Annotated in this window: 49 protein-coding genes, 1 tRNA gene and 1 pseudogene (1 of these 51 running past the window's edge); 18 read left to right on the top strand and 33 right to left on the bottom strand. The window is 66.6% G+C overall.

The genetic code is table 11. The features are described from left to right. The 5 genes from B0T44_RS13030 to B0T44_RS13010 all read right to left on the bottom strand — a co-directional run. A protein-coding gene (locus B0T44_RS13030; protein WP_077116101.1) for a peptidoglycan D,D-transpeptidase FtsI family protein crosses the window boundary here: on the bottom strand, positions 1-1,079 show its 5' portion. Its footprint begins 388 nt before the window's first position; the window shows 1,079 of its 1,467 coding nt (coding positions 1-1,079); it begins with the start codon at positions 1,077-1,079; its stop codon lies off the left edge, out of view. Beyond that, the gene (locus B0T44_RS13025; protein ID WP_077116102.1) at positions 1,079-2,551 is read right to left on the bottom strand and encodes an FtsW/RodA/SpoVE family cell cycle protein; all 1,473 of its coding nucleotides are present in this window, start codon (positions 2,549-2,551) and stop codon (positions 1,079-1,081) included. Before B0T44_RS13025 ends, B0T44_RS13030 begins: the two co-directional genes overlap by 1 nt. After that, positions 2,551-4,047 (bottom strand): PP2C family protein-serine/threonine phosphatase, encoded by a 1,497-nt coding sequence (locus tag B0T44_RS13020; protein ID WP_077116103.1) that lies wholly within the window; start codon positions 4,045-4,047, stop codon positions 2,551-2,553. The genes B0T44_RS13025 and B0T44_RS13020 overlap by 1 nt, the downstream gene beginning before the upstream one ends. Next, positions 4,044-4,511, bottom strand: coding sequence for an FHA domain-containing protein FhaB/FipA (locus tag B0T44_RS13015; RefSeq protein WP_077116105.1), 468 nt, complete (start codon positions 4,509-4,511; stop codon positions 4,044-4,046). The genes B0T44_RS13020 and B0T44_RS13015 overlap by 4 nt, the downstream gene beginning before the upstream one ends. Positions 4,512-4,711: 200 nt before the next feature. Beyond that, on the bottom strand, positions 4,712-6,079 hold the full coding sequence (locus B0T44_RS13010; RefSeq protein WP_077116106.1) for an FHA domain-containing protein: 1,368 nt from the start codon (positions 6,077-6,079) through the stop codon (positions 4,712-4,714). Between the two features lie 247 nt (positions 6,080-6,326). Between B0T44_RS13010 and B0T44_RS13005 the strand changes: the two genes are divergently transcribed. Both B0T44_RS13005 and B0T44_RS13000 read left to right on the top strand, forming a co-directional pair. Continuing rightward, positions 6,327-6,409, top strand: a tRNA-Leu gene (locus tag B0T44_RS13005). Positions 6,410-6,538: 129 nt separating this feature from the next. Beyond that, entirely contained in the window at positions 6,539-7,306 is a 768-nt protein-coding gene (locus B0T44_RS13000) for an SDR family NAD(P)-dependent oxidoreductase (protein ID WP_077116108.1), read from the top strand. Here B0T44_RS13000 and B0T44_RS12995 read toward each other — a convergent pair. After that, positions 7,299-7,943: a class I SAM-dependent methyltransferase gene (locus B0T44_RS12995; protein ID WP_077116109.1), complete on the bottom strand. Its 645-nt coding sequence runs from the start codon at positions 7,941-7,943 to the stop codon at positions 7,299-7,301. The genes B0T44_RS13000 and B0T44_RS12995 overlap by 8 nt on opposite strands. A 1,072-nt stretch (positions 7,944-9,015) precedes the next feature. Beyond that, on the bottom strand, positions 9,016-9,999 hold the full coding sequence (locus tag B0T44_RS12990) for a stage II sporulation protein M (protein ID WP_077116110.1): 984 nt from the start codon (positions 9,997-9,999) through the stop codon (positions 9,016-9,018). Positions 10,000-10,041: 42 nt separating this feature from the next. On the opposite strand from B0T44_RS12990, the gene B0T44_RS12985 reads away from it, so the two are divergent. Continuing rightward, positions 10,042-10,842 carry an RDD family protein gene (locus tag B0T44_RS12985; protein WP_077116112.1) on the top strand — a complete coding sequence of 267 codons (801 nt, stop codon included), beginning with the start codon at positions 10,042-10,044 and terminating at the stop codon, positions 10,840-10,842. 216 nt (positions 10,843-11,058) lie between these two features. Here the strand turns inward: B0T44_RS12985 and B0T44_RS12980 are convergent, their stop codons facing one another. The 5 genes from B0T44_RS12980 to B0T44_RS12955 form a co-directional block, all read right to left on the bottom strand. Beyond that, entirely contained in the window at positions 11,059-12,354 is a 1,296-nt protein-coding gene (locus B0T44_RS12980) for a DUF58 domain-containing protein (RefSeq protein ID WP_077116114.1), read from the bottom strand. A 3-nt stretch (positions 12,355-12,357) separates the two neighbouring features. Then, the gene (locus tag B0T44_RS12975) at positions 12,358-13,347 is read right to left on the bottom strand and encodes an AAA family ATPase (protein ID WP_077116115.1); all 990 of its coding nucleotides are present in this window, start codon (positions 13,345-13,347) and stop codon (positions 12,358-12,360) included. Then, positions 13,344-14,390: a DUF4129 domain-containing protein gene (locus tag B0T44_RS12970; RefSeq protein ID WP_077116117.1), complete on the bottom strand. Its 1,047-nt coding sequence runs from the start codon at positions 14,388-14,390 to the stop codon at positions 13,344-13,346. The genes B0T44_RS12975 and B0T44_RS12970 overlap by 4 nt, the downstream gene beginning before the upstream one ends. Further along, a complete protein-coding gene (locus B0T44_RS12965; RefSeq protein ID WP_245839418.1) occupies positions 14,387-15,271 on the bottom strand; it encodes a hypothetical protein in 885 nt (294 codons plus the stop codon). The genes B0T44_RS12970 and B0T44_RS12965 overlap by 4 nt, the downstream gene beginning before the upstream one ends. Positions 15,272-15,873: 602 nt before the next feature. Next, the gene (locus tag B0T44_RS12955) at positions 15,874-17,496 is read right to left on the bottom strand and encodes a DUF4407 domain-containing protein (RefSeq protein WP_077116119.1); all 1,623 of its coding nucleotides are present in this window, start codon (positions 17,494-17,496) and stop codon (positions 15,874-15,876) included. A gap of 999 nt (positions 17,497-18,495) precedes the next feature. Between B0T44_RS12955 and gltB the strand changes: the two genes are divergently transcribed. From gltB to B0T44_RS12940, 3 genes are all read left to right on the top strand, one after another. Next, complete coding sequence (gltB, locus tag B0T44_RS12950; RefSeq protein WP_077116224.1) at positions 18,496-23,160, top strand: glutamate synthase large subunit; 4,665 nt, start codon at positions 18,496-18,498, stop codon at positions 23,158-23,160. A 59-nt stretch (positions 23,161-23,219) separates the two neighbouring features. Beyond that, positions 23,220-24,689: a glutamate synthase subunit beta gene (locus B0T44_RS12945; RefSeq protein ID WP_077116120.1), complete on the top strand. Its 1,470-nt coding sequence runs from the start codon at positions 23,220-23,222 to the stop codon at positions 24,687-24,689. A gap of 484 nt (positions 24,690-25,173) precedes the next feature. Beyond that, entirely contained in the window at positions 25,174-26,073 is a 900-nt protein-coding gene (locus B0T44_RS12940; protein ID WP_077116121.1) for a cutinase family protein, read from the top strand. Positions 26,074-26,183: 110 nt separating this feature from the next. Here the strand turns inward: B0T44_RS12940 and B0T44_RS12935 are convergent, their stop codons facing one another. The 3 genes from B0T44_RS12935 to lysX all read right to left on the bottom strand — a co-directional run bounded on the left by B0T44_RS12935 (position 26,184) and on the right by lysX (position 30,744). Further along, complete coding sequence (locus B0T44_RS12935; protein ID WP_077116123.1) at positions 26,184-26,801, bottom strand: histidine phosphatase family protein; 618 nt, start codon at positions 26,799-26,801, stop codon at positions 26,184-26,186. A 130-nt stretch (positions 26,802-26,931) separates the two neighbouring features. Beyond that, positions 26,932-27,342 carry a hypothetical protein gene (locus B0T44_RS12930; RefSeq protein WP_077116125.1) on the bottom strand — a complete coding sequence of 137 codons (411 nt, stop codon included), beginning with the start codon at positions 27,340-27,342 and terminating at the stop codon, positions 26,932-26,934. A gap of 123 nt (positions 27,343-27,465) precedes the next feature. Further along, on the bottom strand, positions 27,466-30,744 hold the full coding sequence (gene lysX, locus B0T44_RS12925; RefSeq protein WP_077116225.1) for a bifunctional lysylphosphatidylglycerol synthetase/lysine--tRNA ligase LysX: 3,279 nt from the start codon (positions 30,742-30,744) through the stop codon (positions 27,466-27,468). A 262-nt stretch (positions 30,745-31,006) separates the two neighbouring features. Between lysX and B0T44_RS12920 the strand changes: the two genes are divergently transcribed. Continuing rightward, complete coding sequence (locus B0T44_RS12920) at positions 31,007-31,228, top strand: RNA-binding S4 domain-containing protein (protein ID WP_077116127.1); 222 nt, start codon at positions 31,007-31,009, stop codon at positions 31,226-31,228. 24 nt (positions 31,229-31,252) lie between these two features. Here B0T44_RS12920 and rraA read toward each other — a convergent pair whose 3' ends face one another. From rraA to B0T44_RS12895, 5 genes are all read right to left on the bottom strand, one after another. Next, positions 31,253-31,741, bottom strand: coding sequence for a ribonuclease E activity regulator RraA (gene rraA, locus B0T44_RS12915; RefSeq protein ID WP_077116128.1), 489 nt, complete (start codon positions 31,739-31,741; stop codon positions 31,253-31,255). A gap of 75 nt (positions 31,742-31,816) precedes the next feature. Next, positions 31,817-32,182, bottom strand: coding sequence for a DUF5313 family protein (locus B0T44_RS12910; RefSeq protein WP_077116129.1), 366 nt, complete (start codon positions 32,180-32,182; stop codon positions 31,817-31,819). A gap of 74 nt (positions 32,183-32,256) precedes the next feature. After that, positions 32,257-33,183 carry a CopD family protein gene (locus B0T44_RS12905; RefSeq protein ID WP_077116131.1) on the bottom strand — a complete coding sequence of 309 codons (927 nt, stop codon included), beginning with the start codon at positions 33,181-33,183 and terminating at the stop codon, positions 32,257-32,259. Continuing rightward, positions 33,180-33,764: a copper resistance CopC family protein gene (locus B0T44_RS12900; RefSeq protein WP_081512055.1), complete on the bottom strand. Its 585-nt coding sequence runs from the start codon at positions 33,762-33,764 to the stop codon at positions 33,180-33,182. The genes B0T44_RS12905 and B0T44_RS12900 overlap by 4 nt, the downstream gene beginning before the upstream one ends. Positions 33,765-33,781: 17 nt before the next feature. After that, the gene (locus B0T44_RS12895) at positions 33,782-34,435 is read right to left on the bottom strand and encodes a DUF6474 family protein (RefSeq protein ID WP_077116132.1); all 654 of its coding nucleotides are present in this window, start codon (positions 34,433-34,435) and stop codon (positions 33,782-33,784) included. 720 nt (positions 34,436-35,155) lie between these two features. Here B0T44_RS12895 and B0T44_RS12890 point away from each other — a divergent pair. From B0T44_RS12890 to B0T44_RS12880, 3 genes are all read left to right on the top strand, one after another. After that, complete coding sequence (locus tag B0T44_RS12890) at positions 35,156-36,850, top strand: TM0106 family RecB-like putative nuclease (protein ID WP_175647981.1); 1,695 nt, start codon at positions 35,156-35,158, stop codon at positions 36,848-36,850. Beyond that, positions 36,847-38,856 carry a molecular chaperone HtpG gene (gene htpG / locus B0T44_RS12885; protein ID WP_077116134.1) on the top strand — a complete coding sequence of 670 codons (2,010 nt, stop codon included), beginning with the start codon at positions 36,847-36,849 and terminating at the stop codon, positions 38,854-38,856. The genes B0T44_RS12890 and htpG overlap by 4 nt, the downstream gene beginning before the upstream one ends. Positions 38,857-39,042: 186 nt before the next feature. Continuing rightward, positions 39,043-39,696: a hypothetical protein gene (locus B0T44_RS12880; protein WP_139347757.1), complete on the top strand. Its 654-nt coding sequence runs from the start codon at positions 39,043-39,045 to the stop codon at positions 39,694-39,696. Between the two features lie 93 nt (positions 39,697-39,789). Here the strand turns inward: B0T44_RS12880 and B0T44_RS12875 are convergent, their stop codons facing one another. Then, a complete protein-coding gene (locus B0T44_RS12875) occupies positions 39,790-40,557 on the bottom strand; it encodes an SDR family NAD(P)-dependent oxidoreductase (protein ID WP_077116138.1) in 768 nt (255 codons plus the stop codon). A gap of 205 nt (positions 40,558-40,762) precedes the next feature. Here B0T44_RS12875 and B0T44_RS12870 point away from each other — a divergent pair, with 205 nt between their 5' ends. Continuing rightward, positions 40,763-41,422: a TetR/AcrR family transcriptional regulator gene (locus tag B0T44_RS12870; RefSeq protein WP_077116139.1), complete on the top strand. Its 660-nt coding sequence runs from the start codon at positions 40,763-40,765 to the stop codon at positions 41,420-41,422. Here the strand turns inward: B0T44_RS12870 and B0T44_RS12865 are convergent. The 5 genes from B0T44_RS12865 to B0T44_RS12845 all read right to left on the bottom strand — a co-directional run bounded on the left by B0T44_RS12865 (position 41,403) and on the right by B0T44_RS12845 (position 45,620). Continuing rightward, positions 41,403-42,161, bottom strand: coding sequence for a TMEM165/GDT1 family protein (locus B0T44_RS12865; protein ID WP_077116228.1), 759 nt, complete (start codon positions 42,159-42,161; stop codon positions 41,403-41,405). The genes B0T44_RS12870 and B0T44_RS12865 overlap by 20 nt on opposite strands. Positions 42,162-42,585: 424 nt before the next feature. Beyond that, positions 42,586-42,876 carry a putative quinol monooxygenase gene (locus tag B0T44_RS12860; RefSeq protein ID WP_077116141.1) on the bottom strand — a complete coding sequence of 97 codons (291 nt, stop codon included), beginning with the start codon at positions 42,874-42,876 and terminating at the stop codon, positions 42,586-42,588. A 114-nt stretch (positions 42,877-42,990) separates the two neighbouring features. Further along, the gene (locus B0T44_RS12855; RefSeq protein WP_077116142.1) at positions 42,991-43,518 is read right to left on the bottom strand and encodes a peptidase; all 528 of its coding nucleotides are present in this window, start codon (positions 43,516-43,518) and stop codon (positions 42,991-42,993) included. Positions 43,519-43,817: 299 nt separating this feature from the next. Beyond that, positions 43,818-44,438, bottom strand: a complete 621-nt coding sequence (locus B0T44_RS12850) for a superoxide dismutase (protein WP_077116143.1) — start codon at positions 44,436-44,438, stop codon at positions 43,818-43,820. Positions 44,439-44,987: 549 nt separating this feature from the next. Next, the gene (locus B0T44_RS12845) at positions 44,988-45,620 is read right to left on the bottom strand and encodes a hypothetical protein (RefSeq protein ID WP_077116229.1); all 633 of its coding nucleotides are present in this window, start codon (positions 45,618-45,620) and stop codon (positions 44,988-44,990) included. 459 nt (positions 45,621-46,079) lie between these two features. Here B0T44_RS12845 and B0T44_RS12840 point away from each other — a divergent pair, with 459 nt between their 5' ends. From B0T44_RS12840 to B0T44_RS12825, 4 genes are all read left to right on the top strand, one after another. Then, a complete protein-coding gene (locus B0T44_RS12840; RefSeq protein WP_077116145.1) occupies positions 46,080-46,454 on the top strand; it encodes a rhodanese-like domain-containing protein in 375 nt (124 codons plus the stop codon). Between the two features lie 20 nt (positions 46,455-46,474). Further along, positions 46,475-47,512: a DUF4328 domain-containing protein gene (locus B0T44_RS12835; RefSeq protein WP_081512051.1), complete on the top strand. Its 1,038-nt coding sequence runs from the start codon at positions 46,475-46,477 to the stop codon at positions 47,510-47,512. Next, positions 47,509-48,306 (top strand): glycerophosphodiester phosphodiesterase, encoded by a 798-nt coding sequence (locus tag B0T44_RS12830; RefSeq protein ID WP_425436854.1) that lies wholly within the window; start codon positions 47,509-47,511, stop codon positions 48,304-48,306. The genes B0T44_RS12835 and B0T44_RS12830 overlap by 4 nt, the downstream gene beginning before the upstream one ends. Positions 48,307-48,375: 69 nt before the next feature. Continuing rightward, positions 48,376-49,296 (top strand): DUF5926 family protein, encoded by a 921-nt coding sequence (locus B0T44_RS12825; protein WP_077116147.1) that lies wholly within the window; start codon positions 48,376-48,378, stop codon positions 49,294-49,296. A gap of 181 nt (positions 49,297-49,477) precedes the next feature. Here B0T44_RS12825 and B0T44_RS12820 read toward each other — a convergent pair whose 3' ends face one another. From B0T44_RS12820 to B0T44_RS12800, 5 genes are all read right to left on the bottom strand, one after another. Continuing rightward, on the bottom strand, positions 49,478-50,026 hold the full coding sequence (locus B0T44_RS12820; RefSeq protein WP_077116149.1) for a ferritin: 549 nt from the start codon (positions 50,024-50,026) through the stop codon (positions 49,478-49,480). A 71-nt stretch (positions 50,027-50,097) separates the two neighbouring features. Further along, positions 50,098-50,649: a ferritin gene (locus tag B0T44_RS12815; RefSeq protein WP_077116151.1), complete on the bottom strand. Its 552-nt coding sequence runs from the start codon at positions 50,647-50,649 to the stop codon at positions 50,098-50,100. A gap of 10 nt (positions 50,650-50,659) precedes the next feature. Continuing rightward, on the bottom strand, positions 50,660-52,081 hold the full coding sequence (locus tag B0T44_RS12810) for an LCP family protein (protein ID WP_438269024.1): 1,422 nt from the start codon (positions 52,079-52,081) through the stop codon (positions 50,660-50,662). 68 nt (positions 52,082-52,149) lie between these two features. Further along, on the bottom strand, positions 52,150-52,929 hold the full coding sequence (locus tag B0T44_RS12805) for a CPBP family intramembrane glutamic endopeptidase (protein WP_077116154.1): 780 nt from the start codon (positions 52,927-52,929) through the stop codon (positions 52,150-52,152). Positions 52,930-53,103: 174 nt separating this feature from the next. Next, positions 53,104-53,853, bottom strand: a complete 750-nt coding sequence (locus B0T44_RS12800; RefSeq protein WP_077116155.1) for a DUF2470 domain-containing protein — start codon at positions 53,851-53,853, stop codon at positions 53,104-53,106. A gap of 272 nt (positions 53,854-54,125) precedes the next feature. Here B0T44_RS12800 and B0T44_RS12795 point away from each other — a divergent pair, with 272 nt between their 5' ends. The 3 genes from B0T44_RS12795 to B0T44_RS12785 all read left to right on the top strand — a co-directional run bounded on the left by B0T44_RS12795 (position 54,126) and on the right by B0T44_RS12785 (position 56,230). Beyond that, positions 54,126-54,542, top strand: coding sequence for a hypothetical protein (locus B0T44_RS12795; RefSeq protein ID WP_077116156.1), 417 nt, complete (start codon positions 54,126-54,128; stop codon positions 54,540-54,542). 111 nt (positions 54,543-54,653) lie between these two features. After that, positions 54,654-55,568, top strand: coding sequence for a prephenate dehydratase (gene pheA / locus B0T44_RS12790; RefSeq protein ID WP_077116231.1), 915 nt, complete (start codon positions 54,654-54,656; stop codon positions 55,566-55,568). Further along, a complete protein-coding gene (locus tag B0T44_RS12785) occupies positions 55,565-56,230 on the top strand; it encodes a histidine phosphatase family protein (protein WP_077116157.1) in 666 nt (221 codons plus the stop codon). Before pheA ends, B0T44_RS12785 begins: the two co-directional genes overlap by 4 nt. Positions 56,231-56,245: 15 nt before the next feature. Here the strand turns inward: B0T44_RS12785 and B0T44_RS12780 are convergent, their stop codons facing one another. Both B0T44_RS12780 and B0T44_RS27150 read right to left on the bottom strand, forming a co-directional pair. Beyond that, on the bottom strand, positions 56,246-57,076 hold the full coding sequence (locus B0T44_RS12780; RefSeq protein ID WP_077116158.1) for an ESX secretion-associated protein EspG: 831 nt from the start codon (positions 57,074-57,076) through the stop codon (positions 56,246-56,248). Continuing rightward, a pseudogene (locus tag B0T44_RS27150) lies at positions 57,073-57,671 on the bottom strand (PPE family protein); the annotation flags it as partial. The pseudogene B0T44_RS27150 and the gene B0T44_RS12780, both read right to left, overlap by 4 nt.

The following is a 57,671-nucleotide window of genomic DNA, read 5'->3' as shown; positions in this document are numbered from 1 at the left end:
CGGACGCCGCCGTTGGCGATGGTAGCCGCGATAACTGCGTTGTCGAGCGGGGTGACGGCGACATCGCGCTGGCCGATGCTGGATTGCCCGAGCGCTGCGTCGTCCTGGATGGGGCCGACGGTGCTCTCGGCGACCGGCATCGGGATCTCCCGGTGTGACCCGATACCGAAGGCCGCGGCCTCGTCTTTGAGGTTTGCTTCGCCCACCTTGATACCGAGTTCGACAAACGCGGTATTGCACGACATACGGAAGGCGTCGTACAGCGAGGCTGTCGGCCCAGGACCGCAGGTGGTGCCGTTGTAGTTCTCCAGCTTCCTCGTGGTGCCGGGCAGTTCGATGTTCGGTGCCGCGGTGAACTGGTCATGCGGGGTCGCGACGCCGTTCGACAGTGCTGCCGCGGTGACGACGACTTTGAAGGTCGAGCCGGGCGGGTAGGTCGCCGAGATGGCGCGGTTGAGCATCGGCTGGTCCGGGTCGGTGCTGAGCTTCTCCCACGCCTGGATGCCGCTGGCGCCGTCGTGGCCCGCCAACTGGTTCGGGTCGTAGCTCGGTGTGGAGACCATGGTGAGGATCTTGCCGGTGCTCGGCTCGATGGCCACCACCGAGCCGGTGTAACCCTTGCTGCTCAACTGCTCGTAGGCGACTTCCTGCATCACCGGATCGAGGGTGGTGACCACATTGCCGCCGCGCGGGTCACGCCCGGAGAACAGGTCGACCAGCCTGCTACCGAACAGCTGGCTGTCCGAGCCGTTGAGCATCGCGTCCTCGGCGCGTTCCAGGCCGGTGCTGCCGTACTGCATGGAGTAGAAACCGGTGACTGGCGCGTAGGCGGCGGGATCGGTCGGGTAGACGCGCTGGTACTTGTACCGGTCGTCGGTGGCGACGGAGCTGGCGAGCACGGTGCCTGCCGCCGAGATCTGTCCGCGCTGGCGGGAGTACTCGTCCAGCAGCACTCGGGAGTTACGGGGGTCGGCGCGGTAGTCGTCGGCCTTGATCACCTGGATGTAGGTGGCGTTGAGCAGCAGCGCGACGATCATCACCATGACCGCGATCGCCACCCGGCGCAGCGGAGTGTTCATTACTGCTGGCCCCCTTCCCGGCGGCGCAGCAGTTCGGTCTGCGCGTCCGCGATCGGAGCTGCGGGTTCGCGCTTCTTGGGCGGAGCAGGCGCGCGTGCCGCGTCGGAGATCTTGATCAGCAGCGCGAGCAGCGCGTAGTTGGCCAGCAGCGAGGAACCGCCGTAGGACACGAACGGCGTGGTCAGACCGGTCAGCGGGATCAGTTTGGTGACCCCGCCGACAACCACGAACAGCTGGATCGCGATGGTGAACGACAAACCGGCCGCGAGCAGCTTGCCGAAGCTGTCACGGATCGCGAGCGCGGTGCGTATCCCGCGCATGATGAACATCAGGAACAGGATCAGCACAGCCGTCAGGCCGATCAGCCCCAGTTCTTCACCGATCGTAGTGATGATGAAATCGGTCTCGGCGAACGGCACCTGCGATGGGCGACCGCTGCCCAGCCCGGTACCCGCGAGACCACCGGTGGCCAGCCCGAACAGCGACTGGACGATCTGGTAGCCGGTGTTGTTGTAGTCGTCGAACGGGTGCAGCCAGGTCTCCACACGCACCCGGACATGCCCGAAGAACTGGTAGGCGAAGACGAAGCCCAGCCCCAGCAGACCGCAGCCGATGACCAGCCAGCCCACCCGCTCGGTGGCGATGTAGAGCATCACGAGTACGGTGCCGAAGATCAGCAGCGAAGTTCCGAGATCCTTCTCGAAGACCAGGACGCCGATGCAGACGATCCACACCGCGAGGATCGGTCCGAGGTCACGGGCACGCGGGAATTCCATTCCCAGCATATGCTTGCCCGCCGCGGTGAACAGCTCCCGCTTGGCCACCAGCACCGAGGCGAAGAAGATGATCAGCAGGATTTTGGCGAACTCGCCGGGCTGTACGCTGAATCCGGGCAGCCTGATCCAGATCTTGGCGCCGTTGGTCTCGGAGAACTTGGCGGGCAACAGCCCTGGGATGGCCAGCGCGATCAGGCCGATCAGGCCGAGGGTGTAGCTGTAGCGGGCCAGCGTGCGATAGTCACGCAGCGCGATGAGCAGCGTAACGAACACGATGATGCCCAGCGTGGTCCACAAAATCTGCGGGGTGGCATTCGGGGACGGGATCACCGACGAGTTGTCGGCGGCCTTCTGTGCGTGGGCGAGATCCAGCCGATGGATCAGGACCAGCCCGATCCCGTTGAGCAGCGCGACGATCGGTAGCAGCAGCGGGTCGCTGAACGGCGCGAAGCGGCGCACCGCCAGATGCGCCACCGCGAACAGGCCGAGATAGGCCGCACCGTATCGGACGATATCCCAGGTCAATGACTGTTCCTGGCTCACCTCGACCAGGAAAAGGGCAGCGGTGGTGACAACCGCCGCGAAACCGAGCAACAGCAGCTCGGTGTTGCGTCTGGTGCTCGGCGGCGGGGCCGGAGCGAAGCCACCCGGCGGGCTCGGAAACGCCCCCGCCGACGGTGGTGCCGGAGCGGACATCAGTCCGTCACCCGGCAGTTCTCCCCCGCGGTCTGGGGCTCGGCGGGGGTCGTCGGCGCCGGTGTGGTGGGCGGAGGCGGCGGAGGAGGCGGCGGGGTACCGTCCGGCGGGGCGCCGTCCTGGCCAGGCGGAGGCGGCGGGACCGTGGTGGTGGCCGGTGGGTTGGGTCCTGCCGGCCGGTTCTGGTCCGGCCCCGGTGCGGGCGGCACGACACCGGGCTGCGGCACCGAGGCGTCCTTGCACGGCGGCAGCAGTTCGCGGTCGGCCAGCACCTGCATCTGGTCCTTGGCCTTGTCCAGCGAACCGGGCGGCAGCCCCTTCTCCACCTGGTCGCGTCCGGTTTGTTCGAGATCGCTGACCATCAGCTCACGACACCCCGACGGCATCGCGGCACCGCTGTCGACCAGGGTCAGCTCACCGTCCGGGCTGATACAGCCGACCAGATCGACCTCGTGGATCGAATAACCGAGCAGCGAACCGGGCAGACCGCGCAGCACGACTACCTGGTCGTCTTCGGCGCCGACGTAGTAGTTGGACCGGATCATCTTGTAGCCGACCACCAGTCCGACGCCGATGGCGACCACAAGCGCGACCGCGAGCAGGATCCAGCGCAGTTTGTGCGAGGTGGACGGGGGCGGCTCGGGCGCGGCGGCGGCCCGGCGTGGGGTTGCGCGCGGCGGGCGCATGGCGGCGGCCCGTCCTGCGGCAGTATTGGGTGGTGGCGTGTCCTCGTCCTCGCCGGAGGCAGCGCCCGCCACGATCGGATGGCTCTGCCCGTAGTCGAGGTCGATGACGTCGGCGACGACGACCGTCACATTGTCGGGTCCACCGCTGCGCAGGGCCAGCTCGATCAGCCTGTCGGCGCATTCGTCGGTGTCGCCCTCACGCATGGTGTTGGCGATCGTCTCGTCGCTGACCACATCGGACAGGCCGTCCGAGCACAGCAGGTAGCGATCGCCCGCGCGGGCTTCGCGCATGACGAGTGTGGGATCGATCTCATTCCCGGTGAGCGCGCGCATGATCAGTGACCGCTGCGGGTGGGTATGCGCCTGTTCGGCGGTGATCCTGCCCTCGTCGACCAGCGACTGGACGAAGGTGTCGTCGCGGGTGATCTGGGCCAGTTCGCCGTCACGCAACATGTACGCGCGGGAGTCGCCGATATGCACCAGGCCGAGTTTTTTGCCCGCGAACAGGATCGCGGTGAGCGTGGTGCCCATCCCGTCCAGTTCGGGTTCTTCCTCGACCTGTTCGGCGATCGCCGCGTTGCCCTCGCGGGTGGCGCGGTCGAGTTTGCCGAGCAGGTCGTCGCCGGGTTCGTCGTCGTCGAGGTGGGCCAGCGCCGCGATCATCAGCTGGGAGGCGACTTCACCAGCGGCATGACCGCCCATACCGTCGGCCAGCGCGAGTAGCCGCGCCCCCGCATAGACGGAATCTTCGTTGTTGGCACGGACCAGGCCGCGGTCGCTGCGCGCTGCGTAGCGGAGAACAAGTGTCACGATCGGAGCTCGATCACTGTTTTGCCGACCCGGACGGGAGTTCCGAGCGGGACACGGACGGCGGTGGTGACTTTCGCGCGGTCCAGATAGGTGCCGTTCGTCGAACCGAGGTCTTCGACGTACCAGTCGTCGCCGCGCTGGGATAGCCGGGCATGCCGGGTGGAGGCGTAATCATCGGTGAGTACCAGCGTCGAATCGTCCGCACGTCCGATCAGCACCGGTTGGGTGCCGAGCGTGATGCGGGTGCCGGCGAGTGAACCTTGAGTCACCACAAGATATTTGGCGCCCTTCTGGCCTCGGCGCAGGGATGGCAGCACCGCGGAACCGCGTGCGGCCCTGGGCTGGATCCGTATGCCGGATGCCGCGTAGATGTCGCTGCGCAAGGTCCGCAGCACCGCCCACACGAACAGCCACAACAGCAGCAGGAAGCCCGCACGGGTCAGTTGCAGGATCAGTCCCTGCACGGCGCTCCACCTCCTGTTCGACCGTGTGTCGGTGCCGTAGGTGTGGTGCGGCCCACCCCACCGTTGTGCTGGTCTTGCCGGCCCCGTATGCGGTGCCTCGCGTGTGTTGGCACATCATAGGGCCGTCGGCCGTATCCGATCACGGCAAGACCGTCCTTTTCTGGCGATCTTCCCGTGATCCGCACCGCGAGCTTACGGGATCAGACGATACGGATGAGGATCTCGGAATGCCCGGCGCGGATCACATCACCGTCGGCGAGCTGCCAATCCTGCACCGGCGAGCCGTTGACCAGGGTGCCGTTGGTGGACCCGAGATCCGACAGCATCGCGGTCTGGCCGTCCCAGCGCACCTCGATATGCCGACGCGAGACACCGGTGTCGGGCAGCCGGAAATGGGCGTCCTGGCCGCGGCCGATGATGTTGCTGCCTTCGCGTAGCTGGTAGGTGCGGCCGCTGCCGTCGTCCAGTTGCAGGGTGGCCGAGAAGCTGGAACCCGCCGCGGACCCGGGGGCGTAACCACCCGCGGAGTATCCGCCGGGTGCGCCGTAGCCGGGCTGTGGATCGTAACCCTGCTGCCCCTGGTAGCCCGGATCGTCGGCGTATCCGCCCTGATCGCCGTAGCCGGGCTGGCCGTAGCCGCCCTGGCCTGGCTGGCCGTAGCCTTGGTCGTAACCCTGCTGGCCATAGCCCTGGTCGTAGCCTGGCTGGCCGTAGCCTTGGTCGTAGCCTGGCTGGCCGTAGCCTTGGTCGTAACCCTGCTGGCCATAGCCCTGGTCGTAACCCTGCTGGCCGTAGCCGCCCTGGCCCGGCTGGCCGTAGCCCTGGTCCGGGTAGCCGCCCGGCTGGCCGTAGCCCTGATCGGGGTAGCCGCCCTGTTGGCCGCCGTACCCCTGGTCGTAGTTCTGATAGTCGCCGTAGCCCTGTGATTCGGGTGTCCGGTAGTCGGCGCCGCCTCCGTAGGGCGCGCCGGCCGCGCCGGCCGCGCCGGCTTGGCCGTAGTCCTCTGGGTACGCGCCGTTCTGCGGCCCACGTCCGGGTGGGGGAGCGTACCCGCGGTGACGTGGATCGGACTCCGCGTGCTCACGGCTCGGGTCGTACCCAGAGTTCTGCGTCATGGGGCCAGCTCCTGGTTGCGGGTTTGCGGGTCGTTGTGGCGGGGGTTCCGGGCGGCGAGCTGCGCTAGCTCTACGGCCGACGTCGGGATCGACCCGGCCGCTCGTCCTGAACTGTCCGGTGTGCAGCGTAGGGGATGCCTCGAAGACCACGTGTACTTCGCCGTAGGTCTGCCATCCTTGGTCACGGATGTAATCCTGCAGATGTTTGGCAAAAGCGCGTGTGGTGAGGTCGTGATCGGCGTCCAATTGCCGATGATCCGACGAGTTGATCGTGATCACATAGCTGTTGGGTGCGAGCAGATGCCCGCCGCCGAGATCCTGGATGTGATCGGCGGCCTCGCGCTGCAGCGCCGCCTCCACCTCCTGAGGTACGACGTTCCCGCCGAAGACCCGAGCGAACACATCACCGACGGCGCCTTGCAGGCGTCGTTCGAATCGCGAAACGATGCCCATCAGGGCCCTCCCTTCGGTGAGACGTCTCCTCTTTCGCAACGACGGCACGCAAACCTGGCGTGTCGTTCTACGAGCACGTTCCCTGCATGATATCCACGATCGGCTACACCTGTAACTACCGGAAACGCCCATGAGTTCCCTGTTGTGTTCCCTGGTGCGCGGCGCGACGACCAGGACCGACGCAGTTTGCCCCGCCCCGCGATTTCACCTTGCGCCCACCTCCGTGATACTGTCTCTCCCGTCGCTCGGGCGAGTGGCGGAATGGCAGACGCGCTGGCTTCAGGTGCCAGTGTCCTTCGGGACGTGGGGGTTCAAGTCCCCCTTCGCCCACAGATGAATGCGGAAAAGCCGCGGACCGGTCTCATGGTCTGCGGCTTTTCTCATATCCATGTCTTTCGCCACTGTGATTTGTCACCGAACCGGGTTGACGGCAAATAAGAACCTGTTCTAATTCAAGGCATGCGCAGATATGACGGCCGACGGGTAGTGGTGACAGGTGCGGGATCGGGTATCGGCCAGGGAATCGCCCTGCGGCTGCTCGACGAAGGGGCACAGCTGGTCGCCGCCGATATCGATGAAACCGCGCTGGCGACGACCGCCGAGAAGGCCGGTGCCGCTGCCGAACGCCTGCACCCCGTCGGTGTGAATATCGCCGACCCGGAATCGGTGCGCCATGCCGCCGCCACCGCGCTCGAAAAACTCGGCGGGCTCGATGTGCTGGTCAATGCCGCAGGCATTCTGCGTCCCGGGCGTACCCATGAGATGCCGCTCGAGGTGTGGAACCAGGTGATCACGGTGAACCTCACCGGCACCTTCCTGGTCACCCAAGCGCTGCTGCCCGCGCTGGTGGAATCCGGGCGCGGCGTGGTGGTGAACCTGTCGTCGACGTCGGCGTTCAGCGCGTCGCCGTATCTGGCCGCTTACGCCGCGTCCAAGGGCGGGGTCAACGCCTTCACCCACGCGATCGCGCTGGAGTACGCCAAACAGGGGCTGCGGGCGGTGAACATCGTGCCCGCGGGTATCACCAGCGGTATCACCACCAAATCCATCGCCGACCTGCCGGAGGGCGCCGACGGCAGCCTGTTCGCCAGGATGGTCGGCTGGCTCGACGGCGGCGCGCTCGGTTCGCCCGAAGACATCGCGGGCGCGGTAGCGATGGTCGCTTCCGACGAGGGGCGCTACATCACCGGCACCGAGATCAGGATCGACGGCGGCACGCTCATGTAGCCGAGGGCCGGGCCACCAGCAGGTGATGCGGTATCGGCTGCTGATCCAGCTTTCGCTGCTCGACGTGGAAACCAGCTCGCTCCAGCGCCGCGACGACCTCGCCGACCGGCCGCAGGATGAACCCGTAAGGCGTAAATGGGGCTTTCGCCATGACGTCCGGGTCGCCGATACCGACGACCAACCGTCCGTTCGGGCGCAGCACCCGGGCCAGCTCGGCACAGGCGGCGTCGAGGTCGGGCACGAAGTACACCGTGTTCACGGTGATCGCTGCGTCGAGGGTGGCATCCGGCAGCGGCAGGTCGGTGAGCGAGCCTTCCGTAAGTTGTAACCGCCCGCCGTTCACCTCACGCGCGAATACCTTCCTGGCGCGGGCGAGCATATCGGCGGACAGCTCGATCCCGTGCACGACACCTGCGGGGTCGGCTTGCTCGAGCAGCATCGACAAGCCCGCGCCGCCGCCGAACCCGATATCCGCGACTGCTTGGGCGCCGCCGTCGACGGCGGCGTCGACCGCACCGGCGATGGCGCGCGCATTGCCGCGGTTGAGTATCCGGACGACGCCCTTGCCGAGCAGGCCGTGCGGATGACCGAGTTGACCGGCCAGAGCCGACAGCACACGCGAGCGCAGACCATTCATGCGGTAAATCCTAAAGTCTGCACGCGAACACTTCCGGCGCGTGGAACCGGGTGTATCGCAAGGGATAGGTTCGCGCCCTGACGGTGGGAGAGACGGTCACCGTGTGTGTTTTCGCCGGCTGTGCTCATCGGCTGCGGATCCGGTGTCGGGGTTGTCGGAGTCCGGCGTTGGCGTCATCACTTATCGCCTGCCCGCGGACGAACAAGTACCGGACAGCTTTTCGGCCGCGCCGGGCGGCCGAGTAGCAGCTGAGCTGAGGCCGGTTCCTCGCTGACTTGTTCGCCCCTGCGAACCTCGACCGATGATCCACTGCCTGGTCCGCGAGTGGAAAGCTGCTACTGGGCACCGACATATGAGTGCTTCCTCGGGCTGGCCAAGCGCTGCCAATGCCCGTTTCGGGCCGCTCTATTACCCATATGAGGTGAAGATCACACATCGATTTTCGGTTGCGGTCGTGCTGCTGACGGATGCTGGCTTGTACCGATGGTCGGTGGGGCGCTGTAGCAGGTTGGAGACCCGGTTAACTGTGTATTGGTACATCAAGAACGGCCTATTCGGGTTCTAGCCTCGTTTGTGCCGTAATAAACAAACTTTGAGTATTTTTTGTCAGGGTGATCGGCCGGTTACCTTTCGGTATTGCAAGAAAAGACCTGGTGGAGGCCGTGATTATGCAAGTTGATCCATTCGCGGTGGCGGTGTAGCTAATCGATCTTGGAGTGTGGGTGACGGCGGGTAGGAGATGTGCCTGTGACCTCGGAGGACGCCATGCAATTGCAAATGAAAGGAACATTTGCACGGGCTGTGGGGCCGCTGAGAGTTAGCTGACAGGAGGCAAACATGAGGCTGAGTGTGGGTTTGCCGGTGGGATGCTCATTCGTTTACTTAGTGGTCGCGGGGGTTGCGTGAGGATAACGATTGTGTAGAGTCGACGGTAACGCTGGCCGCAGCTGAGCAGCGACTCGTTGCGGCCAGCGGAACTCAAATGGGGGTCCTCACCAGTCATCCGGTTCGTAGCGTTGCTACCGCTCACCGATAGCCCGTTCGCCGGGGTGCGCTCGAGATTGCTTATTAGTTACCTGAGCGAGACCGGCTCTGTGTCCGAACCGAGATCCTGTTCGAGCGCCGCCCGTCGACCCACGCCGAACACATAACTGAGAAAAACCACCTCGGCGAACACACCGATCCCGACCCGCAGCGGCGTCGGCAACGAACTCGGCGTCACGAAACCCTCCAGCAGACCGGCCACCAACAACACCGCCACCAAACCCAGCGCAATGGCCGCCGCCGCCCTGCCCTGCCTGGCCACTGCTGCCAACCGGCTCGACCGCCCCGGGTCGACCAGCGTCCAGCCCAGCTTCAACCCGGCCCCGCCGGCAACGAACACTGCGGTCAGCTCCAACATCCCGTGCGGCAGGATGAACCCGAAAAAAGCGTCGAGCCGCCCCGCGTCGGCCATCAAACCGGCCGAAACACCGACATTGAGCGCGTTCATGAACAGCACATACAGTGCGGGCAGAAGCAACACCCCGGTGAACAGCGCGATCGCCGACACCCACGCATTATTGGTCCACACTCTGGCCGCGAACGCGTCCGAGGGATGTTCGGAGTAGTAGGTCTCGAACGTGCCGCCCGGCGCGGTCAATGCACCGGTATCGCGCGGTATCCCGAGAACCTCACGTGCGGAATCCGATTCGTTCATCCAGCCGGCCAGCACCGCACCGATCAGGACGAACACCGCGCCCACCGCGACCCACCACGGCCACACCCGATACACCGCGGCCGGAAAACGATGGGAGAAAAACCGCCACACCTCGGTCCATGTGTCGGTCCGGGTGCCGAGCACCCGGCCCCGCGCCCGCGTCAACAATGCGCTGAGACCGAGCACCAGCTCCGGTTCGGGGCTGCGCGTCTGTAATCGGGCCAGCTGCTGCGACGTCCGCCGATACAGCGCGACCAGTTCGTCGGCCTCGCTGCCGGTGAGTTTCCGCTTACGAGACAGGAAATCGAGCCGATTCCACGCCTGCCGATGCGCATAGCTGTACGCGTCCACGTCCATACGGTTGCCTCCCGCTCCCGGCCTGGGAAGAATGCTAACGACATGGCTGAATTCACGACTGGCGAAGCGGTTGCGCTGCAACTGCCGGTCGCGCGGCTGCCGACCCGGGTGGCGGCCTTCCTGATCGACCTTCTCGTGCAACTCGGCCTCGGCTGGGCGCTCATGTCCAGTCTCGCCTACCTGCTGTTGCTCAGCGACGCCGAGTCGGTCTGGTTCGCCACCGCCGGGCTCGTCTGCCTCGTCACCGTGCTGGTCGGCTACCCGGTCGCCACCGAAACCCTGAGTCGCGGCCGCACCTTCGGCAAGCTGCTGATCGGCCTGCGGGTGGTGCGTGCCGACGGCGGACCTGTCGACTTCCGGCACTGCCTCACCCGCGGCCTGGCAGGCGCGATCGTGGACTTCTGGATGCTCGGCGGGTTCGGCGCGATCGCGATGATCACCTCGCTGTGTTCCCCGAACGCCAGGCGGGTCGGTGATGTGCTCGCAGGCACCGTGGTGGTCCACGCGCAACAGCAGCTGCCGACGCCTGCGCTGGCCGTCCCACCGCCGTGGCTGGCCGACTGGTCGGCCCGCCTGGATCTGGCTGCGCTTCCGGAAGACCTCGCGCTGGCCATCCGCCAGTACCTCACCCGGCACCGCATCATGACCCCCGCCGCACAACACGATATCGGCACGGCGCTCGTCAACGCGGTCTGCGCCAGCCTGGGTGCCATCGCCCCCGCTTATCCGCCGGTGCAGATCCTCGGCAGCATCACCGCGGAGCGCCAGCGGCGAGCGTTGGCAGTAGTACAGCCCGGCCTGCCTCAGCTCGCCGGACCGCCCGGAGTGTTGGTCGCATATTGACCCCTCCCTCCCTGAAGGGGCCCGCCCTCGCGAACCTGGTTTCGATCCAGCCGGAGTATCCACTTCACGGGGCCGGTGGCAAACCGAACGAAACCCGGCGCAGGCAAGCCCGGACGATGGATGAGGACCGACGGCTGATGGCGATGCGGCGGCAGGAGCGCAATCGGCTCGGGTTCACGGTTCGACTGTGCCGGGAATAGCGCCACTCTGTGGGCACTACATCGTGCCGGATCGTTTCAGTTCCAAGTATTCGTCGGCCAATGCCTCGGGCAGCTGGTCCGGGGCCGCGGCCACCACCGCGAGACCGTGGCGGCGCAATGATTCCTGCACCAGTGCATGCTCGGCGATACGCGATTCGGCGGCCGCTGCCCGGTAGATATCGGTGAGCGAGTCGCGGCGAAGCGCCGCGGCCGCCACCTCGGGATCGGTGACCGAAACCAGCAGCACGCGGTGGCGGCGCGCGAGCACGGGCAGTACCGGCAGCAGATTCTCCTCGACCGCAGCGCCGTCGAGACTGGTGAACCAGACGACGAGGCTGCGGCGGCGAGCGCGCTGGATCGTGGCGCGCACCAGACCCGCGGAATCGGTGTCGACCAGGGCGGGGACGACACCGGCCATCGCGTGCATCAGCCTCGGCTGCAATGCTTTCCCACCCGCGCCCCGCACCTCGGCGCGCACGCCGCGGTCATAGGCAAGCAGGTCCACCGAATCGCCTGCTGCGGCGGCCAGCCCGCCGAGCAGCAGAGCCGCTTCGATCGAGGCATCCAGGCGGGTACCGTCGCCGACCCGGCCCGCGCTGATCCGGCCCGTGTCGAGCAGCATGAGCAGGTGCCGGTTGCGTTCCGGACGCCAGGTGCGCACCAGTACATCGTTGGCTCGCGCGGTCGCGCGCCAGTCGATCGCCCGCACATCGTCGCCCGGTACGTATTCGCGGAACGAATCGAACTCGGTGCCTTGACCGCGCATATCCGCGATATTGCGGCCCTCCAGATGCTGTAGCTGCTTCGCCTTCGACACAAGCAGTCGTTCACTGCGGAAAGGCGGCAGCGCCCGCACCCGCGCGGGAACCGTCCGCCGCGTCTGTCTGCCTGCCAGACCGAGTGGGCCGAGCAGACGCAGCGTGACCGGGCCCGCGCTCCGGTCGCCGCGCAGGCTCGGGGTCAGGGTGGTCCGGAAACGAGCGCGGGTGCCGGGAGCCAGTTCGAGGCGGTGCCCATGCTGTTCGGCGCGTGTGCTGTCCGGCCAGTCGTCCCACAGCAGCCCGCGTACCCGGCGATCACCGCCGTTGGTCACCACCAGTTCGATAGTGACGGGGCGGTCGAGCCGGACGACGGTGAGCGGGTCCCTGGCCAACGTCAGGTCCCCGGCACGCCCCGCCGCGGCCAGATCCAGCGCGGCCGCGACGAGCAACACGCAGTTCGCCATGAGCACGCCGAGCCACGACGGCGCCAGCACAGCGACCAGCACCGCCGCCACCGCCGCCACGGCGGCCAACCGACCGGTGACGACCACGGCCTACACCGGTACCGGGACCGACAGCAGCAACGACGAGACGACGTTTTCACCGGTCACCCCGTCCAGTTCCGCTTCTGGCCGCAGTTGCACCCGGTGTCGCAACACCGCGATCGCGACCGTCTTCACATCGTCGGGTGTGACGAACCCGCGCCCGTTCAGCCAGGCCAGCGCCCGGGACGCCGCCATGAGCGCGGTCGCGCCCCGGGTGGACGCACCGTGCTGTACCGCGGCCGCGGCCCTGGTCGCTCGGCATAGATCGACGATGTAGGCGAGCACCTCGGGCCGGATGGTGACTTCGGCGATCGCGCTGCGCCCCGCGGCGATATGCGCCGGCCCCGCGACAGGACGCAGACCGGCCGCGTTCAGATCACGTGGATCGAACCCGGCGGCGTGCCGCTGCAGAACGCGGAATTCGTCGTCCCGGCCGGGCAGCTGGATATCGATCTTGAACAGGAAACGATCCAACTGCGCCTCCGGTAGCGGATAGGTGCCCTCCTGCTCGATCGGGTTCTGGGTGGCGATCACCAGGAAGGGGTCGGGTAGCGGCCGGGGCTGTCCGTCCACCGAAACCTGCCGCTCCTCCATCGACTCCAGCAGGGCCGATTGGGTTTTCGGCGGAGTGCGGTTTATTTCGTCGGCCAACAGCAGATTGGTGAAGACCGGGCCCTGCCGGAAAGTGAACTCGGCCGAATGCGGGTCGTAGATCTGGGAACCGGTGACATCGGCGGGCATCAGGTCCGGGGTGAACTGGACCCGAGCGTGTTCCAGATCGAGCGCGGTGGCCAGCGCGCGCACCAGCAGGGTCTTCGCGACACCGGGTACCCCTTCCAGCAGGACGTGTCCGCGGCACAACAGGGCGAGCACCAGGTACATCACCGCATTGTCGTTACCGACCACCGCCTTGCCGATCTCGTCGCGCAGCGCGGTGAACGCGGCAGTCGCCGCCGCATCGGGGGCGGGGCGGTTCTTGCTGGTGTCAATGCTGGTCATCCGATCTCCGCTTCGATCCATTCCAGTTGTAGGGCCACAGTTTCCAGGGTTATGGCGTCGGGCACGGGCCCGTAGAGCGCGGCACCGACCACGTTCGGGTCGGCCCGGATCCGGTTCGCGACCTCGGCCACCATCCGGTCTGGTGGGGTGGCGGCGGAGAGGCCGAGCACCGGACGCAGCCTGCGCAGTGTGGCGGCACGCAACTTGGCGGCGGTGTGTTCGTGATCGCCGGATTTACGGTAGAGCGCGGCTTGGCCTGCCAACAGTTCGTTCGCCGCGACCTCGACCGGGCGCGGTTCGGCGACCAAGGCACCGCGGCGGCGCGCCCGCCACCACACCAGCAGTATGGCGGCGATCAGGAACTGCAGGCCGCCGAAGGAGACCGGGGCGGGCAGCCTGTCGAAGATCGAATCGGAACCGGGGCCGGGGTCCAGGTCGGGCCGTTCGCCACTGCCCTTCGGATAGTCCGGCGGCACCTGCGGCGGTTTCGGTGGCGGCGGGGTGCTCGGCGCGCCACAGGACTGCAGTACCGCCCACAGCAGCAACGCGATCAACGCGACGGCGGCGACGGTGGCCCAGAACCGGGGATCGCGCAGCAGCCCAGGCCACGAGAAACCCACGCGCCCGGTGCGCCGGGCCGCTGTACCCGTCTCGACTTCCACCGGCTCGATACCCTGCGGCGGTGCGGCGACGGAGAACTGGTCGGCGTGCAGCAGCCGCAGGTATTCGTCCTCGGCTGCTCGGCGTCCGCCGTAAACCACCTCGTCGAAACTAGTGGCGGCAGGCCAGAAAGCACTGCCCTGCTGCGGCGGTAGCGCGTCGCCTGCCTCACCTGCGGTCTCGCGTGCCGTGCGCGAGCGCCGCACTTCGAGTACGCCGCGCTGTTCCAGGCCGCGCAGGACAGCCCGGAATTGCTCACGCAGCGCGGTATCGAAATCGCGCTGCTCGGCGGCTTGTTCGGCTGCCGCGCGATGGTCGGCGGCGGCGCCGAGCGTGGGGATTCCCGGGGGCGGCGAATGTGCTCCGGGGTCGCGGTCGGTCATCGTCGCACCCCGGTTTGCGCTGTGGCAGGGACGGCTATATCGAAGCCTTCCCGTCGGCAACGCAGGTTGATGTAGCAGACGACACGGCTTGCGGCCTCGACGATTTCGCAGAAAGCGACGATCAGCAGTACTGCCGAAGTCAGCAGGACGATGAACGGCCAGCGGTGCGTTCCGGTCACATCGCTGACGAAGATGACGACGCCGAGCAACGGTGCGAGCAGCAGCCCGAACAGCATCCGCTGGTACAGCCACAACCCGGTGGTCGGCCATTCCATACCCGCGGCGAGCAGTTTCGCGCGCGCGACCGCGAACCGATGGCTGCCGCCTTCGGCGAACAGCACCGGCACCGCGACGAACCGCTTCGCGCGCAACCATCCCAGCCACACCAGCGCCGCCGGGAAGCTGATGATCAGCAGACTGCCGAATCCGAGGACACCGACTCCCACCAGGGTGAACAGCAACTGGAATATCAGCAGCGGCGCGGCATGGGCGCCGAGCCGAGCCAGCGCCGTCTGCAGACCGATCGGTGTTGCCCCGGTACGCGCCAACCCGACCGCGACGGTCACCCCGCGTAACAGGAACCGGACCAACCAGGCACAACACAGTGTGGACACACCGACCGCCCACGCCGTACCCGAGTCCGAACCATCGGTCAGCCCGGACACTGCCGCGGTCACCCCGACCACGATCAGCTCAGCGGCGAGCAGCGTCACCGCACCGAACCCGGCGAGCCGGGCGATATCGGCCTGGATCAACGCGAACGGTGTATCGAGCAGTTCCCGGAAGGTCATCGGGCGGACCGGCACCGTCGTTCCGGGTTTTCCCGGCACCGGATCGTCTCCCGCCCCGACGGCGCCGGCCGCATCGGCGGCTGGCAGCACGCGGCCGAGTCTATCCGGTGCGCGGGTTGTTGCCAGTGCTGTCGACACATATCTCGGGGGCGATATGTGTGGTGATTTCTTCGGCGACCTGCGCGAAGGCGAGATGGTTTCGAGCGGCAGTTGCTCGACCGCCCTGGGGCCAGTTGTTGCCGCGCCCTTCCAGGCGCAGGTAAGAGTCGATCAGGAGCGTTGTATTGCTCCCCTGCGCAACGTATGGTCACCGCGACCATCGCGTTGACCGCCGGGCTAATCGGGCCCACACTGCCGGCGCCGAAAGCGCTGCACGGCTCATCGGGGGCCATTGTCGCGGCCAGGTCTGACGCCTTTCGGATAGCCCGCCCTCGTTCGTTACGCGTTGTGGCCGCGCCGATACCGACGAACGCAGTCTCCTGGTCGGCTGCTCGGTGGGCCAACCCACGGAACCGGGCCAGGACGATGCGGCGGAGATCGACGGTGAAGAACACCAGCATCGCCGCTTCGGGGACGGGCCCTCGGCGATCATGTGCAGGACTACCGTGCCCGCCTCGGTCCTGGCTGCAACCGCAGCCGGGCGACGATGTGCTCTTGTGCCCGGGCGCGGGACGGACGGGTAGTGCTCGTATCTACCTGTTGTGTGTGTCCACCTCGGTGTAGTCGGCTTCGATGACCGTCGGGACGGCATGCTCGGCGCTTCCGGTGGTGACCGGTTGCCGCTCGACGGTATCGCCTGCCAGCGCGCGGGTGCCGGATGCGGCGGCGAGCTTCCTGCTCTTGCGCAGGGTGAAGGTGATTTCTTCGGCCTCGTCGAGCGCTTGCTGCGCGAGGCGCAGTGGCAGGGTCGCGGTGTTGACGGCGGTCGTGACGAAGGAGGGAACCAGCGGCCCGATCCAGCGGACGGCGGTATCGGTGAACGGCACCGCCCCGATCAGCGGGAGTTCCAGACCACGCGGTGGAGCTGGTTTCGTCCTGCTGATATCGGGGCTGTTGCCTGCGGGGAGCGCTTTCGGAGTGGCGGGGGCGGGCAGTTCGGCGGCAGTGTTGCCGTCGTGCCGGTCCCGGACAGCGTCCGGGACCGAATCTGCGGTGGTGATGAGAGGTTCGACAACGCCGATTTCGAGGCCACCGATGGCTGCGATGACCCGGGTGCGCTGCCGTTCACGATCGATCGCGGTATCGGCCGCGGCGGCCAGCCGGGCGGAAGCGAGTTGTTGTTCTGCGCGCAGGGTTTCGGTTTCGGTTCGCATTTGCGCCTGGGTGACCGCGATCGCCGTGTCGGCGCCGAGATCTGCTCGGTCCTGTACCGCGCGGGCGGCCCGGCGCCGGTCGAGCGAGGTTTCGCCGCGCCACCAGCGCAGGATCAGCGGCAGCAGCGCAAGCAGCAGGAACAGCGCGGTACCGAGCAGGCGCAGGGCAAGGGCACCCCGGTCCGCCCCGGTGTGTTCGTTCATCGCCGTCCAGCGGGCGCCGAGCCCCCGGTCGCCGTGCGCGAACGCCGCGGTTTCGGCATCGCTCAACTGTCGGCGCCCGTCGGCGATCCGCTGGTCGAGCGGGGCGATGCGGGTCTCGGCGGCGGCCAGTCGCGCGCGAGCGTCGTCGAGCATCGCGTTCGCGGCCTGTGATTCAGGTCCGCGGCCGGGAACGCCGGTGATCTTGGTCTGTGGGCACAGCGGGGTCGGGTTGTATTCGCAGCGGGCGACGATCAGCGCACTATCGATATCGGACCTGGCCGCGGCAATGGTCCCGGTGAGCGCGGCGCGCTCGGCACGGGCCCGGTCCAATTCGCTGCGGGCGGCGCGCACATCGGCAGCTGTCGAGGCGGCGGTGGCAGCGCGTTCGTCCAACAGTCGGTCGATGGCGTCGTCGAATACCGCGGTCGCGGCCGTTTCGGCAAGCAGCACGCCGATCAGTACAGCGACCGAGATCCGGCCGACGGTGGCAGGAAGGTTGGGGGTGCCTGCGGGTCGATCGAGCCGTGCGGTGCTTTCGGCGCCGGCCATGGCGCGCCCGATGAGCCCGGTGACCAGCCCGGCGGTCAGCGCGATGGCCGCGGTGACCAGTGGCATTGTTGCTGGTGCTGCCGGGGCTTTCTCGGATAGGGCCAGCGCGGTCGCGGTGACGGCAGCCGCCACCAGGGCGGTCGACGCGACGCCCGCGCCGGTGACGGCATAGCCGGTTCGCTCGTGCCGGTCGTCGAGTTCGGCGGGCTGGCCTCCGCCGAGCCAGATGAACATGCCGGTGACGGTCATGGGGATCCCACATCCTCTACGTCCCAGAAGCCCAGGGCGGGTGACAGTCCTGGCGCATGGCAGCACCGGATCGGAGCCTATTCGCCGTTGGCGCAGGGAAAGTCACCTGATTCGCGTCACAGCGTGACAGGCAGCGACCCGACACACCGAACACGGCCGCAAGTATGTGACCAGCGTCACAATATGCGTTATCGGGGTGATGTTCGCAACCGTGAACCATGCGGCGACTCAAGGAAATCGAGGCTCGGAAAGGTGTGCCGAAAACCACAGTAGGCCGGTTTGCTGTAAGTGTGCCGGAATGCACAATGAGTAAAACAGGCCGAACGGTCGGCTCGCATTCCATGCTTGTCACAACCCTGTCACGAACATCTCACGCCCGCGCGCGGCAACGTAGCCGCGACTCGATGTGTTTGCCCGGCACCGGGCGGGGGAAATCATCTTCGATGCAGGTGAGCGTGGGTCTCGGAACGCAACGAAGCCTTCCGGAACAGCCCGGCCCGCGTACTGTCACCGCCGCGCGGCGGCTGATTCGGGATCGATCCACGGCCGCACGCTGCTTTACACTAGACAACGCGCATACGTGGAGGACCGAATGAAGAAGCCCAGCTCCGCCTGGTTATTAGCCGAACCTTAGTTGGTCGGCCTCGGAACCTGACTTATCGTTTGCTCTTACGCCGAACACGACAAAAGTCGGTGAGAATCGCGTGCCCTGGAAATAACCGGGAGCCGTGCCCGGCCTAGCGGGACAGACCCCGCGCGAAAGCCGGGAACGTGTAGAAGGCAGGGACGTGTAAACGTTCCGTCACCCCTAGCTCCAGCAGAACAGGAGTGGGTGGACAACTTCAGACGTGACTGCACGCCGAAGACCATCAGCGCGGCTGGTTTCCGGAACGTACGGACGCAATCTCGACGGAGCGTTCGACAACACAGGCATTCCGCGCCCGGCCGTTTCAGTCGATGGCCGCACCGTCGGAAGCCGACATTCTTGAAGGCAGAGGCATGACGCAACTTCCTGGCCACAGGTCACCTGGACCCATCGGTCTCTACGACCCCGCGAACGAACACGACGCCTGTGGTGTCGCGTTCGTCGTGGATATGCACGGCCGTCGCAGCCGTGACATCGTCGACAAAGCTATTACGGCCCTGTTGAACCTGGAACACCGTGGAGCCGCGGGCGCTGAACCCAACTCCGGGGACGGCGCGGGCATCCTGATCCAGATCCCGGACCGGTTCTTCCGCTCCGTGGTCGATTTCGAGTTGCCGCCGGAAGGCTCTTACGCCTCCGGGATCGCCTTCCTGCCCCAGGCACGCCGCGACGCAGCCGTCGCGGCATACGGCGTGGAAAAGATCGTCCACGAAGAAGGCCTCACCGTGCTCGGCTGGCGTGAGGTGCCGATCGATGAATCGTCGCTCGGCGCGCTCTCGCGCGACGCCATGCCCACCTTCCGCCAGATCTTCATCGGCACGCCCGCCGGCGCCGCCGAACAGCTGAGCGGCATGGACCTGGAACGCCGCGCCTACGTCATCCGCAAGCGGGTCGAGCACGAACTCGGCAAGGCGGGCGCAGGCGAAGGCACCGTCGGTAAGGAGTCGGTCTATTTCCCGAGCCTGTCCGGGCAGACCTTCGTCTACAAGGGCATGTTCACCACGCCGCAGCTGCGCGCGTTCTACCTGGACCTGCAGGACAACCGGGTGGAAAGCGCCCTCGGCATCGTGCACTCGCGCTTTTCGACCAACACCTTCCCGTCCTGGCCGCTGGCCCACCCGTTCCGCCGGGTCGCGCACAACGGTGAGATCAACACCGTCACCGGTAACGAGAACTGGATGCGGGCCCGCGAGGCACTGCTGCGCTCGGACGTCTTCGGCTACGACTCGGCGGGCAAGAACCGGCTGGAGAAGATCTTCCCGGTCTGCACCCCCGGTGCCAGCGATACCGCGCGCTTCGACGAAGTGCTGGAACTGCTGCATCTGGGTGGCCGCAGCCTGCCGCACGCGGTGCTGATGATGATCCCCGAGGCGTGGGAACGTAACGAGAACATGGACCCGGACCGCCGGGCGTTCTACGAGTACCACTCGATGCTGATGGAACCGTGGGACGGACCGGCATCGGTCTGCTTCACCGACGGCACCGTTATCGGTGCCGTGCTCGACCGCAACGGTCTGCGCCCCAGCCGGGTCTGGGTCACCGAAGACGGCCTGGTCGTGATGGCCTCCGAGGTCGGTGTGCTCGATATCGACCCAGCCAAGGTAGTCAAGAAGGTCCGGTTGCAACCCGGCCGGATGTTCCTGGTCGACACCGCGCAGGGCCGGATCGTCGGCGACGAGGAGATCAAGTCCCAGCTGGCCGCCGAGCATCCCTACCGGGAATGGCTGGATGCCGGTGTCGAACAGCTGTCCGATCTGCCCGACCGGCCGCATGTGCATATGCCGCACGACCGGGTGCTGATCCGCCAGCAGATCTTCGGATACACCACCGAGGAACTGAACCTGCTGATCTCGCCGATGGCCCGCACCGGTGGCGAAGCGCTCGGCTCGATGGGCACCGACACCCCCATCGCGGTGCTCTCGGCGCGGCCGCGGCTGCTGTTCGACTACTTCTCGCAGCTGTTCGCGCAGGTCACCAACCCGCCGCTGGACGCGATCCGCGAAGAGGTCGTCACCAGTCTGCGCCGTACCATCGGCCCCGAGGCCGATCTGCTGCACCCGACCCCCGAGTCGTGCAAGCAGATCGCGATCGAGCAGCCGATCCTGGACAACGACGAGCTGGCCAAGCTCATCCACATCAACGACGACGGCAGCCATCCCGGGCTGCGCTCGGTGGTGGTGCGCGGGCTGTATCCCGTCGCCCAGGGCGGCGCGGGCTTGCGTGCCGCGCTCACCGCGATCAACACCCAGGTGTCGGCGGCCATCTCCGGTGGCGCCCGGATCATCGTGCTGTCGGACCGCGAATCCAATGAGAAGCTGGCGCCGATCCCGTCGCTGCTGCTCACCGCGTCGGTGCATCACCATCTGGTGCGTGAGCGCACCCGCACCATGGTCGGCTTGGTCGTGGAGGCCGGTGACGCCCGCGAAGTGCACCATATGGCCATGCTGGTCGGCTTCGGCGCGGCCGCGATCAACCCGTATATGGCGTTCGAGTCCATCGAGGACATGCTCGAGCGCGGCGCGCTGTCGCTCGGCACCGTCGAAACCGACGGCAAAGCTGATATCTCCGCCGCCTACCGCAAGGCTGTGGCCAACTACAACAAGGCGGCAGGCAAGGGTGTGCTGAAGGTGATGTCCAAGATGGGCATCTCGACCATGGCCTCCTACAACGGCGCGCAGCTGTTCCAGGTGATCGGGCTGTCGCAGGACCTGGTCGACGAATACTTCACCGGGCTGCGCTCGCATCTGGGCGGGATCGGCTTGGACGAGATCGCCGACGAAGTGGCAGCCCGGCACCGGGTCGCGTTCCTGGAGAACCGGACCGAGCGCGCGCACCGCGAGCTCGAGATCGGCGGCGAATACCAGTGGCGGCGCGAGGGTGAATACCACCTGTTCAACCCGGATACCGTGTTCAAGCTGCAGCACGCGACCCGATCCGGGCAGTACTCGATCTTCAAGGAGTACACCAAGCTGGTCGACGATCAGTCCGAGCGGCTGGCTTCGCTGCGCGGACTGTTCAAGTTCAAGACCAAGGCGCGCAGCCCGATCCCGATCGAGGAAGTCGAGCCGGCCAGCAAGATCGTCAAGCGGTTCTCCACCGGCGCGATGAGTTACGGTTCGATCTCCGCGGAATCGCATGAGACCCTGGCCATCGCGATGAACCGGCTCGGTGGCCGGTCCAACTCCGGTGAGGGCGGCGAGTCCCCGGCCCGGTTCGAGCCGGAAGACAACGGTGACTGGCGCCGCAGCGCGATCAAACAGGTCGCGTCCGGCCGGTTCGGTGTCACCGCGCACTACCTGACCAACTGCACCGATATCCAGATCAAGATGGCCCAGGGCGCCAAGCCCGGTGAGGGCGGTCAGCTGCCCGCGCACAAGGTGTACCCGTGGGTCGCCGAGGTGCGGCACTCCACCCCGGGTGTCGGCCTCATCTCGCCGCCGCCGCACCACGACATCTACTCGATCGAGGACCTGGCGCAGCTGATCCACGATCTGAAGAACGCGAACCCGCAGGCACGGATTCACGTGAAACTTGTCGCCGAGCCCGGTGTGGGCACCGTCGCGGCGGGTGTCTCCAAGGCCCATGCCGATGTGGTGCTGATCTCCGGCCACGACGGCGGCACCGGCGCCTCGCCGCTGACCTCGCTCAAGCACGCGGGCGGTCCGTGGGAGCTCGGCCTGGCCGAAACCCAGCAGACGCTGCTGCTCAACGGTCTGCGTGACCGGATCGTGGTGCAGGTCGACGGCCAGATGAAAACCGGCCGTGATGTGATGATCGCGGCGCTGCTCGGTGCCGAGGAGTACGGGTTCGCGACAGCTCCGCTGGTCGTCTCCGGCTGCATCATGATGCGGGTATGCCATCTGGACACCTGCCCGGTGGGCGTGGCCACGCAGAACCCGATCCTGCGCCAGCGCTTCACCGGTAAGCCGGAATTCGTCGAGAACTTCTTCATGTTCATCGCCGAAGAGGTCCGCGAACTGCTGGCGCAGCTGGGCTTCCGCACCCTGGACGAGGCCATCGGCCGGGTCGATCTGCTCGATACCGCCAAGGCCAAGCAGCACTGGAAGGCCAGCAAGCTGGACCTGTCGCCGATCCTGGACAACGTCGAGACGGCGTTCATGTCCCAGGACCGCCGCTGCACCAAGGAACAGGATCATGGCTTGGACCGGGCGCTGGACCAGCAGCTCATCACGCAGAGCCGGGATGCGCTGGAACGCGGTAAGCCGGTCAAGATCGAAACCAAGATCACGAACGTGAACCGGACCGTCGGCACCATGCTCGGCCACGAGGTGACCAAGCTCTACGGCGGCGCGGGCCTGCCCGACGACACCATCGACATCACCTTCACCGGTTCGGCGGGCAACAGCTTCGGTGCGTTCGTTCCCGCCGGTATCACGCTGCGGGTGCACGGCGATGCGAACGACTATGTCGGCAAGGGCCTTTCCGGCGGCCACCTGGTGGTTCGCCCGTCGCTCAACGCCCCGGCCGATTTCGTCGCCGAAGAGAACATCATCGCGGGCAATGTGATCCTGTTCGGTGCGACCAGCGGTCAGGCATTCATCAGCGGTGTGGTTGGTGAACGGTTCGCGGTCCGCAATTCCGGCGCCACCGCGGTCGTCGAAGGCGTCGGCGATCACGGCTGTGAATACATGACCGGCGGCAACGTCGTCATCCTCGGTGAGACCGGACGCAACTTCGGCGCGGGCATGTCCGGCGGGCTGGCGTTCGTCTACGACCCCGAGGGGAAGTTCCCGACGCGGGTCAATCCGGAGCAGGCCGACGCCATCGAGTCGCTGTCCGGTGACGATTTCACCTGGCTGCACGACATCATCGCCCAGCATCGCGACCAGACCGGTTCGGCGATCGCCGACCGGATTCTGAGCGACTGGTCGCAGCAGGTGAATCACTTCGTGAAGGTTATGCCACGCGAATACAAGAAAGTGCTGCTCGCTATCTCCGAGGCTGAGAAGAGCGGCAAGGATGTCGATGAGGCGATTATGGAGGCCGCACGTGGCTGACGTGAGACGCGTTGTGAACGCAAGCCCCATTGTGAGAGGCGAAAATACGGAGGCCGCGCGTGGGTGACACCCAGGGATTTTTGAAGCACACATCACGGGAGCTGCCCAAACGGCGGCCGGTGCCGCTGCGTCTGATGGACTGGAAAGAGGTCTACGAGCAGGGTTTTTCGCATGAAACCCTGCAGCGTCAGGCCAGCCGGTGCATGGACTGCGGTATCCCCTTCTGCCATAACGGCTGCCCGCTGGGGAACCTGATTCCCGAGTGGAATGATCTGGTCTACCAGGACCGCTGGCGGGAATCGATCGACCGGCTGCACGCGACCAACAACTTCCCGGAATTCACCGGGCGGTTGTGCCCCGCGCCGTGCGAAGCGTCCTGTGTGCTCGGGATCAACCAGGACCCGGTGACCATCAAGCAGGTCGAGGTCGAGATCATCGAGAACGCCTTCGACGAAGGCTGGGTTGCGCCGGTGTACCCCACCCGGCTGACCGGTAAGAAGGTCGCTGTCGTCGGTTCCGGGCCTGCCGGTCTGGCCGCCGCCCAGCAGCTGACCCGTGCTGGACACACCGTGACCGTGTTCGAGAGGGCCGACCGCATCGGTGGCCTGCTGCGTTACGGCATCCCGGAATTCAAGATGGAAAAGCGTTTCATCGATCGCAGGCTGGCGCAGATGGAGGCCGAGGGCACCATCTTCAAAACCGGCGTCAATGTCGGGGTCGACATCACCGCCGAACAGCTGCGTGAACAGTACGACGCGGTCGTGCTGGCCGGCGGCGCCACCCAGGCACGCGATCTGCCGATCCCCGGCCGCGAGCTGGACGGCATCCACCAGGCCATGGAGTTCCTGCCCTGGGCCAACCGGGTGCAGCACGGAGACCCCGTCACAGACGACGATGGCCTACCGCCGATCCACGCGCACGGCAAGAAGGTGGTCATCATCGGCGGCGGCGACACCGGCGCCGACTGCCTCGGCACCTCGCATCGGCAGGGCGCGGCCAGCGTGCACCAGTTCGAGATCATGCCGCGGCCGCCGGAGGAGCGCGCCAGCTCCACCCCGTGGCCGACCTACCCGCTCATGTACCGGGTGTCCTCGGCGCATGAAGAGGGTGGCGAGCGGGTGTTCTCCGTGAACACCGAACGTTTCGTCGGTGCCGACGGCACGGTGACCGGTCTGCAGGCGCATGAGGTCACGATGGTCAACGGCCGATTCGAGAAGGTCGAAGGCACCGACTTCACCCTCGAAGCCGACCTGGTGCTGCTGGCCATGGGCTTCGTCGGCCCCGAGAAGCCGGGCCTGCTCACCGATCTCGGCGTAGGCTACGACCAGCGCGGCAATGTTCAGCGGGACAAGAACTGGGCCACCAACATCCCCGGCGTCTTCGTCGCAGGTGACATGGGCCGCGGTCAGTCCCTGATCGTCTGGGCCATTGCCGAAGGCCGCGCCGCCGCATCTTCGGTGGACCGCTATCTGGAAGGCGAAACCGCCCTCCCGGCCCCGATCCCCCCGACAGCGGTCGCTCAGCGCTGAGTCTGCCGCCAGTAAAAGCGCCCACCGGACTTTGTTCCGGTGGGCGCTTTTCGTGCTCTCGGGATACTTCCGATGATCCCGCCATGATTTCGTCGGAAAACGATTCGGCGGATGTGGTCGGAGATGCCGGGCATTCCTTGCGGATAGTTGCGTTGACGAGTTCTGCAGTTGATACCGGAGTTCATTGCGTTCGAGTTATTCGCGCTCGCCGGAACTGCACCCGGTATGCGGCGGTGTTGCGGGGGAATCGGGGGCGGTTGGTGGAAATCAGACACGCGCGGCGCTGCGGTTAGCGATGGCGGGGTGGTGGCCTTATGGTTATCTGCTGTGCGGTCCGGGTATACGGATGGGTCCTGGTTGGGCACCGGAGCGAGTTATCGGGGTTAACCCGGTGTGCACTCCTGCGACATCCAGAGGGGCCAGCATTGTAGCGACGTCCTGTAGCGGAACGCCTCGGTGCGAGGCAAGGATTGACTGGAGCAGTATGCAGTTCAAGAAGATCGCCGCGGCTCTGGGTGCGTGTGCAGCCGTCGCATCCGGGCTCGTATTCGGTGGTGGCACAGCGTCCGCGGCCCCCGGATGCCCCAGCCTGTATGTGGTGGCGATCCCGGGCACCTGGGAAACCGGCCACGACCGGAAACCGCAGCCCGGCATGCTGTCCGGTGTCACCCGCGGGCTGCCTTCCTCGGCGAAGGTCGACTACGTGACCTACGCGGCTACCGCCTTCCCGTGGGAAGGCGACATCTACGGCAGCTCCAAAAAAGAAGCGGTGGACAATGCGCGCGGGATGATCACGGCCATGGCGCAGCGATGCGGAGCCACCAAGATCGCGCTGATCGGCTACAGCCAGGGCGCCGACGCCGCAGGTGATCTCGCCGCCGAAATCGGTACCGGTCTCGGTCCCGTCGCACCCGACCGGATCTCGGGTGTCGGGCTGCTGTCCGATCCGCGCCGCTCGCCCACCGATATCCAGGTCGGCCCCCCGGCTCCCGGCGCTGGCGCGGGCGGGCCGCGGGTAGGCGGTTTCGGCTGGCTCACCGACCGCACCCGCACTATCTGTGCCCGCGACGACCTGTACTGCGCGACCGCGCCCGACGACTTCGTCACCCGATTCGCCGGTTTCCTCGCCCAGAGCTCCGACGCCAACCCGGCGAACTTCTGGCGCTACCAGCTCGAAATGGGGGTCATCATGGGCGATCTGATGGCGCATGGCGGTTTCGCGACCCTGCAGTCGCAGCTCACCGACTCGGCGAACCAACAGCGAGCCAAGGAACTCGAGGAGTTCTACAACTCCAACGCGCACACCAAATACGGTAGCTACCCGGTGGGTGGCGGTCAGACCGCCGTTTCGTGGATGCACAACTGGCTCGCCGGAATGGCCTGATCAGCACGGACGATTCGGCCCCCAGCTCGTCGACCGGGCTGGGGGCCGTTGCTTGTTCCGGTCCGATGATGCCGAGGCCGGTATACAGCCGATAGATCGAGGACCGGCGCTCAGGGACCAGCAGTGATATTGCGCGGCAGCAGATCCCAGACATGGCCGTTCTCGTTGACCGTCGCTGCGCTGCGGCGACCGGTGCGGGAGAGCAGTATCCGAGTCACCGAACAGTAATCGATGGGGAAGGTCAGCGGTCGGGCGAGGCCGAGCACGTCCTGCAGCATCACATTGATGACGCCGCCGTGTGCGAAGATCACCACGGTATCGGCGGCGTCGGTGTCCGCGGCGATCTCGGTGATCGCATCGATCACCCGGCGCCGGAACGCCTCGCCGTCGATCTGCACCGGCAGGTACCCGGCCTTGATGCGTTCGTAAGTGTCGCGGAATTCGGTCTTGGCATCTTCGATGGGAACATAGACCGGCAAGTCACGATCGTATTCGGCGAGATCGTCGATCACCTCCACGTCCAGACCGAGCTTCGCTGCCGTCGGGGTAGCGGTTTCCTTGGCCCGCCGCTGTGGGCTGCTGACCACCCGGCTGATCCGATGATGCCGCAGTGCATCGGGAACACGTCCGGCCTGCTCCACTCCGATTGCCGCCAACTCGGGGTCGGCAGGTCCACCGGCCTGTTCGACCCGGATCGGCTGGGCATGACGAACGAGAATCAACTGCACTCGTCCACTCTGCCGCATCGTCGTTTTGGCACCAACAGCTGGACAACAAACGACCCGGCTCGCAGGTGGTGCGAGCCGGGCCGCTGCATGTCCGCGTGTCCGGGTTTCCGCCCGGGGATCGCGCCCTGCCTCAGTGCTGAGGCGGATAGGGGTTGTTGGGGTCCTGCGGGTACTGGCCCGGGGGCGGGTAGCCCCCCTGCTGCGGGTACTGACCCTGCTGGGGATATCCGCCCTGCTGCGGGTACTGACCCTGGGGGTATCCTCCTTGCTGGGGGTATCCGCCTTGTGGCGGGTACGGCGGCTGCGGGTGCTGGCCCTGATAGGGCGGCGGGTTGTCTTGGCCCCCGGACTTCTTCTTAGCCAGCACGATTACGACGACGATCAGCACGACCACGATCAGGCAGCAGATACCGCCGATCAGTCCTAGGCCGCCGCCCTTGCCCTTGCTGCCCCGTTTCTTCGCCTGGTACTCCAGTGCCGCCGTCCACGTGTCCGGGCTCGCCCATACCGAATGGTCGAGCACATTCGTGGTGGTCAGCATGTCAAGATATTGCAACGACAGCCCCGATCTCGAAGGTGACGGCCGCCTCCTCCTGGCGGCCGGGTTCCTCACACTACTGCCCGCAGCCAGAGCACGCGAAACTTTCCGGTCTGTTTTTTCGGTTCACCGCGGTTTCACCAACGGGAACGGCAGAGTTTCGCGGATGCTGCGGCCGGTGATGAGCATGACGACCCGGTCGACGCCCATTCCGAGCCCACCCGTCGGCGGCATGGCGTGCTCGAGCGCGCACAGGAAATCCTCATCCAGTTCCATCGCCTCCGCATCACCGCCCGCGGCGAGCAGCGACTGCTCGGTGAGCCTGCGGCGCTGATCGATGGGATCGGTGAGTTCGCTGTAGGCCGTGCCCAATTCGACGCCCCAGGCGACCAAGTCCCACCGTTCGGCAAGTCCGGGGGTATGGCGGTGGGCACGGGTCAGCGGTGAGACCGAGGTGGGAAAATCAATGTAGAAGGTCGGCTCCTGCGTGCGGGCCTCGACCAAGTGCTCGTACATCTCCAACACCACCTGCCCTGCGTCCCAGTTGCGCTGGTACGGAATATCGGCCGCATCGCACAACTGCCGCAGGGTCGCCAGTTCGGTGTGCACGGTGATCTCGGTGCCCAGTGCCTGGGAGACCGCGCCGTGCACGGTTTTCACCGGCCATTCACCGGAGATGTCCACCGCTGCGAAGGTGCCGTCCGGTTTGGGGCGCATCACCACCATGGCACCGTTGGCGGCCAGCGCGGCGTTCTGGATGAGCTGACGGCACAGGTGCATCATCTGCTCGTAGTCGCTGTGCGCCTCGTACGCCTCGAGAATGGTGAACTCGGGGTTGTGGCTGAAATCGACGCCTTCGTTGCGGAAGGTGCGGCCGAGTTCGAACACCTTCTCCACCCCGCCGACGCACAGGCGTTTCAAATACAGCTCGGGCGCGATGCGCAGGTACAGATCCAGATTGTAGGCGTCGATATGGGTGCGGAACGGTGTCGCGTTCGCGCCGCCGTGCACCTGCTGCAGGATCGGGGTCTCCACCTCGAGATAACCCCAGTCGTTCAGCGAATCGCGCAGCGACCGAACCACCGCGCTGCGCCGGGCCAGCCCATCCCGGGCCTCCGGGTTGATCATCATATCGACGTAGCGCTGCCGTACCCGCGATTCCGGATCGGCCAAACCCTTCCATTTGTCCGGTAGCGGGTGCAGGCATTTGCCCAGCATCCGCCAATCTGCGACGAGCAGCGACAGTTCACCGCGCCTGCTGCGGCCGAGCTGACCGCTGACTTCGATCAGATCGCCCAAATCGAAGGTTTCGCCGAACTCCGCGCACCGGCCAGGCCCGACCCGGTCCCGGTCCACCAGCAGCTGGATATCGTCGGTCCAGTCCCGCACCACCGCGAAGACAACCCCGCCGTAGTCGCGGATCCGCAGCAGCCTGCCGCAGATCCGCACGGTAGTGCCGCGCGGGGAACGCCGGGCCGCGGCCACGGAATGCGTCGGCGGATAAGCCACCGGATACGCCTCGATTCCGGCCGCGGCCAACCGCTCCAGTTTGCCCATACGCACCCGCACCTGATCAGGGCGTTGCGGCCCGGCCGGTGCCTGCTCGTCTTCCGGCAGCTCCGGCGGGCTGCCATCGGCGTGCAGCCCGGTCATCGCCTCCGGTGCGGCACGGCGTACACCGGTACGCGCCCCTGCATCCGGTTCCCGGACGAGTCGGGGCAAGAAACCTTCGGCGAGCGCTGCCGCGACCGCCACCCGGGGCAGCTGCCTGCTTTCGCTGAACAAGAAAAACCGCGGCACCCACTCCGGCTGATATTTCACATTCGACCGATACAGTGCCTCCAGCTGCCACCACCTGGAAAAGAACAGCAACAGCGCGCGCCACGCCCGCAACACCGGACCCGCGCCCACCCGCGCACCCTCGGCGAACACCGAACGAAAAACCGCGAAATTCAACGACACCTCGGTGATGCCGAACTGATCGGAGCTCAGCGCCAGTTGCGAGATCATCAGTTCCATCACCCCGTTGGGGCCGTGCGGGTCGCGCCGCATCAACTCCAGCGACACCCCGCTGCGGCCCCACGGCACCAGCGACAGCATTGCCAGTACGTTGTCTCCGGCATCGATCGCCTCGACCAGCAGACAGTCGCCGTCGAGCGGATCGCCGAGCCTGCCGAGCGCCATCGAGAAGCCGCGCTCATCCTCGGTATCGCGCCACTGAGCCGCGCGCCCGGCGATCGCACCGAATTCAGCGGCCGGGATATCGCGATGGCGGCGGATACGCACCCACGCTCCCTGTTTGCGCAGGCGGTTGACCGCCTGACGGACCGGCTTCATCTCCACGCCCGCCAACGAGAAATCGCGGGTGTGCAGCACCGCCTCGTCGCCGAGCCGCAATGCGGAAAGACCGGCCCGGCGATAAGCCTCGGCACCGTACTCACCTGCGCCCATCACCGCGGGCGCCCAACCGAACCGCCGCGCGGTCCCCAGCCAGGCGTCGATCGCCTGCGGCCACGAGTCCCGCACCCCGACCGGGTCACCGCTGGCCAGGCACACACCGAGTTCGACCCGATAGGTGACAGCCGCTTTCCCGCTCGGTGCGAAAACCACCGATTTATCCCGGCGAGTGGCGAAATACCCCAACGAATCCGCCTCATCCGAACGGGCGAGCAGACCGCGTAACGCAGATTCGTCGAATCCGGTCATCGCGTTCTGCGCTCGCTGGGAACGCAGCAGCACGATGGTGGCGGCCAGCAGCGCCACCGCACCAAACACACCGAGCAGGAAATTGACGAACGGATGCGTCGTTCCGTCGAACTGGTCGTTTTCCGCCAGCACGGTTCCGGTCACCCGGTACGCGGCCCACAGCGGCCGCTGAATTCCCGCGGGCAGCGAACCAGGAAACAGTTCGACCAGCCCCCAGCCGACCAGGAAACCGGCCACAAGACCACCGATCAGCACGCCGAGCGCGCGCCGAGTGGACCCACGACGCACCCGGGTGGAGAATTCGCGCCACGCGGCGATCAGCACACCGATCACCAGCACGTGCACGATCAGACCCGCCAACGCATTGACATCACGGTGTTGGGCGAAATCGACCGCGTTCTCCGGCAGCCACGCCACCAGATACACGATCAGCAAACACCACGCGACCCGTTTACGTCCGGCGATCGCCGCCGCGAGCAGACCGACGAACAACGCCCACACCAAGCTGGTATCCGGGGCTTCGAAGAAGTAGTCGTCGAGGTAATGGCGCGGCACGCGCGTCACAAACCGCAGCGCGGGCGAAACACTCCACAGCAGGCACAGCACCGAAAACACGCCGAGCACCAGACCGGTGAAATGCGGAACTTCCCCTATCCAACCGTGCGAACGACGCCCGGTCGCGAGTGTTGCCGAAGACAACTCGGCGCTGAGTCCGGCGTCGGCAGCGTCGGTAGCGTCGTTTTCGGGGGCGGCGTCGTCGACAGCGACAGTATCGATACGTAGCCCGTCTTGCGAGGAAGTCACTGTTCCAGTGTGAATGGTGCGCTGCATTTGCCGCGAGTTCCGCGCGGTGTGTTCACAGGTCCCGGAGACACTTTCGAGACAGCGGGCAGTCGCCCGGCCGGTGTATACAGCCGGGGCGCTGTCTGCCTGGTCACGACGGTGGAGTAAGTATTACTTCATGTCCGATCCAATCGATGTACCGATAGACGACGCCGCCATTCGTCTGGGGCAGTTCCTCAAACTCGCCAATCTGATCGAATCGGGCTCGGAGGCCAAAACGGTGATCGCCGCGGGTTTGGTGCGGGTGAACGATGAGGTGGAGTTGCGGCGCGGCCGGCAGCTACAGGCGGGCGACGTGGTCGCGCTGGCCGGTCACAAGGCACGCGTCGCTGCCGAATAGCGCCGGCGGCAACCGGCTGGCGCTTCAGTCCTCGGCGCGGACCACGATGCCGTCGTGGTCGCTGTAGAGTTTTTCGCCGGGTACGAAGGTGACACCACCGAATTCGACGGGCAGATCCTTCTCGCCGGACCCGGTCTGGGTGCTTTTGCGTGGGTTGGTGCCCAGTGCTTTGATCCCGATGTCCAGGGTGCGCAGGATCGCGGAATCGCGGACCGCGCCGTTGACGATCACCCCCGCCCAGCCGTTGTCCACTCCGCGACCGGCAATGATGTCGCCGACCAGCGCGGTGTGCACGCTCGCACCGCCGTCGACGACCAGCACCTTGCCTTCACCCGGTTCGCTCAGCGTCTGTTTGACCAGCAGGTTGTCCTGGAAGCAGCGGATGGTGGTGATCCGGCCGGAAAATGCCTCACGGCCGCCGAACTGAATGAATTGGGTATCGCAACTACGGATTTCCGGGCCGATCTCATCGGCCAGATCCGCGGTCGCCACTGTATTCGCTGATTCGGTCACGCCGTCGATTTTGCCGCCTTGTTGTCCCGGTCCGGCAACGACCCCCGCGACGGACCGTGCATGTCGTTTACGTCACTAACCGTGCCGGTATCGCAAATTGTAGATCTCGCGGTCGTGTTCGGTGGTCTTGCCGCGGTCGACCAGTTCCGGATCGAGCCCGTGCTGCACCATCCGGAATCGCCGCCACACATAGCTCAACGCGACCGTGAAAATGATCAGCGGGATGATCAGCATCACGATGATCCCGAGCTTGAGCGCTACGGGTCCGGGGAAAAGCAGCACCAGCACGAGGAACGGAATGACCGGCCCGACGAAACGAATCAGGTAACGCTCCATGGCCCCGTGTCCGACGAGGTCCTGCAACACCCACTCATGCAGTTCCGCGGGTAGTTCGCGGCCCAGATCGTAGGCAATTCTCTGTTTGATCGTGGGCTTTTTCATACTTACAGGCTATTCCTGTGCTATGCAGCACACCAGTGGTCAAGCGCGTCTGTACCGGCGCGCGCACCTGCCCCTCATCCGGTAACAGCCAGCGACGCGGCCAGCCCGAACGCTACTGCCATCACCACCACTTCGACCAGCGCCCGATGCAGCGAAGCCTCCGCGTCGACCCGGTGCGCGGCGGCAGGCCCCACCCAGTTGCGCCGCGCCCACCAGCCCAACCCGAGCAGCACCAGCAACACTGCCGCCTTCGCCAGCAGTAGCCGCCCGTAGCCGGTCTGTACGAACGGGGCGATACCGCCCACCCGGACCACGCCGTTGACCAGGCCGGTCACCCCGATCACCACCACCAGCGGCAGCGCCACCCGCGAATACCTGGGCAGCGCCGTCGCCCATTCGCCCCGGCCACGGGCCACCAGCGCCAACGCGAGGAGCAGACCGAGCCAGGAAGCCGCCGCGAGAGCATGTACCGCACCGAGCACCGAGCCGAACGGCTGCTGCGACATGTGCCCGGTGATCGGCCGCAGTGCCAGCGTCACTGCCGCGAACACCAGCACCAGATCAGGGGAGGCGTCCCGCGGCCTCCGATACGAGAACGCCGAATAGGCGGTGATGGCGCCGGTGCCGAGCAGAATGGCGATACCGATCTGGCCGCCGCTGATCCGGGCGAGAAAGGTGCCGAAATCAGCGCCGCCGAGCGCCCCCACCGGAACACCGACCACCCCGGCCGCCGCAAACACCAGAACCGCGAACTCGGCCGCACACCAGACAGCAGCAAGCACCGTGAGCGTGCGCCACGGGATACGGAGTCGTTCATGGATACGCGGTAACGCGGCCAGGCCAAGCACGGCGGCGCCTGCACAGTCGGCGAGCACCCGGACCGCGGCCTCGGCGGTGACGGCGGTCAGCGCCCAAGCGGCCAACACGCCTAGCAAGCCCGCCGGGACAACGAAAAGCAATGCGAGCCTACGGTCGCGACCAGCGGTCGCGGGCGGGGTCACCGGTCGTTCTTGCCTTCACTTCTGCCGCGCATCCGCGAGGTACCGAACAACATGAACAGCAGACCACCCGCCAACAGCACCACAACAGCGATCACCACGATCACCAGGACCGGCACGCCACCGGCATCCTCGCCCTCGGCGGCCTGCGGGCTCGCAGGCGGACCAGGCACCCCGTTGCCCGGGTTGGCGAGGGTGAACGACCGCTGGCCGCCGACCGGGTGGCCGTCGGAAGAGGTGACCCGGAAAGCGACCTGGTAGACCCCGGCGGGGCCGAGCTCACCGACCTCGACGCTGACGGTTTTACCCTCCACCACCGGCTCGCCCTTGGACCACAGGTTGCCGTCCGGGCCGACCACGGTCATCTGGGGAAAGCTCGGCTGCAGGTTCTCGTTGAACGTGACGCTCACCCGCTGCGGGCTGGACTGCACGGTCGAGCCGTCCTCCGGGTCGCTGCCCACCACAGCGGAATGCGCCGACGCCTGACCCGCGGCCACCAGCCCGACAGTGAGGTAGAGCACCGCAGAGACAATGGCGAGCACAAGCCGGGAAACCCGGTTACCGCGGATATGACGCCGAACCATAGGCACCGTCTTTCGGTTCAGGCCACCCCGAGCCGGGCGAGGACGTCCGACTCGAGTGTGGACAACTCGGCAGAAATGGAAGTGTGCACAGCACGCCTACGCGACGCAGGCATCTGCTCGGCGGTGCGCACCGCGGTAGCGAGCGCGGCGAGCCGTTCGCGGGTCGCGGTAACGAAATCCTGCGGCGCCGAACCATTACCTGCATCCGCCGCCCGGCCGTCGGCGATTTTGTCCACAGCGGCTTCGGTATTGGCGATCCGCGCCTGCAACCGCGCACCATGCCCGGAGTATTCGCCGAGCTGCTCCACCCCGACCCCGAGCTGCTGGGCGCGGCGCATATCGATCTGCCCACGGACGAACACCGCCGCACGGTAAGCCAGCGGCGCGAGTACCGGGACCAGAACCCGCGCCACCCCCACATACTTCTTGATCTGGCTGGTGCTGAACGGGTCGCGTTCGGCGCGGGCAGCGGCCTTGAGGGCGGCCTTCTCTTCGGCCTGCAGAGCCGCGATCTGGGCTTTGGCGACCTTACGCTGGGTGCGGGACTCGGCGCGGTCGCGTTTGCGGTCGTTCTTGGCGCTCAATTTGGCCTCGAGCGCAGCCTTGTGCTTGAGGGCCTTCGCCTCGGCCCGGCGGCTCGGCCGCCGCTTGCGCTTCGTGAACAACCCCATCGAGAAGGCCCTCCATCATGCTGGTTCGCCACAGCGGCGCGGCGCGAAACACCTGTCCGCCCATGTCACACGTTTGCCAAACACCCTAGCTGAGTTTATGGCTGTGTTTATGGCGCGCTGGCGCGCGGGTTTGCGGCCCCCCTTGGGCTCGCGTTTCAGCCCTCGCGACTTGCGCCTTCGGCGCATGCGCGAGGGTCGGACGTCCGTCCGCCCCGGCGCTCCCAGCGAGGGTCGGACGTTCGTCCGTCCCGGCGCTCCTAGCTGCGAGGGCTGAAACGCGAGCCGGGCCGCAAACCGGACGGGGCTGGGTGAGTGTGGAAGAGAGCAGCTGGTTCAGGATCGGCGAGGAGCTGCGGCGCGTGTGCTGCGAGGGCGGAGACGCGAGCCGGGTCGCGGATCGGGTGGGGCCGGGGTCTTTTCGAGGGCGTGCGGCGCCGCCGAGCGATTGACACGCCGCCTCGACCGCCGGGCGTGGTGGCCCGGCGGTCCCTTCGGCGGGCTCGGGGCTCGGTGGTGCTCGCCTACGTGGTTGGTGGAGGTGTCGGGGGGTGGGACCATACTGCTTAGGTGCATCCGGGCAGTGACGACCGAGAAGGTCACGAGAACACCGACCGGTCGGGCCTCGTGGGTTCCGGCCTGCCGGGGAGTACGGAGGACGGCGCATCCGGGGAGCCGGCTGCCGTATCTCCCGCGGCACCCGCGTTCCTCGATGCCAGGGGGTTGATCGGTTGCCGGCATCGGCTGCACCTCGACGCCACCTATCCGGAGTTGCTCGCCGATGTCAGGGAGGACCCGGGGGTGCAGCAGCGGCGGGCCGCCGCGGCCGCCCATCGTGACCGGGTGCGCGATGCGCTCGTCGCCGCCGATCCCGACAGCTGGGTGTTGATCGACCCGTCCTTGCGCGCAACGGAACGGGCCGAGGCAACGATGCGGGCCTGCGCGGCCGGTGCGCTGCGCATCTGGGGCGGGCTGCTGCCGCAGGAACCGGATACCGGGCGGCGTGGCGGCGCGGAGGTCCTGCTGCGCGATCTGGACCGCGGCGGATATGTGCCGGTGATCGTGGTGAACCACAAGGTGACCGACCCGCGGCAACCGGAACCGGCCGATTTCCACCCGTTGACTTCGGACCTGTACCACTGGGACCCGCAGCCGGACCCGCACAGGAAGATGCGGCAGCAGCCGCGCGACGTGCAGCGGCTGGCGCATCTGTACCGGATGCTGCAACGGCACGGCCTGGCTGGTCCGGCGCTCACAGGCGGGGTGATCGGCTACCACTTCGACCGGATCCTGGTGCACGACCTCGGCCCGGTGCTCGACGACTACGACCAGAGGTTCGCCGACCGGATCGCCGTGGTGCGTGGCGAAACGTCGACGGTGCCGTCGAAGGTGCCCGAATGCAGGCAGTGCCCGTGGTGGTCGCGGGGAGAAGGCGGTGGCTGCCAGGGCTGGTTGACCGAGCATCGCGATGTCAGCGTGGTCGCGCCGGGCTCGCGCGCGGACCTGCTGCGCACCCACGGCGTGCGCAGCATCGATGAACTGGCCGCCTGGTCGGGACCGGAGCCCGAGGACTGGCAGCATGGCCCGTTTCTCGAGGCCGTGGTGACAGCGCGGGCCTGGCTCGCGGGCGCGCCGCTGGTTCGCCGCTTCGACAAGGTGCGGGTGCAGCGTGCCGACGTCGAGGTCGATGTGGATCTGGAAAGTTACCAGGAATACGGCGCCTACCTGTGGGGGACGCTGCTCGACGGGGTCTACCGGCCGTTCGTCACCTGGGATCCGCTGCCGACCGACGACGAGGGCAGATCGTTCGGGGAGTTCTGGACCTGGCTGATGGGCGTCCGGGCCGAGGCCGCCGCGGCAGGGAAGACATTCGCCGCCTACTGCTATTCACGCACCGCCGAGGACAAATGGCTGTACGAATCGGCGCGCCGGTTCGCCGGGCAGCCGGGTGTGCCGACCCAGGAGCAGGTGCGCGAGTTCGTGGACTCGCCGCAATGGGTGGATATGTTCCAGGCGGTGTCCGAACAGTTCATCTGTCCGGCAGGTAAGGGACTCAAGAAGATCGCCCCGGTGGCCGGTTTCGCCTGGCGTGATCCGGAAGCCAACGGCGAGGCGTCGATGAGCTGGTATCGCCTGGCCGTGGGATACGACGCCGACCCGGATCTGTCCCAGCGCACTCGGCTGCTCGAATACAACGAGGACGATGTGCGCGCTACCGCGGTCCTGCGGGAGTGGATGAACCCGACTGCGGAGCCGACGCAGATAGCGCAGGCAGGTCGATGCGCCGAACGCGAGGTGCCCACGCTCGCCGACTTCGCGCAGCCGCCGCGGCCGCCGCGGAACGGACGGACGAGCAGTGCCGCTGTGGCGCCTCCTGAGGCCGCGGCGCTCGGCCGCGGCGGTACCATTTCGACGTGACAGAGCACGTCGAACAACTCGAGTTCCAGGCAGAAACTCATCAGCTGCTCGAGCTGATGATCCATTCGGTCTACTCCAACAAAGACACGTTCCTGCGGGAGCTGATCTCGAACGCTTCCGACGCGCTGGACAAGCTGCGGCTGGAGTCCTACAGGGACAAGGATCTGCACGTCGACACCGCTGACCTACATATCGAGCTGGAGGTCGACGAGCCGAACCGGATCCTGACGGTCAAGGACAACGGTATCGGCATGTCCCGTGCCGAGGTGGTCGATCTGATCGGCACCCTGGCCAAATCCGGGACCGCCGAGCTGCGCAAGAAACTGAACGAGGCCAAATCCGAGGCTGCCGCCGAGGAGCTGATCGGCCAGTTCGGTATCGGCTTCTACTCCACGTTCATGGTCGCCGACAAGGTCACCCTGACCACGCGCCGCGCCGGGGAGACCACCGGCACCCGCTGGGAATCCAGCGCGGGCAGCTCCACCTACACCATCGAAACCCTGGACGAGGCGCCGCAGGGCACCGCGGTGTCGCTGCATCTCAAGCCCGCCGACGACGAGGACCACCTCTTCGACTACACCAAGGAGTGGAAGCTCCGCGAGATCGTCAAGAAGTACTCGGATTTCATCGCCTGGCCGATCCGTATGCAGGTGGAGCGGACCGTTACCGAGGGTGAGGGCGAGGACAAAGAAGAGAAGACGACCCTCGAGGAGCAGACCCTCAACTCCATGAAGGCGCTGTGGACTCGCCCCAAGAGCGAGGTCAGCGACGAAGAGTACAAGGAGTTCTACAAGCACGTCAGCCACGCCTGGGACGATCCGCTCGAGATCATCCCGCTCAAGGCCGAGGGCACCTTCGAATACCAGGCGCTGCTGTTCATCCCGTCGCACGCGCCGTTCGACCTGTTCACCCGGGAACACAAGCGCGGTGTGCAGCTGTATGTGAAGCGGGTGTTCATCATGGACAACTGCGAAGAGCTGATGCCGGAGTACCTGCGCTTCGTCAAGGGAGTGGTCGACGCGCAGGACCTGTCGCTCAACGTTTCCCGGGAGATCCTGCAGCAGGACCGGCAGATCCAGATGATCCGCAAGCGCCTGGTGAAGAAGGTGCTGTCGACGGTCAAGGATATGCAGAGCGCCGCCCTGGAAGCGGAGAACGCCGATGGCGATGACGCGGCGAAGGAAAAGGCAGGGGAGTCGAGCAAGTACCGGACCTTCTGGCAGGAATTCGGCCGGGTCCTCAAGGAAGGCTTGCTGTCGGACTTCGACAACCGGGAGACCATCCTGGGAGTGTCGTCGTTCGCTTCCACCCATTCCGACTCCGAGCCGACCACGCTCGCCCAGTACGTGGCGCGGATGCCCGAGGGCCAGGACGCCATCTACTACATGACCGGCGAATCCCGCCAGCAGGTGGAGAGCTCGCCGCATATGGAGGCCTTCAAAGCCAAGGGCCGCGAAGTGCTGATCCTGACCGATCCGGTCGACGAGATGTGGGTGGGTTCGGTCACCGATTTCGACGGCAAACCGTTCCAGTCCATCGCCAAGGGCGAGGTCGACCTGGAGACCGAAGAGGAGAAGAAGGAGTCCGAACAGCTGCGTGAGCAGCAGGACAAGGAGTTCGCCGAGCTGCTGTCGTGGCTGGGCAAGACTCTCGAGGAGAACGTCAAGGAGGTGCGCCTGACCAACCGGCTCACCACCTCGCCCGCCTGTCTGGTCGGTGACGTCTTCGACTTCACTCCGATGTTGGAACGTATGTATCGTGCCTCAGGGCAGCTCCTGCCGGAGACCAAGCGAATCCTGGAGCTCAATCCGACCCACCCGCTGGTGACCGGACTGCGCGACGCCTACGACAGCCGCAAACAGGACGCTGAGGCGGGTAAGGTGCCCGAGCTCACCGAAACCGCCGAACTCCTGTACGGCACCGCCGTTCTGGCCGAAGGTGGGGAGTTGAAGGATCCGGCCGAATTCGCTCGGATCCTCACCGACCGGCTCATCCGCACGCTGTAACCGCCGACCGGTTCGCCCGCGGGGCCGTGCGCTCGTTCGAACGGGCCGCGGCATCCGCGGGCCCCGGATTGCCATGCGCAACAAGGCATCTGCCACTGTCCTGAGCTGCGGTTTGTAAAAACTTCGCCGTGCGGATCGATCTCCTGTCCGGAGCGCGGATGTAACGCTCCGGACAGGAGATGGAACGTGTCGACTTCGACCACGTGTGATCACGGTGTGCGTCGGGCATTGATGCGGATCGTCGCTCCGGCGGTCATGCTGCTCACACCGGTGGTGCTACAACCTCTCGCATTCGCCGGACCGCTCGACTCCGTACCGAGTGAGCAACCCGGCGCTTCGAGCCCGCAGCCCAGCGTGCCGAGTTCCCAGCCCGATACTCCGCCGCCGCCGACGCCGACGCCCGAACCGGAGCCGGCTGACCCCTATGGTCCAGACGGTTACGACTCGTTCGGATACGACAGGTCCGGTTACGACCGCTGGGGGTATGACAAGTACGGTTACGACCGCTCCGGGTATAACCATTCCGGTTACGACCGCTCCGGGTATGACCGCTCCGGGTATGACCGGTCCGGTTACGACCGGTTCGGCTACGACCGCTCCGGGTATGACGAGTCCGGTTACGACCGGTTCGGCTACGACCGCTGGGGGTATGACAAATCCGGTTACGACAGCTGGGGGTTCGACCGGTTCGGATACAACAGCGAGGGCTATACCGCGCAGGGTTGCGGCCGCGATGGTGTAGACCGCCCTGATGCCGACCGCCAGGCATGTGAGAACCGGCGGCGGGCTCTTCCGCCGACCGGTAGCGCCGCCCTTCCACCGACCGGTAGCGCCGGCTGATCGTCGCGGTATCCGAACCGTGATACGAGACATCCGTCCTTCCGGTGCGGAAACCGGAAGGACGGACGTCGTCGCGAAATCTCGCGGAAGGAACTACCGCGGCGCCATGCGCAGGGCGCCGTCCATACGGATGGTCTCGCCGTTCAGGTAATCGTGTTCGACGATGTACTGCGACAGCTGTGCGTACTCGTCCGGGCGGCCCAGGCGTGACGGGAACGGCACACCGGCTTCCAAGCCCTTGCGGTATTCCTCGGTGACGCCGGCCAGCATCGGGGTGTCGATGATGCCGGGGGCGATGGTGTTGACGCGGATGCCGAACTGGGCGAGGTCGCGCGCCGCCGGGACGGTCATACCGTGCACACCGCCCTTGGACGCCGAGTAGGCGATCTGGCCGATCTGGCCCTCGAATGCCGCGACCGAGGCGGTGTTGATGATGACACCGCGCTGGCCGTATTCGTCGACCGCGTCGGTTTTGGCGATCGCGTCGGCGGCCAGCCGCATCACGTTGAAGGTGCCGAGCAGGTTCACGGTGATCACCGTGCGGAACAGTTCCAGGTCGTGCGGTCCGTTCTTGGACAGGATGCGACCTGCCCAGCCGACACCGGCGCAGTTGACCACGATGCGCAGCGGCACACCGGATTCGGTGATCTGGGCGACGGCCGCGCTGACCTCGTCGTTGCTGGTCACGTCGGCGGGAAGGAGGGTGACCCCGGCGGGTACATTGTCGCCGGCGCGTTCGATGGACTGCGGCACGTCGAGCCCGAAGACGGTGGCGCCCAGCTCGGCGAATCGCTTGGCTGTGGCGGCGCCCAGACCGGAAGCGCCTCCGGTGACGATGGCGGCGGAACCCGAAATCTCCACGATGGTCCTCTCGTTCGTGACAAAGCCAGTTGGCCTTACGTCAATTGCACCCTAACCGGTGCCCGGTCGTACTCCGAGCACCGCACCTCCTCGAGCCGTTACCCCGCCCCGCCGTTATCGAACCCACCACACCGCCACCGAGCTGGCCGGAACCAGCAGAATGGAGCGGATAACCGAGCCGATCGAACACCGGAGCAGACCCCGTATGAGCGAACCGCCGACCAGCATCCGCCGACTGCCCCGCGGCAGGCACGGATTACCGCGCGAACAGGTCATTGCCTCGCAGCGGGAGCGGATTCTGAGCTCGATGGCCGCGGCCATGGCAGAAAACGGTTATATGCGGACCTCGGTGGCGGCGATTCTCGAGCGGGCCGGGGTTTCGCGGGAGACATTCTACGAGCAGTTCCGTTCCAAGGAGGACTGTTTCGCGGCCGGTTACGAGCGGGCGGTCCAGCAGTTGCTCGCCTGTCTGGAAGAAGCGGGGGCAGGCGGCGACGAGGTGGACGCAGGCACTCGGATCAGCCGGATCTTCGACGCCTACCTGAGCTATCTGGCTGACGACCCGGCGAGCGCCCGGCTGTTCCTGGTGGAGGTGTTCGCGGTCGGCTCGGCCGCCATCGCCCGCCGGATCGAATTGCAGAAGCTGTTCGTCGACTTGATCGCGGGGACGCTCGGGGCCCGTACCGAAGCGCAGGTATTCGCGTGCCAGGCGCTTGCCGCGGCAATGAGTTCGATGGTGACCGGCCGGATCGCCGACGGTGATATCGAGGGTTTGCGCGCCCTGCACGCACCGCTGCTGGATTTGGTGCACCGGGGCGGTGACCTCTACGGCGACCGGATCGTGGTTACCGAGAACGGTCGGTAACGCCGGGGACATGTTCGGCCACAGTTTCGGGCTCCGCCCCCCGCGCCCGGCGGCGCAGCACCCACAGCGCCCCGCCTGCGATCAGCGGTACCGCCGCCGCGGCGGCGACGGACTGTGGTGTCGCGAGTTCGGGCCACCCGGCACCGATACCGGTGAGTGCACCGAAGAACAGGAAAAGCAGTGCCGACCCGATGCCGATGGCATGCTCGGGCAGGTGTTTGCCGATCAGGATGCCGATGGCGATGGCCAGCGCGTCGGCGGCGACCATGCCGATGGTGGAGCCGAGCCACACGCCTGCCCAGTGGTTGTCGGTGGCCAGTGCGGCGGTCGCGAACATGGTGCGGTCGCCGAGTTCGGCCAGCAGGAACGCCGACAGCACCACGAAGAACGGCGCGGCGGCGGTGCGGCGGAGCAGTGACCCGCCAGCGACCGGGGCCTCGAACGGCTCTTCGGGGTCGTCTTCCGGTTCCGAACTCGCGTGTTCGCGCAGCGTCCACAGCCCGACCGCGAGGAAGACGAGGGCAGCGACCACGGCGATGGCCCGGGTGGGTAAGGCCGTGCCGAGAAAGTAGCCGACCGCGACCGAGATGACGTGAACCGCCGCGGTGGCGGTGGCAATACCTCCCAGGACCACCCACCAGCGGTAGCGCAGCGCGAACGTCAACGCCATGAGTTGGGATTTGTCGCCTAGTTCGGCGAGGAAGACGATTCCGATGCTGAGCAGGATCGTGGCGGTCATCAGTAGTGCAACTCCCGATTCTTCGGCCTGCCGGCCGGTTCGGGAAACCCTCCGGCCGACAACGAGATGGTTGTCCAGGCCGAAGGTCTCGCCCACCGGATCGGGTCCGGTTCGCGCAACCGGACCCGTGACGTTCCGGGTCAGTATGTCGACTGCGCGATTGCGGGCTACTCCCCTTCGCTGCAGGCGACTCTACCGGGCGCCCGGTCTTATTGCCACCTCGTTGTTGCCGAAAATGCCCAGCGCACAATAAGTTTGGGTGCCCACGCAGTCGTTTTCGGGTACCCTTACCAATCCGGTCAGCAGTGGCTGAACGCTTTTCCAGCATCCCCCTGGCAAAGCGTTCGGCAGCCCGGCGCTGCCCGAACAGGGTTCCGGATACCCCCTGGTCCCGGCGATTGTTCCCGCAACCGCAGTCGCGGCTTCAGTCGAATGGTGGGCGTTCACCGGTCACGGTGTACTCCATGACCTGATCGCTTCTGATGGCGATTCCCGCGTCCGGCGCGTTGGCAATCTGCCGCCATTCGGTCAACTTTTCCCGCGATTCCCAGCGTTCGAAATTGTTCACCCGGGCCGGGTCGATGGGGTCTGCGGTGATGGCGAGATCCAGGCAGCCGGGCATCTGCCTGGCCCGCTGGACGAGATCGCGGTGCGCGTCGACGAAGGCGTCACGCCGGTCGGCGTCGACAGTCAGGTATCCGGCGATGATCAGCATGTGAGTGAACCTCTCCGTTCGGTCGGGTTGTTCCGTTCACCGATCGAGACGATGCGCTACCGGAGAATTCATCGGTTCACCCGGGCTTCCTGGCCGCCTTCTTGGTTGAGAGAGTCAGGCAGCCAGCAACATGGCGAGGACGGCGGTGTCCGGGTTGCTGATCGGATCCAGCCCGACCCGGCTGACCAGCGAAGTGATGGTTCCGTCGGATTCGGCTTCGACCCACGCCGCGCGATGTTCCAGCCCCAGGTGCGGCAGCCCCGGCAGCAGCACGCACCCTGATGCCGCGCCCGTGCATTCCGGCAGCGAAGGCGTGGTTTCTGAGGGTGGGTGCAGCATCAGCAGCGCGGGCGGCACATGGTCGGCGAATTGCCCCGGCTCGAGCGCCTCCTCGCCGAGCACCGTTCCTTCCGCGATGACCAGGCCGACAGTGCCCGGTTCCGGATCGTCGGGCAGTTCTTCACGCACCCCGAATACCGTCGAGGTGGTCAGCAGACCGGGCAACGTAGCCACCCGCACCGCAAGCACCAGCACCTGCGCCCACTCCTTGGTGGTTTCCGGCCAGCGCCCGGACATGATGAACCCCCGCAGCGAGCCCCCGGAGTGGAAGGGCGTAACGCCGATCGGACTACTGCTGCGCATGATGCCTCCCGTTGGCGAACAGGGGGCGGCCTTGCCCGTCCTCTAACTGTGCCTAATGAGCATCGCTCGAGAACGATCTGGCACACAAGTACCAGAGAGTGCCAGCGCAGCAGCTGCGGATCGCTGCCCGAGCCTCGAATATCCGAGAGCGAACTCGAAAACTCGCAGCCTGCCGAGGTCGAACCCTGCGAAGCGCGTTTCAGCCCTCGCGCATGCGCCGAAGGCGCGAGTCGCGAGGGCTGAAACGCGAGCCACCAGGGGGCCGCAAACCCCGCCGCGCCGGAGGCGCGGCCATGGACTCAGAAGATGAGGCCCTGGGCCTGGCTGGTGGCCTTGGCGAAGCGGTCCTGGACGTCAGCCCAGTTGACCACGTTCCAGAACGCCTTGACGTAGTCGGCCTTGACGTTCTTGTACTGCAGGTAGAAGGCGTGTTCCCACATGTCGACCTGCAGCAGCGGGATGATGCCGAGCGGCACGTTGGCCTGCTGGTCGTAGAGCTGGAAGGTCAGCAGTTTCTGGCCGAGGGTGTCGTAGCCGAGCACCGCCCATCCGGAGCCCTGCAGACCGTTTGCGGCTGCGGTGAACTGGGCGCGGAACTTGTCGAACGAGCCGAACTGGTCGTCGATTGCGGCAGCCAGTTCGCCGGTCGGCTTGTCGCCACCGTTGGGAGAGAGGTTCTTCCACCAGATGGAGTGGTTGACGTGACCGCCGAGGTGGAAGGCGAGGTTCTTTTCGTGCAGGAAGATCGCGCTGTGGTCCCCGGCTTCGCGGGCAGCTTCGAGCTTCTCCAGCGCCGTGTTCGCTCCGGCAACGTAGGCGGCGTGGTGCTTCGAATGGTGAATTTCGTTGATCTGCCCCGAGATATGCGGCTCCAGGGCGCCGTAGTCGTAATCCAGATCTGGCAGCGTGTACTCAGCCACGATGTCCCTTCCTTGTCGGGTCGAGCGCGTCTGCGTGTCGCGGGCGCTCGACCATCATTCGTACACCCGTTGGGTTGCAACTTGCCCCGACGCCCTCGCATTCCGGCGTCGGCCCCGGCGGCCGAGGCGTGCCCGCGGAGGGCATACCCGGCTTGCGGCGCGTCACACACCGGGGGGCGACCCCGACGGGTATGCGACGGCAAGTGCGGAACCCGTATGCGTAGATCGAACCATGACCCATTTCGGTGAACTATTCGGGCGGCTGGGGCTTTCCGGGCCAGTGCGGATGAGCTCGGGAGCGCCCTGCTCATAGACGCAAACGCTCTGTCTTTGAGCGCGGAACGCTCGGCAGGGGCCGATCGGGGATCGGATACGTACGGCGGGAACTCATATCGGCTGCACCGGCTGTTCCTGCCGGGGATGCGGCTCGAGGGGAAGGGGTTCCGGGAGCGGGCGTCGGTGGTTTCGACGATCGGCCGCTGTCTGGGTACCGAGCACGGCGCCCCGCGCCCCGGTGTCGCGTCTGTTGTGGCGCTCGGCTGCCTGCGCTTACAGCGGTGGGGCGATCCCCGGGTGCACGGTCCGCGGGTCGCCCACATCATGTGCTGACCACCATCGGACACCACCGGAAACGAAGTCGGGCAGCGGGACCTCATCGCCGTTGGAGTCTTGGATGATGATGGTCTCGAACCACAGCCTGATATCGAGTTCGCGTGGGTTGATGCCCTCTTCCTGGGAGAACTCCAGTACGTGTGGTGAGATCCGCTGGTCGATGGCTGTGTCGAAGCTGAGTAGTTCGCTCCACAGCATCCAACCGCTGTCGTCGATATCGATGAATTCCCGGCCGTGCAGTCTGCCGCCGCCGAAGCTGGCGATCGCCTCGCTCAGGCCGGACAGTTCGAGCGGCAGCACGTGCGGCTCGTTATCGTCCCAGCGATGCTGTCGTAGCGATGCGGCGACGCGGCTTACGCCGTTGAAAGTCAGCCTGACCTTCGGTTCCTCTGGCGTGGTGCGTTCAGTGCCGTCCGGCTGGGCGCCTTCGGGCAGTGTCAGCACCGCCAGGTCGAGGTGCAGCCGTTTCGTCTCGATGTCGACATCGAGGCCGAGGCAGGTGGCCTCCGACAGTGCGATGTTGAGCCCGGCAGTGTCCAATCCGTCAAGTTGCCCCCTGCTCGATTTCATAGCCACAGGCTACCGAGAGCGCCGCCCAGATCCTGGGATTTCGAATTTTCGCGATGTTCTTGTTTTTCGATGGAACCGGATCGGGGTTTCTTCCGTCCAAGTAGATATCGGGAGCTTCGGCGCCGCAGGTCCCGAGGAGGCGGACGAATGGCCGCTCCGGGATGACTGGAGGGGAGTCCCGGATCGGTCGTTCGCATCCGTCGCGCACGTGGTACCAGTTCAGGGTTCGATAGCCGGACACTGTGAGTGGTAGCTGAGTGATAGCTTAAACCTGTGGATCAGGCTGTGGATAGCTGTGGATAACTGAGACGCGGTCACCCACAGCAGGTCGCGGCGTGAGTCCCCGGACCAGTCCCGCGTTCCGAGCTCGGCGAACCTACACCGAGCTGGGTTCTCTCGTCGAGACGTCGAGCGCCCGGAACAACGCGGCCCCACAGCGCGCATGGCAGGATCGAGGACGTGACGAGCTTCGAAATCCCGTCGGTACCGGTCGAGGCCGTACCGGCTTATTTCGACACAACCGAATCCGCGGAAACCGGCGCACCAGTCGAGGCGATCCTGCTGGATGTGCGCGAAGACGACGAATGGCAGCTCGGCCATGCGCCGGGAGCGATGCACATCCCCTTGGCCGATATTCCCGCCCGCACCGACGAGCTGGACTACGACGCGCAGCTGTATGTCATATGCAGGCAGGGTGGGCGCTCCATCGAGGCGGTCAAATACCTCACCCATATCGGTTTCGAAGCGGTGTACGTCACGGGCGGCATGGTGGCCTGGCAGCGGAGCGGCCGTGCGTTGACCGCGGACGGCGACGGCCAGGCGAAGATCTACTGACGGAAAGAGCGAGGTACGCGGTGAGTTCGGTGGTGCAACCCTGTGCACGCTGCGGTGCGCGCTGGCCCGTGCAGGGTGCGCCGCAGCACTGGTGCCCGCGCTGCCGCGGCGTACTGCTGTCGCCCGGGCCGATCGACGCGCCCGCCGAACGCCGCAACTACCGCTGGGTCGCCCGACGGCCGGGGCAGCAGGGGCACAGACCGCCCGGTTCCGCCCGTACCACGCCGTCGGCCACCCCTCGCTACACCCATATCCCGCGCTGGGGCCTGCGCGACGTACCCCCGCAGGCCCGGCTTGCGCCCCAGCGGCCGCTGCGCGCGCTGGCCGACCGGGTGCACGGACTGCTCATCGCTGTCGCGGTGACTTTCGCCGTCGCCGCGGCTGCGGAACTGGGCCGGTATCTGGTCCTGCTGCGTAACCGCACCCGGCTGATCGAACCGATACTGCTCGCGACCTCCGACGCGCTGGTCATCGCCGCAGCGTGGATCGCGTCGATCCTCGCGCTGCTGGCCGCGGTGGCGGCGCTCGGCTGGTTGATCGAGGTCCGCCGGGTGGCCTTCGCCGAGGCGGGCAGGCGCGATCCCCGGTCGGTGCGGACGCTCGCGCTCGGATGCCTGATCCCGGTGGTCAATCTGCTGTGGCCGGGGATTTTCCTGACCGAAGCAGTGGCGCGCCGCGCCGATCCCCGACCACTGCACGCGATCCGCATCTGGTGGGCGGCCTGGGTGCTCGGCGGTGTTTTCGCGGCGGCCGCGCTGTGGTGGCGGACCGCGGATTCGCTACAGGCCAAGGCCGACGGTGTGCTGTTCACCGCACTCACCGACGTGGTCGCGGTGGCGGTAGCAGTGCTGACGCTATGGGTGATCCGGCTGGTCGAGGGCCGGGACCTGCGGGGAAGGGCCCGTATCGCGCGGCGCTGGGTGGTCGCCACCGATCCCGTGGCACCGGTCATCGAACCGGTCCAGCCGGGAGAGGCCGCTACGGTGAGCACGGCGGGCGCGAACAGCCATGATCCGGCAGGCGCGCAGCGTGAGCACAAGGAGGTTGTGGCCAAGTGAGCCAGGGCAGTGGCCAGATAGGGCAGGTGGGCCAGAACGGCCGTGGACCGTTCGTAGTCGCGCACCGCGGCGCTTCGGCCGCTCGGCCCGAGCACACCCTCGCCGCCTATGAATTGGCCTTACAGGAGGGCGCCGACGGCGTCGAATGCGATGTCCGGCTCACCAGGGACGGGCATTTGGTGTGCGTGCACGACCGCACCGTCGACCGCACCTCCTCGGGTACCGGGCTGGTCAGCGAAATGACCCTGGACGAACTGAAAGACCTCGATTTCGGCGCGGACGGCGAACCCGCCTCGGTACTCACCCTCAGCGAGCTGATCGGTCTGGTGCTCGACTGGCGCAGCCGCCCGACGAAACTGTTCATCGAGACCAAACACCCGGTGCGCTACGGGGCGCTGGTGGAGACCAAACTGCTCGCCGAGTTGCAGCGGTTCGGTATCGCGACGCCGGCCTCGGCCGCGCATTCCCGGGCTGTTGTGATGTCGTTCGCCGCCACCGCGGTGTGGCGGATCCGGCGTGCCGCGCCCTTGCTGCCGACGGTGCTGCTCGGCGAATCCTCCCGCTACCTGGGGGGTAGCGCGGCGACGACGGTCGGTGCGACCGCTGTGGGCCCCTCGGTCAAAACGCTGCGGGAGCACCCGGATCTGGTGGACAAGGCGGCGGCTGCGGGGCGGGCCACCTACTGCTGGACCGTCGACGATCCCGACGATGTGCGGCTGTGCTCTGAGCTCGGCGTCGGGTGGGTGGCCACCAACCATCCCGGTCGTACCAAAGCGATGCTCGCTGCGCCCTGATCTTTCGGCCATAGCCAGGGGTGTGGCGCACGGTATCGCGTTCCGCGCGCCGGTGTAGGTTGACCAGCCGTGGGAAAGAGCAAGCGCAATAGTCCGAAGCCTGGCGGTAACCGGGCACAGCGTCTGGCCGAGCGGCGCGCGGCGCAGGAGCAGGCCGCGCAGACCGTGTCGCGCCCGTTCGAAGGTTTGGCCGCCGAATGCGATCTCGTCGCGTTGCGCGAATTCGTGCCGTCGGCAACCGCGACGCTGCCGTTATCGGCGAGTATCGCCGCCGAGCGGCCGGTGGTGCTCGGTACGGTGTTGCCCGGCGCCGTGGCCGCGCTGGTGCGTGCGGGCGACGAGACGACCGGCTATGTGGGCGTCCAGGTGCAGGCCGAGGGGCCGGACCCGGCCGTGGAGCTGGCCGCCGCCATCCTGTGGACGCAGTCGGCCGAGCCGGGCGAATCGTTGCCCGCCGCGGGCGCCGGACCGGGCGCTCCGGGCCTGGCCCAGGTGATCGACGCCGAGGCGGCGCTCGAGCTGACCGTGCACCAGGATTTCGACTGGTGGGTCCCGGAAGGCGTGCAACCCGATCCGCAGGTCGCCGCGACCATCGAACAGGCCAAACAGGCGATCATGCCGTCGGATCGGCTCGAGCTGGGCGCGGACGCGATCGGCGCCGCCTGGTGGGTCGATGCGGGTGAGAAGGCACATCTGCGCTGGGTGCGCCCGGAAGCCGAGGACGATCTGATGCTGGCGCTCGCCCGGTTGCACGCCGCGGGCGGTCTGCATCTGGGTGAGGGCTCGCGGTTTGCCGGTTCGTTCCGCACGCACGGTCTGCTGGTGCCGGTGTTCGATCTGGATCCTGAGCGCCATGCCGCCGAATGGCGGGACCCGGCTGCGGAGTTCGGTGGCCGGTTGGCAGAGGCGCTGGCCTCCGACGTACCGCTGACTTCCGAGCAGCGCCGCTCCCGGGACGGTCTGCGTTCACGTCAGGTAACCCTGCGCTGAGTAATTGCTCGGGTAGCTTGTGTCGCAAACACGACACCGGCGGAATTCTCGAATTTGCGGGTGTCGTTTGTGAGCTCGCCCTTACTTGCCATTCAGCAGGGCAATCGGCGGTCCGACTCGTACGAGCCGGACCGCCGGAAGCGAGCCCTGATTATCCACTGCTGTTCCGACGAAACCACTGTCAGACGGAGCCGCCGGCCACGGGCGGTGCGCCGGAAGCATCGCGCGGGCTGCTCATTTCCCGGGCGATGAATTCCTCCAGATCGAACAGGTTCGACCCCGCGCGATCGGCGATCGTGAGCAAAGTGGTCATATTGGCGACCTCTTCGACCTGTTCCTTCAGGAACCACTGCATGAACTGTTCGCCGAGGTAGTCGCCCTCCTCGCGGGCGGTGCTGGCCAGCTGGATGATCTGGTCGGTAACGGTCTTCTCCTGATCGAGAGCCATCGCGATCGCCTCGCGCGCGCTCTCGAAATGCGACTTCGCCGAGTCGACGCCGGTGAGTTCGACGCTGATGTCTCGATCGAGGAAGTACCGCACGATCATCATCGCGTGATTGCGCTCTTCGACCGACTGGGCGTAAAAACGCTTGGCCAATTGCGGCAGATCCGCGGTGTCGAACCACACCGCCATGGCGATGTACTGATGTTCGGCATTGAATTCATGCCGGATCTGATCGTGCAGCATGTTGTGGAATTTGCTACGGGGGCTCTCCGGGTGATTGGACATATTACAGACATTATCGCTGGTCAACGCGTATGTCATCCAAGTGAAGCCTTATTGAGGCTAGTATTGCCTAATTAATTCGCCGCTGTCCCAGCCATTTTGGGGCCGGATTCGCCGGGCTGTCGCTCCCGCGTCCGCAGTTCACGGGCGACGAACTCCTCGACGTCGAAAAGGTTGCCTGCGGCTCGGTCGACGACCGAGAGCAGGGTCGCCATTCCGGCCACATCCTCGAGCTGGCGTTGCAGCAGCCAGCCGACGAACCGCTCGCCGAGGTAATCGCCCGAATCACGTGCCACCCGCGCGAGTTCCGAGGTCCTGTCGCACAGGGTCTGTTCTCTGGACAACAGGAAAGCAACTGCGGCGTGTGGAGATTCGAAGGTGGGGCGCACCTCGTCCAGGCCGCCCACGGTGACTTCGAGTTCGCGGTCGAGCAGATACTGCACGATCCGCAACGCATGCGCCCGATGCTCCTCGCCGCGGCCGTAGCAATGCCCGGCCAACTGCGGCAGCCGCACCGTCTCCAAATAGACGGCGGCGGCAAGGTACTGCTGGGCGGCGGTGAAACCGTGCCGGATATGTGCGCGCAGCAGGGCAGGGAAGGGGTGTGCGAGATCGGAGTCGATCATGTGATCGACGTTACTCGCCCTGCAGGTCCGCCGGAACGGGTCGCCCTTCGGCCAAGGCTTCGAAAAACCGGCTCGCGTCGGGCTTGGCCCACAGCAGGACATTGCCGCTTGCGGTGTCGGTGAAGCCGCCGAGCGGGACGCTGGTAGCCAGTGTGTCGCCGCGCAACGCCCAGGCGAGCCGGGCCAGATCCCAGATATGGTCGCCTTCGTCGACGGTCAGGGAGCGCGCGACATCGCCTGTCATCGGCCACAGCCGGAACGGGTTGGCGAGCGTGCTCGCGCTGGTCGCCTTCTGCAGCAGCGCAGAAAGGAACAGGCGCTGGTTGTTCATCCGGTCGATATCGGCCAGCGCCGTGGCGCGGCTGCGGACGAAGCCGAGCGCCTCGGGGCCGTTGAGTTCCTGACAGCCGGCGGGCAGGTCGATTCCGGCGAGCGGGTCGTTGATGGCCTGCGGAACACAGACATCGATACCGCCGAGCGAATCGACCACATCGGCGAACCCGGCGAACCCGATCTGCGCGTAATGATCGATGCGCAGGCCTGTTGCGATCTCCACGGTCTGCACCAGCAGTTGCGGTCCGCCGATCGCGAACGAGGCGTTGAGTTTGTCCTTGCCGTGGCCGGGAACGCCCACATAGGAGTCGCGAGGGAGGCTCACCAGCGTGGTCCGGCCCGAGGGAGGGATATGCACCAGGATGACGGTGTCGGTTCGTGCCGAGCCCACATCGCCGCCGGTGGCCAGCCCGGTCTCCTGATCAGCGGTGAGCCCGGCGCGGCTGTCCGATCCGACCAGCAGCCAGTTCGTTCCCGGTGTATCGGCGATCCGGTCGGAGTAGTCGCTCAGCGCATCGATCCGGGAGAGCGAGCCGTCCAGCCTGATCACGGCCGTGATCAGACCGAGGATCAGCACCACAAGCAACACCAGGAACCAGCGCCCCAAATGGCGTTTGCGGCGTGGGTGCGGGGGGCGCGGCGCGCGGCGGCTGCGTGCAGGCGGCCCGGGCGGAGCCGGGGGTTTGCGGCGGTTGTCGCGGAACGGCACGGGCCGTTGCGTCGGCGCGTGCGTGGTATCGCGGTAGGGGACCGGTCGCTGGGTGGGGGCATGGGCCTGCCGCGGTTCCCTGCCGCGGGGGCCGGGGTGACCAGTGCGCCGTGGCCCGGGTGCGCGACGGGACCGGTCCGGAGGTGCTTCCGGTGCCTGAGACCAGGCGAGCGGCGGCCGTTCCTTGGCGCCGCCGCGGCGCACCACCTGCGTGGGCTCGATATGCGGCCGGTCGCGGCGCGGTGGTGGTTGGTCGCGGTGTGGTGGTGGCTGACCCCGGTGTGGTGGTGGTTGGTTGCGGTGCGGTGGGGGCGGTCTACGCGCGTCCGGCGCGCCGGGTCCCCCGCGCGGCGGGACCCGGCGCGCCCGTGGGTCCTCGCCGTACATCATCCTCAAACTTTACTGATCGTGTCTCGTGCCGGTTCGCAACGTGGCGAAACCGGCACGAAGCGGTGACCTTACGGCAGCCAGGAAACCCGCCCGCGTAGCGCCGTATAGCCGATATAGGCGACGGCGTCGATGAGCGCATGCGCGATGACCAGTGGCCACAGCCGGTTCGTGCGCTGCCAGTAGCGGCCGAATACCAGCCCCATGACGATATTGCCGATACCGCCGCCCAACCCCTGGTACAGGTGGTAGCTGCCGCGCAGCAGCGCCGAGGCCAGCAGCGCTGAATCGGCCGACCAGCCGATAGCGCGCAGTCGGGTGATCAGGTAGGCAACCACCACGATCTCCTCGGCCGCCGAATTAGCGCAGGCCGACAGGACGAGCGCGGGAAGCCGCCACCAGTGGTCCTGCAGGGAACTCGGCACGATGGTCACGCTGATACCCATCGCGTGCGCGATGAGGTAGAGACCGAGCCCGGGGATCCCGATCACAGCCGCCAGCGCTATGGCGTGCAGGCCGTCGGGACGGAACTTCGCCCTGGCCAGCCCGACCGCCCGCGGGCCGATACCGCTGCGCCACAACAGGTACAGGCCTAGTCCCGCCCATGCCGCGAGCCGCAGCACCCCGAGTAGTTGGAACAGCAGATCGATGGTCGACTGGGTGGCACGGGATGGGTTGAGCGCCACGGTCTGCCCGCCGACCCCGCCCGGCGCGAGCGCGCTCTGTAACAGAGACAGCGCGGCGTTCATCCCGCTCAGCCCGAAGGTGACACCCAGGACAACCAGGATTTCCAGCCGGATTCCCTGCTGATCGCGCTGCGATAGTTCGCTGCCCTGGCTGATATCACGCATTCTGCGAATCTATGTGGCGCCAGGAAGCGGTGTGCGGCCGGATCCGAATCACCAGTGCCCTGGCGACCAGCATGTTCACCTGATCCAGAGTCGCGGACGACCCGCGTATCGCGGTCGGGTTCTCCTCGGACGTCGACGGCGTTACCCAGCGAACGTGGGCGCGTAATGCCCTCGTCAGATACGGCGCAGCCCGTTGAGGAAGGGGCAGCCTGCCAGTGTGCGGACGGCGCGGCTGAGGGATTCGATATCGTCGGCCGGGGCGGCGAAGGGGAGGCGGTAGTCGTGATCGCCGTCGTTGCCCTCGATCCGCAGGGTGAGCCCGTAACGGTCTATTGCCAGCGGGTGCACGGCTCCGCGTTGCAGCCGAGGCGGCAGATGGCGTGCCAACTGGGCGACGACGTCGGCGTGATCGGCGTCCATATGCCGCAGCCAGGCCGATTCCAGTTCGCAGAACGGGTCCGGCTGCGCCAGCCGCAGTTCGTCGACGCACACCGATTCCGCGCCGGACGAATCGGCCACTACCGCCGAGGTGAGCACCAGCCGCAGCAGGGTGGCCGTATGGCCGACGTCCAGCAGGGTCGGATCCGGGCACTCTTTGGCGACTTCGGTGGCCAGAGCGCGTTGCGCCTGCTCGGGTACTACGCGCACCCAGCCACGTAACCAGACCAGCGCCCGGACGGGTTCGCGCAGCGGTAACGGGGCGTGGTCGGTGAGTTCGAGTACCGCTGGCCCGTTGGTCGAGGCGGATGCTGTCGCCGCGCATTCGGTAGGAACCGCGATCACCGCATCACCGGCCTGCCGCAGATGGTGCACCGAGGTAGGGATCGGATCGGCGCCGGGCAGGGCGAGCACCGCCTGTTCGGCATGCGCGCAAGCGCTGCGAACTCGTTCGGCGGTCGACGGGGTGATGATCGTAGGCGGCATCCGAACCTCCACTGCTGGGTGTGTCCGACCCCACAGCCGGACGTTTAGGTTACCCTAAGCTAAGTCAATGGGCGTCGAGTGCGCAACCGCTTCGTGCTTCTACTTCAACCGCCTGATTCCGCCCGGCCCCAAGATGTCCGAGGAACCCTGTGCCTGCCCCGGGCAGAACCCGACCACCGCTGGTTGGTGCCGGGTGGGGTCCACCATGGCTGTGCTCGGCGGCTGGTTGGGCGGTGTGCTCGGGGCGAGGGGCCGCTCGATACGGTGAGGAGGTGGCTGATGAGGAACCGGTGCTGGTCTCGTTGACAGTGCCCAGCCGGCGGAGTCTGATCGACCGGCTGGTGGTCGCGCCAGGTACGACAAAGGCGGATCAGGTGCTCGACCTGACCGAACCGGACGAGCGGATCGCCGATTTTCTGGCGGCGGCCGCGCACGCCGACGGCGGTTTCGTAGCCCGCACCGATGACGGTGAGCGGGCGCTGGCCGTGGTCGCCGCGACTGCCGCTGCCCTGTGCGGTGAGGACATCCGGCGGGCCCTGCACGAACCCGATACCGGGTTCCTGACCGGCTTGCAGCCCCAGGCGGTCGAGGCCGTTCGTGCGGTGCTGCTCGCTGTCGAATCCAGCCGGGTCGCGGAGGTCGAGCAGGTATTGCGCGCAGCGCTGGGTTCCGGCGGCGAACGCAACTAGTTCGATCGGCGCGCCCGGACAGCTGCGGTGTTTCCGCTGGTCGAGACCGGTACTCACGTTTCCGTTGTCGGTACGCAACCGCATCCCCGGTACGCAAGTAATGTCGTAGACGTGCCGCGAATCGCGTATATGGGGCCCTCGGGAACGTTCACCGAAATGGCCCTCGTCGAATTCGAATCCTCGGGGGCCTTCGATGGGCCCGTCGAGCGGATAGCCGCGCCCAGCCAAGGTGCTGCCCTGGATCTGGTTCGCTCCGGTGACGCCGTGGGCGCGGTGGTGCCGATCGAGAGCTCCGTGGAAGGTTCGATCGCGGCGACGCTGGACTCGCTGGCCGTCGGACCGCGGCTGCAGATCATCGGAGAAACCGAACTCGAGGTGAGCTTCACCATCCTCGCCCGGTCCGGGACCCGGCTCTCGGAGGTGAACGTGGTGGCCGCCTACCCGGTGGCCGCGGCGCAGGTGCGGCTGTGGCTGCAGCGCACCCTGCCCGACGCGCAGATATACACCTCGGGCTCCAACGCCGCCGCTGCCGAGGACGTGGTGGCCGGGCACGCGGACGCCGCCGTGTCCACCGTGCTGGCCGGGGAACGGCTCGGGTTGGCGGCACTGGCCACCGGGGTGGCCGATTACGATCAGGCCATCACCAGATTCGTGCTGGTCACCGCCCCGCGGATAGCGCCTGCCCCGACCGGAACCGACCGCACCTCGGTGGTTTTCGAACTGCCGAACAAACCGGGGTCATTGATGCGGGCATTTGCCGAGTTCTCCACCCGCGGTATCGATCTGACCCGTATCGAATCGCGCCCGACCCGGACGGGGATGGGCACATACCGTTTCTATCTGGACTGCGTCGGCCATATCGACGATATCGCCGTTGCCGAGGCGTTGAAGGCGTTGCACCGCACCGCTCAGGTCCGGTTCCTCGGTTCCTGGCCTGCGGTGACGGCGACCGGAACCCCTCCACCCTCGGATGAGGAGCCCGCGCTGTGGTTGACGCGTTTGCGAAAGGGGGTCGCCGACCTGTGACCGGCAAACTGATCCTGGTACGCCACGGAGAAACCGAAGGTAATGTCGCCAGAATTCTCGATACCCGGGTGCCCGGCCTTCCGCTCACCGAACGAGGGATGGCGCAGGCGAAGACATTCGGTGCTGGGCTCGCCACCCCGCCGCGACTGCTGCTCTCGTCGCAGGCGCTGCGCGCCCGTCAGACCGCAAGCTACATCGAGGCGGAGACAGGTGTCTCCAGCGGCGTACTCGACGGCGTGCACGAGGTGCAGGTCGGCGATCTGGAGGGCGAGCGCAGCCTCCAGGCGCATGAGCTGTTCTTGCGGATCTACCATTCCTGGCACGAAGGTGCGCTGACCAGACGGCTGCCCGGTGGCGAATCAGGACACGACGTGCTGGAACGTTTCTTGCCCGCGGTCGCCGAACTGCGCGAAACCTATTTGTCCGCCGACGGCGATGACGGTGACGTTTTGCTCGTGACTCACGGCGCGGCGATGCGGCTGGTCGGCCGCACCTTGGCCGGGGTGGCGCCGCCGTTCACCACCAACAACCACCTGGACAACACCGAAACCATCGAGCTGGTTCCAGGTCCGGGCGGCGGCTGGGAATGTGTGCGCTGGGGGCGTTTCCAGCCCCCGTTCGGTTACCAGACCGAGCCGACCGCCGACGACCCGATGGGGTGACGGCGGTCGGACTGCTCAGGCCAACGCCGGATTGCGCGGGAACTCTTCGCGTTCGGGCAGCGAGTTGATCAGATCCTGCAGAGCGGTGCGCAGCCGCGCGGTGGTGCCGCTGCTGAACGACGTCCACTTGGTCCCGTCGTCGGCGAGGCTCGCGGTGGCGAGGAAACGCCCGGAGCGGGTGTTGAACACGGCGATGTGATTATCCGCGACATCCCGGCTGCCGTCGCCGTACACCACACCGACGATCTCGGCATGCGAAAAACACTGCACCATCGCCGAGGCGATCGTCTGCGCATCGCGCGCCGGGGTGCAGACTTCGGTCAGCCGTGCCGCGGTGGCGGCGGCATCGCCGGTGTCGTCGAAGATCGGCACCAATTGCTCGGTCGGCGCGTTCATCCCGGACAGTTCGAGCGGTTCGGCGGGCCCGAGCGCGTTGATCACCGGCCCCGGCAGGTCCTCACCGGCTTCATCGATCACATACGAGTCCGGTCCACGTAGCGCGACGCTGACGATGTCGTCGCCCTTGGCCAGGCACATCCGGCTCACCTGTCCCTCGACGATCAGCCGCAGCGCCACCACCCAATGCGGCCGGTACAGCCCGCGCAGCCGGTCTTCGAGTTCCGGGTGGATCGTTTCGCCGTCCAGCAGTTCACGTTCGGCGAGCGACTGGGCGGCCGCGTCCATCGCCTTGTCGTGGTCGGCCACGTTGTCGTAGCGGCCGATGGCGTCGAGGACCACCGGCACCTCGTCGATCTCCAGTTTCTCCAGGAGGAACTGCATTTCGTCGAGTGACAACGCGACCGCCGCGAGGGTCGATGGGCCGCGGCCTTCTCCCAACACCGTCACTTGGCCGACCCGGACGGTTCGGCACCGATGACCCCATCGGCGGCATAGCGGCCGTCGGTGAAGTGGTCGGATGACCGAGGGTAGTCCAGGCCGTCGTGTTCGGTGTCGTCGTCGCCGTTGCTGCGCGTGGTATTGCCCATGAGCGGGCTGCCCGGGCCGGTCGTAGCCGGACGGACCGGCATACCGCCGTCGGCACGGACGCCGACGCCCTCGACGACCGGCGCGCTCGGGGCTCCGGTACCCGTAGCAGGCGGGGCGCCCCAGCCCTCGGGCAGTTTCAGCGAGCCGTTCTGCATGCCCGTCGGCGCACCGGACAGCGAGGCCGAACGGGTGCCTGCTGCTGCGGCCGCGCCTGCACCGATGGACATCGGCGCGATCGGGACGGCCGATGTCGTCGCGCTGGTGGCGGCGGCGATGGCGTTGCCACCGACATTGGCGACGGTGCTGACACCAGTGGTCGCCACCGAGCCCGCGACATGCGCGACCTGGGTGGCTGCACTGGCCACACCCGGGTTGTTCGCGATCGCGGCGGCGGCCGCCATCGCCGTTTTCACCGGGTCGCCGTTGCCGCTCTGGTAGGAAGCGTCGGCGGCTT

It is taken from the genome of Nocardia donostiensis, assembly GCF_002081715.1.
GTDB classification, from domain to species: domain Bacteria; phylum Actinomycetota; class Actinomycetes; order Mycobacteriales; family Mycobacteriaceae; genus Nocardia; species Nocardia donostiensis.
This window is presented reverse-complemented; position numbering and strand designations above follow the sequence as displayed.

What these genes read in the sequence shown, in the direction of transcription:
- B0T44_RS13025 (WP_077116102.1), bottom strand. Translation starts at nt 2,551, where the DNA reads ATGTCCGCTCCGGCACCACCGTCGGCGGGGGCGTTTCCGAGCCCGCCG.
- B0T44_RS13010 (WP_077116106.1), bottom strand. Translation starts at nt 6,079, where the DNA reads ATGGGCATCGTTTCGCGATTCGAACGACGCCTGCAAGGCGCCGTCGGT.
- B0T44_RS13000 (WP_077116108.1), top strand. Translation starts at nt 6,539, where the DNA reads ATGCGCAGATATGACGGCCGACGGGTAGTGGTGACAGGTGCGGGATCG.
- B0T44_RS12995 (WP_077116109.1), bottom strand. Translation starts at nt 7,943, where the DNA reads ATGAATGGTCTGCGCTCGCGTGTGCTGTCGGCTCTGGCCGGTCAACTC.
- B0T44_RS12990 (WP_077116110.1), bottom strand. Translation starts at nt 9,999, where the DNA reads ATGGACGTGGACGCGTACAGCTATGCGCATCGGCAGGCGTGGAATCGG.
- B0T44_RS12985 (WP_077116112.1), top strand. Translation starts at nt 10,042, where the DNA reads ATGGCTGAATTCACGACTGGCGAAGCGGTTGCGCTGCAACTGCCGGTC.
- B0T44_RS12975 (WP_077116115.1), bottom strand. Translation starts at nt 13,347, where the DNA reads ATGACCAGCATTGACACCAGCAAGAACCGCCCCGCCCCCGATGCGGCG.
- B0T44_RS12970 (WP_077116117.1), bottom strand. Translation starts at nt 14,390, where the DNA reads ATGACCGACCGCGACCCCGGAGCACATTCGCCGCCCCCGGGAATCCCC.
- B0T44_RS12955 (WP_077116119.1), bottom strand. Translation starts at nt 17,496, where the DNA reads ATGACCGTCACCGGCATGTTCATCTGGCTCGGCGGAGGCCAGCCCGCC.
- gltB (WP_077116224.1), top strand. Translation starts at nt 18,496, where the DNA reads ATGACGCAACTTCCTGGCCACAGGTCACCTGGACCCATCGGTCTCTAC.
- B0T44_RS12940 (WP_077116121.1), top strand. Translation starts at nt 25,174, where the DNA reads ATGCAGTTCAAGAAGATCGCCGCGGCTCTGGGTGCGTGTGCAGCCGTC.
- B0T44_RS12930 (WP_077116125.1), bottom strand. Translation starts at nt 27,342, where the DNA reads ATGCTGACCACCACGAATGTGCTCGACCATTCGGTATGGGCGAGCCCG.
- B0T44_RS12920 (WP_077116127.1), top strand. Translation starts at nt 31,007, where the DNA reads ATGTCCGATCCAATCGATGTACCGATAGACGACGCCGCCATTCGTCTG.
- B0T44_RS12910 (WP_077116129.1), bottom strand. Translation starts at nt 32,182, where the DNA reads ATGAAAAAGCCCACGATCAAACAGAGAATTGCCTACGATCTGGGCCGC.
- B0T44_RS12900 (WP_081512055.1), bottom strand. Translation starts at nt 33,764, where the DNA reads ATGGTTCGGCGTCATATCCGCGGTAACCGGGTTTCCCGGCTTGTGCTC.
- B0T44_RS12895 (WP_077116132.1), bottom strand. Translation starts at nt 34,435, where the DNA reads ATGGGGTTGTTCACGAAGCGCAAGCGGCGGCCGAGCCGCCGGGCCGAG.
- B0T44_RS12870 (WP_077116139.1), top strand. Translation starts at nt 40,763, where the DNA reads ATGAGCGAACCGCCGACCAGCATCCGCCGACTGCCCCGCGGCAGGCAC.
- B0T44_RS12865 (WP_077116228.1), bottom strand. Translation starts at nt 42,161, where the DNA reads ATGACCGCCACGATCCTGCTCAGCATCGGAATCGTCTTCCTCGCCGAA.
- B0T44_RS12860 (WP_077116141.1), bottom strand. Translation starts at nt 42,876, where the DNA reads ATGCTGATCATCGCCGGATACCTGACTGTCGACGCCGACCGGCGTGAC.
- B0T44_RS12855 (WP_077116142.1), bottom strand. Translation starts at nt 43,518, where the DNA reads ATGCGCAGCAGTAGTCCGATCGGCGTTACGCCCTTCCACTCCGGGGGC.
- B0T44_RS12845 (WP_077116229.1), bottom strand. Translation starts at nt 45,620, where the DNA reads ATGAAATCGAGCAGGGGGCAACTTGACGGATTGGACACTGCCGGGCTC.
- B0T44_RS12820 (WP_077116149.1), bottom strand. Translation starts at nt 50,026, where the DNA reads ATGTCCAATCACCCGGAGAGCCCCCGTAGCAAATTCCACAACATGCTG.
- B0T44_RS12815 (WP_077116151.1), bottom strand. Translation starts at nt 50,649, where the DNA reads ATGATCGACTCCGATCTCGCACACCCCTTCCCTGCCCTGCTGCGCGCA.
- B0T44_RS12810 (WP_438269024.1), bottom strand. Translation starts at nt 52,081, where the DNA reads ATGATGTACGGCGAGGACCCACGGGCGCGCCGGGTCCCGCCGCGCGGG.
- B0T44_RS12805 (WP_077116154.1), bottom strand. Translation starts at nt 52,929, where the DNA reads ATGCGTGATATCAGCCAGGGCAGCGAACTATCGCAGCGCGATCAGCAG.
- B0T44_RS12800 (WP_077116155.1), bottom strand. Translation starts at nt 53,853, where the DNA reads ATGCCGCCTACGATCATCACCCCGTCGACCGCCGAACGAGTTCGCAGC.